Source organism: Kocuria sp. WRN011, assembly GCF_002295155.1.
Classification (GTDB): domain Bacteria; phylum Actinomycetota; class Actinomycetes; order Actinomycetales; family Micrococcaceae; genus Kocuria; species Kocuria carniphila.
This window is the reverse complement of sequence record NZ_NSGI01000010.1, coordinates 1-57,671: the sequence shown is the minus strand read 5'-3', so window position 1 is coordinate 57,671 and position 57,671 is coordinate 1. Positions and strand designations below refer to the sequence as shown.

The window sequence follows — 57,671 nt, the reverse complement described above, 5'->3', positions numbered from 1 at the left end:
GAGAAACAGGGTTAACCACATCGAAAGACTCCTCATCCGCGCCGCTTCAGCAGGACCGCCACCTCGTAATGACCCGTGTGCGGGAACATGTCGAGCAACCGCGCCTCGATCGGTTCCAACGATGGCATGCGACCCAGATCTCGCGCCAGGGTCTTGGCGTTGCACGAGGAATACACCACGGTCGACACCCCCGAGTCCTCCAACCACTCGCACAACCCCGCATCGAGTCCGCGCCGCGGAGGGTTCACGATCGCCAGGTCGGGGGCGGGGCCAGAAGGTACGGCAGCGGCGTCGTCGACGATGAAACGGACGGAACCCGGACCGGATTCGGGAAGGCCCAGCGCGGCGGCGGTGTCGCGGGCGGAAGCGACCGCGTCGTCGGAAATCTCCGTACCGGTCACCTCACGCGACGGACCGGCCACGTGCAGCGCGAACCCGCCCACACCACAGTAGACATCCCAGACGGTGCGCGGCGAAGCGCGGTCCACCCACTCGCTCACCTGGCGATACAACTGCGAGGTGACCTCGGTATTCGTTTGAAAAAAAGACCGCGGCCGCACACGCAACGGAATCTCATTGACGGTCATGACCAGCTCGGTCTGTTCGGTGAGCATGATTTCTTCGGGGCCCTCGATCACGGCCTTGTGCTCGGGCTGAATGTTCACGGACACCACGTCCGCGTGGGGCACGAGCTCACGCAACAACGACATGTTGTCCTGGATCTTGGATAACTGCTGAGTGGAGCGAAGCACGAAGCGCACCATGAGCCGCCCGTCCGGTGAACCCGTGACGATTACGTGCTTGATCTCCCCGCGCCGCTTGGTCACGTTGTAGGGCAGCAATCGCACGCGCGCAATGAACTCCGCGAGCGCGTCCAGAGCCACCGAAATGGGCTCTGGGTAGAGCGGGCAGTCGCGCAGGTCCGTGCCGGAGCCGTTCTGGTCCAGGATGCCGAGCGTTGGATCGCCCACGGATCCCGCGACAACCATCTTGGCCTTGTTGCGGAATCCCGCTTCGCGCGAGGTCACCGGTTCCAGCCACTGCGGGTCACCGTGCGGGGCCACCAGCTCCTGCACGAGGCGCTGCTTGTCCGCCACCTGCCGCGCGTACGGCACCTCGATCACCGTGCACGACCGGCAAAGTCCCTTGTTGTAATAACCGCAATCCACGCGGTCGAGTCTACGGTCCGCACGTGCCCTCCCGTTGCGCCACCGCTGATCCTCCACTGGTCCGCGGGCGGCAAGCGTGGCACGGTGGTTACCTACACCCGCCCTCCACCGGAAATCCGAGATGACCGCACGCAAACCTTCCCCCGCCGTGATGACCGGTCGCACAGATCCCGCTCTCACCGTTCGTCCCGTGGACTACGCCTCCTGGAAGCCGACGACGCCGCCCCCGGCCGATCCCACGCAGGGCACCGACGCGGCGTCGGCGCCTGATGCGCCCGTGACTGCGGCAGCGACCGCGCCTGTGGAGGGGCCCCCGAAACCCGGGCCCGGTCCGCGGAAGGTGGGCGACGCCGCTCCGTCTTCGGATGCCGTTGCTCCGTCTCCGGAGACCATTGAGTTGAGCTTGGATCCGTTGATCGCGCACTTCGTGGAGCAGCTGCGGAAGGGCGTGCAGCCGAGCATTTCCACGCCGGAGTCGGCGGTCTATACCGCGGATTCTTCGGGTACCGACTCACCCGCTGAGCTCGATGTGCCCGCCTCCGGCGTGCATTCCCAGGGCGTATGGGACGTGACCGAGGATCAGTTGCGCGTGGTGGTCACCGACCCCGAAGACACCTGGACCGCGGACCTCGGTCGCACGGATTACTACGTACGCCAGAGCTTGTGCGTGCAGGTTAACAGGGCCGAACACCGTGTGGTCGGCATCTACCGCAGCGGCTGGGCACTCGCCCGCCGGCCGGACGAGACATGGGCCGATGGTCCCGACTCCCTGGACCGCACCGGCGCGAAACCCGGTGGCAGTGGGACGCGGTATCCGACCAACCGTCGTGAGCTGCTGGCCCGGCTGAAGACCGCGGGGTTCCACGTGACCACGTCAGGACCCACCCACGGCAAGATCACCCATCCGGAGGTTCCGGGCCGGTTCATTCCGTTTTCCTCCACGCCCTCGTCCCAGCGCTATGGCAAGCACGTCACCACCGCGGTGAAGCGGGTGTTCGGGATCGACTTGCGGGGTTGAGCGGGGTTGATAAGCAGCGCTGCCGCAGGTCAGGCGTGGCTGCCCCTGCAGTAAGCGGGCCGGGCGAGGTGCCCGGCCTCACGTGAAGTCGGCCTGCCTATGCCTCCCCAACTGGCCACATGGCCAGGGTTGGTTAGCCAACCGGCCAGAAATTTTCATGCAAACGTCAGGAAATACTGGCCAAAAGTCAGTGTCAAGACAGGTGGACTGCTTCATACCGTAGTGACTACCGGGTAACGCTTCGGGCTCACGGGAGCGGTCCGGCAGCAATATCTACCGCCTACATAGGAGAAGCAGCGCATGGACATTTTCACCTCGATCATTCAGGCACTGGGCACCATTTCGGGCATTGTCCTCGAGTTCCTCAAGGCCTTCGGTGTGACCGGCTGAGTCACTCCTTCTGATTCCTCCCTGCGCCGGCGGTCGTCGTTGTAAAACGGCGGCCGCCGGTGGGTTTTAACCACTCAGTGGCATGGCTGGCCCTTGGAACCCCAAGACGCTTCATCCACGCACCCCCGGCATGCGGGGACCTGACGAGCCGGGCCCGGCCGAGCGGCGTCGTCGTCCTGGGTGTCGTTAGAACCTTGACCGACACGTGAGGTGCCGCTGGAACCCTGATCCGCAGCGGCACGGGTTCTAACGACACCTCAGGTGCAGCGCGGGGTCCTAACGCCGCAAGAAGCGGGAAATGATACAGGGGCACGAAGCCGCCACCCATGCGGGGACCTGACGAGCGGGACCCGGCCGAGCGGCGTCGTCACCCTGGGTGTCGCTAGGACCGCGACCAACACGTGAGGTGCCGTAAGAACCCTTAACCGCAACGCCAAAGGTTCCAAGGAAACCTCAGGTGCAATGCAGGGTCCTAACGACGCATGAGGTGCGTGCACCAGCGACCGCCGCCCAGACCCGCCCCGCACGTAAGGCTCCGTAGCGGAGAAAACCCCGCGAATGCACGCATTAGGATGTCCGTGTGAAGGCCTTACTGCTTGAGAACATCCATACCGACGCCGTTGACCTCCTGCGCAGCCGCGGAGTGGAGGTCGAGACCCGCAAGGGTGCACTGGACCCCGCCGAACTGAAAGAAGCGCTGCACGGCGTGGACCTGTTGGGGATCCGATCGAAGACCCAGGTCACGCGCGAGGTGCTGGAAGCGCACCCGCAGCTGCAGACCATTGGTGCGTTCTGCATCGGCACCAACCAGATCGACCTGACCGCCGCCACGGACACCGCCACCGTGGTGTTCAACGCTCCGTACTCCAACACCCGATCCGTGGTGGAGCTGGCGATGGGCGAGATCATCGTCATGGCACGCCACCTCACCGACAAGAACAAGGCCATGCACGAGGGCGTGTGGGACAAGTCCGCCAAGGGCTCCCACGAGGTGCGCGGCCGCACGCTGGGCATCGTGGGCTACGGCAACATCGGCAAGCAGCTGTCCGTGCTGGCGGAGGCGTTCGGCATGAAGGTGTACTACTTCGACACCGTGGACCGCCTGGCCATGGGTAACGCCACCAAGTGCGACTCACTGGACGAGCTGCTGCAGTCGGTTGAGACCGTGACCCTACACGTGGACGGCCGCCCCAACAACGCCAACATGTTCGGGCGCGAGCAGTTCCGCAAGATGCGCCCGCGGTCGCTGTTCCTGAACCTGTCCCGCGGTCACGTGGTCGATCACGAGGCACTGCGTGAAGCCCTGGTCTCCGGTCACGTGGCCGGTGCCGCGGTGGATGTGTTCCCCACCGAGCCCAAGGCCGCCGGCGATCCGTTCACCTCGCCATTGCAGGGTCTGCCCAACGTGATCCTCACCCCGCACGTGGGTGGCTCCACCGCGGAGGCCCAGGAGAACATCGGTCAGTTCGTGGCCGGCAAGCTCGTCGACTACAGCCGCTACGGTTCCACGAGCCTGTCCGTGAACTTCCCCGAGGTGCAGCTGGATCCCGAGATCGTAGGCACCCGCCTGCTCCACATCCACAGCAACCTGCCCGGCGTACTGGCTCGCGTGAACTCGGTGCTGGGCGAGCACGGCATCAACGTTGACCGTCAGCAGTTGGTTACCAAGGGCCAAACCGGTTACCTGGTCACCGATTGCGGCAACGGCGTGACCCCGGAAGTTGTGGCGGCCATCGAGGCGCTGCCCGAAACCATTCGCGTGGCCACGGTCAACTAGCGCCCCTGGCGGGCGGCACCTAAGTGTTCGAGCGCCTCCGACTAAGCGCGGACAAGTGCCGCTCGCCACCAACGCGAGTTACCAACCCGAGCCACCACAACGAGCCGACGGCCCGTCCCGAATCACCGGGGCGGGCCGTTATCGCTCGTGACCCGCCGCGCGTCAAGGTTCCGGGGGAAACACTCAGTAAGTTCATAGAATAAATACCACGTAATTCCCATCACAATGACGTGGAGATCCCCATGAGCCATCCTGCGGTGCCCGGCGCGCACCTCAAAGACCTCGACCCAGATCCGCATCGCGGTGAGGAGATCGACTTCCAGTCCCCCGGCGAACGTGCCGAGGCCGAGGCCCACACAACTCACCGCATCAAATGGCTGGGTCTGGTGGTCGGCATCGGCCTGGCCTTGCTCGTGTACTTCCTGATGCCCGGCGATCTCGCCCAGGGCGCCCGCCTCACCGCAGCCACCGCCGTGCTCATGGGCACATGGTGGATGACCGAGGCCCTCCCCCTCCCCGCGACCGCCCTGGTTCCGCTGGTCGTGTTCCCGATCTGGGGCGATGACGTCAAATTCGACGATGTCGGAGCCTCCTACGGCAACAACGTGATCTTCCTGTTCATGGGCGGCTTCCTGTTGGCCCTGGCCATGCAGCGCTGGAACCTGCACCGCCGCATCGCGCTACTGACGGTCAAGGTCATCGGTACCAAGCCCACACAGATGGTCGCTGGCTTCATGGTGGCCACCGGTTTCCTGTCCATGTGGGTCTCCAACACCGCGACCGCCGTGATGATGCTCCCGATCGGCGTGTCCGTTCTGCTCCTGGTCACCAAGATCGGCAACGGCACCGACACCGGCGCGGGCCCCACCCCTGATTCCTCCGCCCCTGGCGCGCGTCAGAGCACCAAGGACGACGACGCCGCCCCGACCGATTCCGGGGCCGCTCCCGGCACCGATGTCGACCCACAGGACAGCTCCGTCAAGCAGGAGATCATCAAGTCCAACTTCGGCACGGCGCTGATGCTCGGTATCGCGTACGCCGCTTCGATCGGTTCGCTGGGCACCCTGATCGGCACCCCTCCCAACACCCTGATGGCGGGTTACCTCTCTGACGCTCACGACATCCAAATCGGCTTCGGTCAGTGGATGCTGGTGGGTGTGCCCGTGGCCGTGATCATGTTGGCGTTCTGCTGGTTCCTGCTCACCAAGGTGCTGTTCAAGCCCGAAATCACCGAGATCCCGGGCGGTAAGGAACTCATCCAGGACGAACTCCGCAAGCTGGGTCGCATGTCCTCCGGCGAGAAGCGCGTGTTGGCCATCTTCATCCTGGCCGCGTTGTCCTGGGTCTTCGTTCCCGTCATCTTCGACACCCCTCCCATCTCGGACGCCGGTATCGCCATGGTGGTCGGCCTGCTGCTGTTCTTCTGCCCGGCCGGCGCCGCCCGTGGCGTGCGACTGTTGGACTGGGACTCAGCGGTCAAGCTCCCCTGGGGCGTGCTGTTGCTGTTCGGCGGCGGTCTGGCGCTGTCCGCGCAGTTCTCCTCGTCCGGTTTGACCGAGTGGATCGGTGAACAGGCTCAGGGACTCGGTGGCATTCCCATGGTCCTGATGGTGCTGATCTTTGCGACCGGCATCCTGTTCCTCACCGAGCTGACCTCCAACACCGCGACCGCTGCGACCTTCCTACCCGTGGCAGGCGGCGTGGCCATGGGCCTGGGCATCGACCCGATGCTGCTGGCCATCCCCGTGGCACTGGCCGCGACCTGCGCGTTCATGCTCCCGGTGGCCACCCCACCCAACGCGATTGCGTTCGGCTCCGGGTACGTGACCATCTCGCAGATGATCCGCGGTGGCATCTGGCTCAACGTGTTCGCCATGGTCGTGATCACCATCGCCACCATGACACTTGCGGTCTGGGTCTTCGGCCTCACGTACTAGTGTTCACTCGTTCATGACCCCGACGAGGGACAGAACATACTGAGGGCCCGGAACCGTGCGGTTCCGGGCCCTCAGTATGTGTTTGGAAGGAGGTTACTTCTTCTTGTCGGCCTTCTTGTCCGACTTCTCCGCCTTCGCGGACTTGCTGGACTTGGTCGACTTAGTGGACTTGGTCGACTTTCCCGACTTGTCCGTGGCCACCGAATTGGCGGCACCCTTCTCAGTGCTGGCACTGGAGTTCTCCAGCTGCCCGGACACGGACTCGATGTGCGAGCGCATGAACCACTGGAACAGCTCGAGTCCCTTGACCTGACCGATCAGCATGTCCTCGGTGATCGGATCGACCTTGCCGGCCTTCTCGATGGCCTTGCGGTGGTCCTTGATCACACCGGAGTAGACCAGATCCAGAGCGGCCAGGTGCTCCACACCGGTGGCGCGCATCACGTCGTAGTCGTCCCACTTGCGGGACGCAACGATGGCTCCGGGCAGACCGTTGGGCGACACGCCCATGGTGGCCATGCGCTCGGCAACCTCGTCCACGAAACCGCGAACGGTCTCGATCTGCGGGTCCAGCATCTCGTGCACGGAGATGAAGTTGGGGCCCACTACGTTCCAGTGCGCGTGCTTGAGCGTCAGCTGCAGGTCGTTCAGGGCGTTCAGGCGCTGCTGCAGCGTGTCAGCCAGAGCGTGACCCTCGGTGGTCGTGAGACCCGGAACCGTGTAGCTGGCGTTCTTGGTGGACTTCTTAGCCATGTGAACCTCCTTGTGCACCCGGCGGACTGAAAACTCGCCGCTGTCATGGTGCGGTTTATTTTGATGTATTCATAATAACAACTTCCGAAACGCTCCACCAGGCAGGACGCTTCGCCCGCGGAGTAATTAGTGACGCGGGTCACCGATCACCTAGTCTGGGAACAAGTACCTGAGACTTGGAGTATCGGATGACCGCGCACTACCAGCACTTACTGTCCCCCCTCACCGTGGGTTCCACAACCCTCCCCCACCGCGTGATCATGGGGTCCATGCACACCGGCTTGGAAGAGAAGGAGGGCGGTGAGCATGAACTCGCAGCCTTCTACGTCGAGCGCGTTCGCGGCGGCGCGGGCCTCATCGTCACAGGTGGCGTCTCCCCCAACGCCGAGGGGGCCACGCGGAAGAACGGCGCCCACCTCAGTTCCGAGGACCAGCTACCGCGCCACCGGGTCGTTACCGATGCCGTTCACGACGCCGGCGGTTTCATCGCCCTGCAGCTCATGCACTCCGGGCGTTACGGCATGCACGAGCACGCGGTCGCACCCTCGCCCATTCGGGCCCCCATCAACAAGGTGACGCCGCGAGAACTGTCCGACAGCGACGTCGAACGCACCATCGAGGATTTCGCTCACGCCGCGCAGCTGGCCCAGCGGGCCGGCTACGACGGCGCGGAGATCATGGGCTCCGAGGGCTACTTGATCAACGAGTTCCTGGTCGAGCACACGAATCAGCGCACCGATCGCTGGGGCGGCTCGCCGCAGGCCCGGCGCCGCTTCGCCACAGAGATCGTCCGACGCGTCCGCGAGCGCACGGGCCCGGATTTCCTGGTGATGTACCGTCTCTCCGCCCTGGATCTGGTGCCGGACGCCCAGGAGTTCGAGGATGTCCTGGCCCTGGGCCGCGAAGTGGAAGAGGCCGGCGCCTCCATCATCAACACAGGCATCGGCTGGCACGAGGCTCGCATCCCCACCATCGCCACCAGCGTGCCCGGCGCGGGATTCACGTGGGTCAGCCGCGCGCTGCGCGAGAACCTGAGCATTCCGATCTCCACGGTCAACCGCATCAACACTCCCGAGCTCGCCGAGGAGGTCCTGGCGCGCGGCGACGCGGACCTCGTGTGCATGGCCCGCCCGTTCCTGGCCGACGCCGCATTCGTCGCCAAGGCACGCGAGGCTCAGCCGGACCGGATCAACACGTGTATTGCGTGCAACCAGGCGTGCCTGGACCACACGTTCACGGGTCAGCGCATGTCCTGCCTGGTCAATCCGCAGGCGATGCGGGAAACGGACCTGATTCTCGGCCCCACCCGCACGGCCGAACAGATTGCCGTGGTGGGTGCGGGACCCGCTGGGCTGGCGTTCGCGGAAGCAGCGGCGGAACGCGGTCACCGCGTCACGTTGTTCGAGGAGCAGCCCGAACTCGGTGGCCAGTTCCAGCTGGCCCGTCGAATTCCCGGCAAGGAGGACTACGCGCACACGATCCGCTACTTCTCCACTCGGTTGAAGGAGCTGGGAGTCACGGTGCGCACCGGCCACCGTGCCGCCCAGGAGGATCTGGCCTTCGCGGACCGGGTGGTCATCGCGGCCGGTGTGGACCCCCGTCAACCCGGAATCCCCGGGGTCACCGGGCCCACGGTGCTCGGCTACAAAGAGGTCTTGGAGGGCGCCCCGGTCGGTCAGCGGGTCGCAGTGATCGGCGCGGGCGGCATCGGGTACGACGTCGCGCACTTCCTCACGCACAATCCCTCCGCGGACTTCTATGCCGAATGGGGCATTGACCGCTCGCTGGAAGCACGCGGCGGGCTACTCGCACCCGCACCCGAGCCCCCGTTGCGTCAGGTCACCGTCCTTCAGCGGAGCACCACCAAACCCGGCTCACGCCTGGGCCCCACCACGGGCTGGATCCACCGCTTGGAACTACGCATGGCCAACGTGGTGTTCATCACCGGAGTGGAATATCAGGACATCACGGACCGCGGCGTCCGCATCTCCGTGGCCGCGCCGGGACCGGCCGGAGGTGTCATCGAGGAGGGCGGCGGCGTCGCCCTCGAGAACCCGCGCACGGAAACCCTGGTCGAGGTGGACACCGTGGTGCTGTGCGCGGGCCAGGAATCCCGCAACGAGCTGGCTCGGGAACTGGCCGGGGACTCGCGGCCCGTCCACGTGATCGGCGGCGCGGATGTGGCCGCGGAACTGGATGCCAAACGGGCCATCAAACAGGCTGTGGAATTGGCAGCGGCCCTGCCCTGAGCACCCACCGAAAGGTAGTGCAGGGCAGAGCCGCTGTTCACGAACGCAAGACCCGAGCTGCGGGTCAGTTGTCGGCGCGTACCGAGCCCTCGGTCGCATCCACGTAGTACGTGGCATCGCGATCGTCGATGTCCAGCTCAACTTCCCAGTTGAGGGTGCCGTTGTCCTCGTCCAGGGAGGCGTCGTCGAACAGCACGGTGCCGTCCTGTGACGAGGCCTCTTCGAAGACGCGCTTGATGGCCTCGTCGATGGAGATGGAGGCCTGACCCAATTCGTCCAGGTCATCCTGGTCCGCGTTGCCGTCCTCCCGCTCGTTGGTGATGTTCTGGCCCGCACCATCCACGGTGACATCGTGCTTGGTGTCGTTCTGGATGACCTCGACCTCAAAGACGTTGTTCCGACGGTCGTAGTCGATGTCCGCCACGTCGCCGCCCTCGTACTTGGCAAGAACGGTCTCCACCGCTGCCAGCGACGCAGCCTCGCCGCCGTCCTCGTCACTCGCCGACGCGGAGCCCGAGGCGTCCTCGCTGGGGTCGGAGGCCTGGCCGTCGCTGGGATCATCGGTGATCTCGGCGGTGGACTCGTTTTCGGGCACGGCCGCGGTAGTCTCCGCGGGGGCTTCCGCGGCGGGTTCGTCGTTGTTGGCTCCGCAGCCGGTGAGCAGGAGCGCACCGATCACGGCGGAGGAACTCAGGGTCAGAATTTTCTCAGTGTGCTTCATACGTCAATTATCCCGCTTACCCGCGAGTTTTAGGGGATTACCTCGGACTCTTCGCTCGCAATGAAAACTGCCGACGGGCACCCCCCTGACTTTCACCGGCTACTCAGCCAGGGTGTCTACTATTCTGGGGACTACTCACCGTCACACGCCCACCTCCCCCGGTCGGCGCGCACACGAGACCGCCACGGGTTGGCGTGGAAGGAGGCGGCAGTGGGTTTTTGGACCGGTTTGGAAAGCGGTATCGAAAAGGCCGTACGCACCGCTTTCACCGCGGGTTCCCGCAAACGAGTTGAAGCCGTGGAGATCGCCAGCGCCCTGCGCCGTGAACTCGATCAGGAATCATTCACGATCTCCGCCGGGCGCACCATGGCACCCAACGTCTTCACTGTCCAGTTCTCGGACGACGATTTCCCCCGCGCCCAGGAATGGGGCACGCAACTGGCCGAAGAACTGTGCGACGTGATCATCCGGCACGCGCGGTCCCAGGCCTACACGCTGCAGGGTGCCGTTCGGGTCAGCTTCATCCGCAACCCGGATCTCGAGGCCGGGGAGTTCCAGATCGTCTCGTCCTCCGAACGCACCGACGTTGGCACCGTGTCCTCGGGGAGTTCCTCCGGAGCGGCGTCGGCCTCGGTACGCGCCCCGGAACCACCACCCGCCCCGCGTCAGGAATCACGCCCGGCCCCGTTCGACGCCGCTCCCGGCCCAGGCCACGAGCCGCACCAAGCCGTCGAGTACGTCCCGGTCATCGAAGTCAGCGGTGAACGTTTCTCCCTGAACGCCCCCGCCGTGAGCGTAGGCCGTTCCACCGAGGCGGACATCACCGTGGAGGACACCGGCGTTTCCCGAAAGCACCTGGAAATCCGGCGGCAGGGCCAGCACTACATTGCTGTGGATCTGGGCTCCACCAATGGTTCCTACGTTGACGGTGAACGCGTGCAGGGTCGTGCCGAGCTGGTCAACGGATCCGTGATTACCATGGGGCGAACCCGTTTGGTGTTCCGGTTGCTACTCCCCAAGGAAGGGCGCTGACGTGTCTGAGCTGACCATCACGCTGTTGCGCTTCGGTTTCTTGGCGTTGCTGTGGATCTTCATTTTCGCCGTCATTGCCTCGCAGGCGCGCGACCTTGCGGTGGGCAACAAGGCCCGGGCCGCTGTGCAGAACGCGCGGAACAAGCGCACATCCGCACGCAAGGAACGTCCCGCCAAGCAACCCGCCGCCAATGGATCCGGTCCCACCACCACGGGTGGCACACGGCACCGCCCCCGAAACCTCATGATCATCGAAGGGCCCCTGTCCGGCAGCAGTTTCCAGCTCGGTTCCGCGCCCGTCCTGCTCGGTCGCTCCAACGAAGCCACGGTTCCGCTCGAGGACGACTACGCCTCCGGCCGCCACGCCCGACTGTTCCCCCAAGGTTCACGCTGGTTCCTCGAGGACCTGGGCTCCACCAACGGCACATTCGTGCAGGGTCAGAAACTCTCCCGCGCGGCGGCTGTCGAACCCGGCATGCAGTTTCGGGTGGGGCGAACCGTCATGGAACTGAGGCCCTAACTCATGCCCATTGCTTTCCGCTTTGCCGCACGCTCGGACGTCGGCCGGGTCCGCTCCAAGAACGACGACTCCGCGTACGCGGGTCGCTACTTGGCCGTGGTCGCCGATGGCATGGGCGGCCACGTGGGTGGCGACGTCGCTTCGGCATCGGCCGTCATCGACCTCACCCACCTGGATCACCCGGGTCACGAAGGTGAAGCCGAAACGATCTTGGCGGACGAGATCCAGAACGCCAACCAGAACCTGGCCAAGCTGGTCCAGACCAACCCCCGTCTGGGTGGCATGGGCACCACGGTGACTTCGCTGCTCATCGACGGCGACTCGATTTCCGTGGCCCACATCGGTGATTCACGTGCGTACCGCTGGTCCGAGGATGAAGGCTTCAGCCAGGTCACCACGGACCACACGTTTGTGCAGCGACTCATCGACGAAGGCCGGTTGCGGCCCGAGGAGGCAGAAAGCCACCCGCACAAGAACGTGCTCATGCGCGTGCTCGGCGACGTGGACGCCTCCCCCGAACTCGAAGTACAAACCATTGCCCCCAAGGTGGGTGAACGCTGGCTGTTGTGCTCGGACGGCCTCAACGCGGTGGTCAACGCGCAGACCATTGAATCGATCATGCGCTCGACCGGAGACCTCAACCAGATCGTGAACTCCCTGGTGGAACTCACCCTGGACCGCGGAGCCCCGGACAACGTGACCGTGGTGGTCGCCGAGGTCCAGGAAATCCCCCAGGGCAGCGAACCCGCCCCCACCACGGGTGAAACCGTGGGTGCAATACCGGACGAGAGCCGCACCTCGGACGAACAGCTCGCGGACGAAGAGCTCTGGAACTCGAGCCTGGACTCCCCCGTGGCCGGTGCCGGCTACACGGACAATCACCGCACACCGGCGGAAGCCGAAGAATCCTCGGCCGCCGCGTTGCGTCGGGACCTCTCAGAACGCCCCCACCTGCTGGTGGGCGCCGCGGCAAACGCCACCCAGACGGGTCGCATCCCCACCGTGACCGATTCCGTGGCCCAACGCCGCGCCACCCTGCTGCGCACCTCCACCCTGGACATCCCGTCAGACCCGGACGAGGTCAGGAACGCCCTGTTCGGCGAGGGCCGGCAGCGAAAGGGCGGCAAGCGGCGTCGTGCGCTGGTCATCGGTCTGTTGGGCCTCGCGGCGCTCGCGCTACTGCTGGGCGGCTGGGCCGCCAAGTCCTGGACCTCTTCGCAGTACTACGTGGGCGAGAACGACGGGAAGGTGGCCATTTACAACGGTGTGTCCCAGAGCCTGGGCCCCATCAGCCTGAGCGAGTTGAACAGCACCACCACCATTGAGGTGGACAGTCTGCCCAATTACGTACAGGAACGCGTGCGCGGAACCATTCCCGCGGGAAGCCACCAAGAGGCCGAACGCATCGTGACCGAGCTGGCGAGCTCCGGGGACGGCGAACCCAGCCCGCAGCCCACGGGCCAGGTCAGGGTCATCACGCCCACGCCGGAGGATTCTCGCTCCCCCTCCGCCACTCCGGAGAACAGCAATGGGGGTGATGGCTCGTGAGCAATGCCGTGACAAGCGCTCCCCCGAACGCTCCTGACGAGCAGGTCACGCCCAAACCCCGGCGGATCACGGAGCTGTTCCTGCTGCTGATCGCCTTGGCCATTGGAATCGGCGCCAACATCCTGGTGGATCCTGATCAGCTGACCGAGGACCCGGGGCGCATCATCACGAGCGGTGCGGTACTGGCCGGCGGCGGCTTATTGATCCACGTGGTGTTGTGGATCCGCGCCCGCTACGCGGATCCCTACCTGCTGCCCACTGCCGTGACCCTCAACGGTCTCGGCCTGGCCATGATCCACCGCATCGATCTCTCCACGGGACAGACCGCCTCCGACACCCAAGTGGTCTGGACCGGGTTGGCCATGGTGGTCGCGTGCGTCGTGCTCTGGTTGCTCAAGGACCACCGCCTGCTCCGCAAGATCACCTACATTTCTCTTCTGTTGTCCGCGTTGCTCCTGCTCTTGCCGATGGTGCCCGGCCTGGGTGTGGAGATCAACGGCGCACGGCTGTGGATCTCCGTGGCCGGACGGACGTTCCAGCCCGGTGAGATCGCCAAGATCACCCTGGCCATTTTCTTCGCCGGATACCTGTCCACCAACCGCGACCTGATCATGCTGGCCGGCCGCAAGATCGGCCCGGTACGGCTGCCGCGTTTCAAGGACATTGCTCCGATGTTCGCCGCATGGCTGATCGCCATCGGTGTGCTCGTGCTGCAGCGTGACCTGGGCACCGCGATCCTCTTCTTCGGCCTGTTCCTGGTCATGATCTACCTGGCCACCGGCCGCATGGGATGGATCGTCCTGGGCGTGACGCTCATGCTGGTGGGCGGCTTCGTGGCGAGCCGCATCTTCTCCCACGTGAGCCTGCGTCTGGATTCCTGGCTCAACGCCTTTGAACCCGAGGTCTACAACCGCTCTCCAGGTGGCTCCGGTCAGATCGTCCAGGGACTGTTCGGGCTGGCCTCCGGTGGGTTGTTCGGTCAGGGGCTGGGCCAGGGCCGCCCGGATCTGGTCTCCTATGCCAATTCGGACATGATCATCACCGCGTTCGGTGAGGAGCTCGGCCTGATCGGTCTGGGCGCCATTCTGTGCATGTTCCTGCTGTTCGCAACCCGCGGCCTGCGCGCCGCCCTGGGTACCCGTGATCACTTCGGCAAGCTGCTGGCCGCGGGACTCTCCGCGCTCATGATCATCCAGTTGCTCGTGGTCATCGGCGGTGTGACCCGGTTGCTGCCGCTGACGGGTTTGACCACGCCATTCATGTCCGCCGGTGGTTCCTCCTTGCTGTCTAACTGGATCATCACCGCGGTCCTCCTGGCCATCTCGCACACGGCCCGTCGACCGGTCCTGACCGGCCCGGCCACCGACGAGGACTACGCGGAACTCCAAGCTCATGTGAAGGCCACGCGTGATGACCAGGAGCGGGAGGGTGAGCTCGATGACTCCGAGCCCACCACCGAGTTGTCCTCCTCGGTCGCCGGTACGGGTGGACCCCACGACGACGCAGGCACGGCCACCGAAGTCATCTCCCGGATCCGAGGGCGTTCCGGTTCGAAATCTTCAGATCAATCGGGCTCGACCCCGGAAGGAGGAACACAATGAACACGTCCATTCGTCGACTGTGGTTCGCGTCCGTGGCCATTGTGATGGTCCTTCTCCTGGCGCTGACCTACGTGCAGTTCTTCGCCGCCAAGTCACTCGAGGCCAATCCCTGGAACAACCGGGCCCTGTACGAGCAGTTCGGCTCGGATCGCGGGTCCATCCTGGTGGGTGGCGAGGAGATCGCGAAGTCCGTTCCGTCCCAGGACGATTTCGAGCACCAACGCGTGTACGAATCCTCTCCGCTGTACGCACACCTGACCGGGTACTTCTCGCTGGTCTACGGCGCCACCGGGCTGGAAGCGACCATGGGTGAGCAACTGTCCGGAGCCTCGGACGAGCAGTTCTACAACCGTGTGGTGTCCCTGTTCTCGGGTAATCAGCCCACCGGTGCTTCCGTGGAACTCACGCTGGACCCCGAACTGCAACGCACCGCGCACGATCTGCTGGAGGGCCACAAGGGATCAATCGTGGCGGTGAATCCGCAGACCGGCGAGATCCTGGCCATGGCCTCCAGCCCCGGTTACGATGCAAACCGCTTGGCGTCCCACAACGCGGACGAAGTGGTCTCCGCCGCCGACGAGCTCAACAGCGACCCGGACAAGCCCTTGGAGAACCGCGCCATCGCCGGCGACCTCTACGCACCGGGGTCCACGTTCAAGATCATCGACACCGTGGCGGCCCTGGAGTCCGGTCAGTACGACACCGATTCCACGCTGCCCAACCCGGCGGAACTTCCGCTACCGGGTACCACGGTCAACCTGCCCAACTACCGTCAGGGTGGCTGCGCGGCCCGCACCGAGGTGAACCTGGAGTTCGCCCTGGAGCAGTCCTGCAACACGCCGTTCGCGTCGATCGCCATGGACCTCGGTCAGGACGCCATCAGCAAGACCGCGGAGAACTTCGGCTACGGACAGGACCTGTCCATTCCGCTGCAGGTGACTCCCTCACTGTTCCCGGAGGACATGAATGACTCCCAGCTCGCTCTGTCCTCGATCGGCCAGTACGACGTCCGCACCACTCCCCTGCAGGTGGCCATGATGTCCGCCGCGATCGCCAACGACGGTGTGATGATGAAACCTCAGCTGGTGAAAACCGTGCGCTCTTCCGATTTGTCCGTGATCCAGGACTTCGAGGCCGAGCAGCTGCGCCGTTCCACGGATCCGGAGACCGCCCAAACCGTCAAGGACCTCATGGTGCAGGTCGTCAGTGACGGTATCGCCGGCGGCGCTGCCGTTCCCGGTGTGGAAGTAGGCGGCAAAACGGGTACCGCAGAGCTGGGAACCGAAGCAGGATTGAACGACTCGTGGTTCACTGGTTTTGCGCCCGCAAACGACCCCCAGATTGCGGTGGCAGTGGTTATCGAAGACGTAGACGTAACCACCGGTGCACAGTTGACCAGTCCGAGCGCTAAGCAACTCTTTGAGGCGGTGTTGAACCAGTGAGACCATCGTCGAACACCATTTTGGGCGGGCGCTACGCACTCACAGAACGTATCGCCATAGGCGGCATGGGAGAGGTCTGGAAAGCAAAGGACCAGGTCCTGGGCCGCATCGTGGCCGTCAAGATCTTGAAGGACGAATACAACGGCGACCCGACCTTCTTGCAGCGATTCCGTGCCGAGGCTCGGCACACCGCGCTGCTCAACCACCCCGGCGTGGCCAATGTCTTCGACTACGGCGAGGACGAAGGCTCCGCGTTCCTGGTCATGGAGCTGGTTCCGGGTGATCCGCTGTCCAACGTGATCGATCGCAAGAAGTCGCTCGAGCCGGACACCGTTCTGAACTACATCGGGCAGACTGCCCGCGCCTTGGCCGCTGCTCATGCGCAGGGTCTGGTACACCGCGATGTGAAGCCGGGCAACCTGATCATCACCCCGGACAACCGGGTCAAGGTGACGGACTTCGGCATCGCCCGCTTGGCGGATCAGGTGCCGCTCACTGCCACCGGTCAGGTCATGGGCACCGCCCAGTACCTGGCGCCGGAACAGGCCACGGGCCAGACCGCCACGGGCTCCTCCGATATCTATTCGCTGGGCATCATCGGCTACGAACTGCTGGCTGGGAAGCGACCGTTCACCGGTGAATCCCAGATCGCCATAGCCCTGGCCCAGGTCAACGATCCGCCACCGCCGCTTCCGGACAGCATTCCGGAACCGGTTCGCGCGCTGATCATGTCCATGCTCGCCAAGGATCCGCAGGACCGCCCGGAGAACGCCGGCAAGCTGGCCAACGCCGTGGATGCACTCCGACGCAACGACGTGAAGTCCGCCGTGGCCATGGTTCCCGGGATGGCTCAGTTCCTCCCCGACCACCCCGAGGACGACCAACCCACCGAGGCGATCTCCCCGGTCAAGGATGATCGCACCCGGCCCATGCCGCGTTCCACGGGTTCGGCAGCCGTACCGGCGGTCGTCGGTTCCGCAGCCGCCGCCAATAGACCGGATCCCAAGTACAGTGCCCACCCCTCCACCGCACAGTTCGACGCCGTGGAGCACTCCGACTCCACGGGCAAGGGTGGCTCCGAATCGGCTGGTCGGCGTCAGTCTCCGTGGCCCTGGGTGCTGCCCCTGGTGTTGCTCTTGCTGGGCGGCGTGATCTTCGGACTGTGGGCTCTGGGCAACCGGGACGATGGCGATTCCACTCCGCAGGGCACCGTGACGTCTTCCACCGCGAGCCCCTCCGCGGAGATGGTCACGCTTCCGGCGAGCATCGTGGGCCAGAACGGTGACGAGATAGCCAATGACATCGCGCAGCTCGGTGTGAACGTGGACAAGCGGCTGCAGCAGGGAAGTGGTAACCCCGATGGCACCGTGATCTCCTCGGACCCTGAAGCGGGCACCGAGGTCGCCGTGGGTTCCACCGTGATCCTCTACGTCGCGTGGTCTCCCGAGGCCAGCAACAATGGCGGCGGCCAGCAGGATTCGGAGGCTCCCGCGCAGGATGCCCCGGCCACACAGAACCCCGCGCCGGAGCAGACGCAGGCACCGCAGCCCGCCGAGCCCACCCAGGCTCCCGACGACGCCCCGGCCGCCACCCAGAACCCCGGGGCCCGCGATGATTCCGCGGCCACCCCGGCGGCAGAAGCCGCCGCCGATCCCGACGCCGCGGCGTCGTCACCCGCGGACGGTCAGCTGCAGAGCGTGGCCGAGGCTCCGCGCTCGGATGCTGCCCAGGGCCAGCAGAGCGTGAGCGGCGCCGAGCAGGGTTCCGGTGCCGGCACCGGAACCGAGGGGTGACCCAGCATGCCGATGCCCGCAATGCCAGACCTGATCAACGACCGGTACAAGGTCGGTGAGGTCATCGGTCGCGGTGGCATGGCCACTGTGCACGTGGGTGAGGACACCCGTCTGGGGCGTCGCGTAGCCATCAAGGTATTGCGACCCGAACTCGCCGCGGACGATACGTTCCACGAGAGGTTCCAGCGCGAGGCACAAGCAGTGGCCTCCCTGAACCACCACACGATCGTCTCGATTTACGACACCGGCGAGATCAAGCCGCAGGGCCCGGACGGCGTGACCCGACCGTACATCGTGATGGAGTACGTCCCCGGGCAGACCCTGCGGGAACTGATCCACGGTAAGGGCATCGACCCCGAGCAGGCCATCGAGTACATGTTCGGCATTCTGGATGCCCTCTCCTTCAGCCACCGCGCGGGCATCGTGCACCGCGATATCAAGCCGGCCAACGTGAAGGTCACCCCGGACGGCGGGGTCAAGGTCATGGACTTCGGCATCGCACGCGCCGTGGAGGACACCCAGGCCGCGCTCACGCAGTCCCAAGCGGTCCTGGGCACCGCGCAGTACCTGTCCCCCGAGCAGGCCCGCGGTGCCTCGGTGGACCCGCGCTCGGACCTGTATTCCGCGGCGTGCGTGCTGTTCGAGATGCTCACCGGCCGCGCACCGTTCGTGGGCGAGTCCTCGGTCGCGATCGCAGCGCAGCACGTGCGGGACGCACCGCCCGCGCCGTCGGCGTTGAACCCCCAGCTGCCCAAGTCCGTGGACCGGTTCATGGAACGGGCGCTGGCCAAGGACCGGGACCATCGCTTTTCCGACGCCGCTCAGATGCGTCGCGCGTTGCGTACAGTTCTCGTGGAGTTGCCGGATGATCTCGAGGCCACTCAGGCAATGGATCCGACGCAGACCGCGGACACCAACACCAAGACACTTCCTGCGGTGGGTGCCGGAGCCGCCGCCGGCGCCGTGGTCGCAGCCGGACGCAGTGAGACCGCCGAGCAACCGGTCGACGCGAATGATGACCCCCTGCACTACGAACTCGATCCGGATGAGGACACCGAGGACGTGCGACCGGGTGCCGCGGCTGCCGCGCCTGCCAAGCGGGACAAGCAGAAGGGCGGCAACGGCTGGATCCTCCCCGCGGTGCTGATCGTCCTGCTCATCACGGGGCTCGGAATCGGCGGTGTCCTGGGTGTGCAGTGGTGGCAGAACCAGCAGGTGGAGCAGCCGTCCATGGTTTCCGTTCCGCAGGTCGTGGGAATGGACCGCACCACAGCGGAGAACACGCTGCGTGACGCCCAGCTCGAGCCCACCTTCAGCACCGAGAACAGCGATTCCGTGCCGGAGAAGCACGTCATCACCATGGATCCTTCCGCGGGCGATCAGGTGGCGGTGGGTTCCAGCGTGGCTGTGACCGTCTCGGACGGGCCCGGCACCGTGGACGTCCCCAATGACCTGGTCGGTCAGACCCTGGACAACGCCCGCAATGCCCTGCGTGAAGCGGGCCTGAGCGTGGGCATGGTCAGCACGGCCAACAGCGCAACCGTTCCCGAGAACGTGGTGATGTCCACCGATCCAGCTGGCGGCACCTCGCTCGACAAGGACAGCCCCGTGCAGTTGCAGGTCTCCAGCGGTCGGGTGACCGTGCCGGACGTCGTGGGCATGTCCCGCGCCGAAGCCGAGAGCGCCCTACGCGCGGACAACGTCCGGTTGAACTTCAACATCGCAGTCCGGGATTCCCGGGATGAGGCCACGGACAACGTGCTCGAACAGTCCGCCCCGGCCGGTTCTTCGGTGGCCCAGGGGTCCACGGTCACACTCACCATTGCGCGTCAGGTGACGCCGTCACCCACGGCCACACCCACCCCCACGCCGGAGCCCAGTGAGGAGCCGACGGCGGAACCGACCTCGGCCGAGCCCACACCGTCTGCCGAGCCCGAATCGGCCGGCAATGGTTCGGACGAACAGGCTGAGAGGCCGACCCCGGCATCTACCCGCTCCCGGGGTTAGCCGCTCCACAGACGACGACGCCGTGCTCCCCCTTCTCGGGGAGCACGGCGTTTCCGTGAAGGTCACCGCTGATGCCGGTCATGGTTGTGCGTGACGTCGCATCCGGACGAGACCCGAACGTAGCGGGACGCTGAACTCTCAGGCGGTCATGAGCGGGGACAACCCGGCGGCCGCGGCTGCGGCACCCACCTGCCCGACCTCTTCGAGCCACGTGCCGAGCATGAGGTACCCGCCCTCGGTGAGCACGGACTCGGGGTGGAACTGCACGCCGTGCAGGGGCGCGGTGCGGTGCTTGAGCCCCATGACCACCTGGCCGTCCTCGGTGGTCGCGGTGACCTCGAGGCAGTCCGGGACCGTAGCGGCGTCGACGGCGAGCGAGTGATAACGCGTGGCCGTGAACGGGGACGGTACGGAAGCGAACACGCTCGTACCGTGGTGGATCAGCTGGGAAGTCTTGCCGTGCATCAATTGCTGCGCGTGACCCACGCTGGCGCCATAGACCTCGCCGAGCGCCTGGTGACCCAGGCACACACCCAACAGCGGGGTCCTGGTCTGTTCGGCCCAGCGGATCAGGTCTGGGCAGACACCGGAATCCGCCGGTGCGCCGGGCCCCGGTGACAGCAGGACGCCCTGGTGCTCACCGGCCAGAGCGGTCACCGCCGCGACATCGAGGTCGTCATTGCGGATCACCGTGGTTTCGGCCCCCAACTGTTGGAGGTAACCCACCAAGGTGTAGACAAAGCTGTCGTAGTTATCCACCACGAGAATCTTCACGGACACGAAAGCTACTCCTGCGCGTACAAGCGATTAGACGGAACTATCGCGCAAGTCTACGCCCGCGTGAGCGGTAGACTGAACGCCGGTTTCACGCCCAGGCGTCTCACGCTCGCAATGCGTACCGTGGAGGGGTCCGAACCCCGCACGTCCCACGCAGCAGGAGGAATGATCAGTAGTGTCCCAGCCCAAGAAGCGATTCGGTAAGTCCCGCGAGTCCCTGGAATCCAACCAGAAGTACGCGATCACGGATGAGGATCGTCAGCTGACCGAACTGGCCGCCCAGAACCTGCCCCGCAATCGTCATGCGGAAGCGTTCGAGAAGTCGGTAGCCCGTGACAACGGTGGCTCCACCTCCGCAACGGCGGACGGCACGGACGAGCTGGAGGGTGAGAAGAACAAGAAGGCCCTGCGCAAGGCAGCCAAACGCGACCGCACCGGCGAGCCCCAGCCGACCCCCATGTGGTACAAGGTGGTCATGATCGGCCTGATGATCGTGGGCCTGCTGTGGATCATCGTGTACTACCTGTTCCAGGGCACACTTCCCATTCCGGGGATCAACGTGTGGAACCTGATCATCGGCCTCGTCTTCATGATGACCGGACTGATCATGACCACCAGATGGCGTTGACCCGCACGCTTGCGCTCATAGAATTCTCAGCCCAGGAGGCACATCGTGGCCACGTCACCGCAGCAACCGGGTTCGGATCCTGACCCAGTTGGCCCCGCCAGTACCGGAGACGCCGGGGACACCACCCCGCGCTCGGATCAGACTCCGGACAGGGAAAAGTCCCGGCCGCAGGAATCTGCGACCGGGACAGCCCCGCTCATTGAAGACCGTCAGGACACCGGGGGGAACAAGCGTCAGATCAACGCCGCTCGCATGGAAGTGCGATTGCGGCGGATTGCCCTGCTCGGACTTGTACTGGTGCCCTTGGTGTACTTCATCGTGCAGTCGCTGCGCTGACCCTCTCCCCGGCCCGCGCAGCGACCGCACGTGCGGGATCAGTTGGCCTCGGGAGCCACGAACTCGACGTCCAGGTCGATGCTGACCTTGTCGGACACCATCACGCCGCCGGCTTCGAGGGCAGCGTTCCAGGTCACGTTGAACTCCTTGCGGGAGATCGCGGTGGAAGCGGTGAAGCCCGCACGGGTCACGCCGAAGGCGTCAACGGCCACACCGTTGAACTCGGCTTCCAGCTCGACCGGCTTGGTCACGCCGCGCAGGGTCAGCTCGCCGGACACGGTGCCTTCGCCGTCGGTCAGGTTCAGGCCCAGGATGCGGTAGGTCATCTCCGGGTGGTTGGCCACGTCGAAGAATTCCTCGGAACGAACGTGGTTGTCACGAGCTTCGTTCTTGGTGTCCACGGAAGCCATGGCCACGACGATCTCGCCGGTGGACTGTGCTGCGTCCTCAGCCACGTTGAGCTGGCCGGTGACGTCCGAGAACTGACCGCGGACCTTGGAGATGCCAGCGTGACGAACGCTGAAGCCGATTTCGGTGTGGGCGGGGTCGAGGGTCCAGGTACCGGTGGTCATGCCGTTCAAAGTAGTCATGGGGGTTCTCCTTGAAATTGTCGCGTTCCCCGTTTATCCGGGGAACTATTGCTTGCTTCGGAAACTACTTTACTCGCCCGTGTTGAGATGTCAACCAATTCCGCAGAAAGTATTTATATGATCTGCGTCATAGAAAAACCCGATCCGGGATCGGATCGGGTTTTCCTCTAATTGCCAGCGCAGCGCTACGGCCTGGGCTTGAGTCGCACGTTGGGCAGCGTGGGCGCCGGAAGAGCGCCGTCATCGTGCGAATCAACGACGACGCTCGGGAACCTGCCGTGCGGATCGGCGTCCTCGACGGTCGGGGCGTCGTCGGCGTCGATCGCGGACTGCCAGGCGTCACGGTAGGCGACGATCTCGTCGTGGGACCGGCCCACGAAGTTCCACCACATGGTGATCTGCTCACCGAACGGGGTACCGCCCAGGATCAGAAGGATCACCTGCTCGCCCTGTGGGACCCGGAACCTCACTGTCCGGGCACCGGTGGCGATGTGTGCCAGCTGCGCAGTCTTGAGCACACACCTGGGGCCGCCGTCGTCGGGGTCCACCTGGATCAGGGTCTTGCCCTCGTCCAGCAGTACGCCGTGTTCGAAGTCCTCGTTCAGGTCGAACTCGACCTCAACGGTGTGCTCGGTGGCGTCGACCACGAGCTCCGCGCCCAGCACGGGGTGGAAGGAATGCACCGGCGAGCGCTGCCCGGCGAATTCACCCAGGAACACGCGCAGGTCCCAGTCCTCACCGCTCAAGGGCTCCGGGGTGTAGGCCTCGAAACCAGGGTCGGTGTCGCGGGATGCGTCCGGCAACGCCAACCACAACTGGGCACCGTGCAACACGGTGGTGTCCGCTGTGGAGTATTCGGTGTGGCTAATGCCGCGCCCGGCGGTCATCAAGTTGATGCTGCCGGGAGTCACGGTGGCCTTGTGACCGGCCGAATCTTCATGGTCAATGCGGCCGGTGAACAGCCACGACACGGTCTGCAAACCGGTGTGCGGGTGCGGCGGAACGTTCATGCCGCCGGTTTCCGAGACGTCATCGGGGCCGTAGTGGTCCACGAAGCACCACGGGCCGATCATGGTGCGACCGCGCGCCGGAAGGGTGCGGCGCACCTGCATGGCACGCGGACCGCCCAGCGGAACCTCACGGGGGTCGATGATCTCGAGGCCCTGCGCGGGCTCGTCCTCACCGCACAACTGTTCTGAGGGGTCCGGTTCGATATTGCTCACTGCGTGCCTCTTTCCTTGCCCGTTTCCTTACGCGCGGCGTTCCCGCGTTCAGATCTGGTAATCGATCACGGACTGTTGGCTGAGCCCGTGGAACTGCCGCTGGTGATACACCAGGGGTTCCCCCGAGCCCTGGTCGCCCAGATTCTCCACGACAGACGCGTTGAAGACCAGTGCAGGGCCCGCCTTGACCCGGGCGAGCGGCACGGCACGCAGCACACGACGCACGCCCAGCAGGCGAGGCTCACCGGTGGGCAACGATTCCCACGGCATGTCCTCGCCGAAGCGCGGGGCGCCGGAGATCGAGAAGGCACGGGCCAGGTCGATATTGTCCGCGTCCAGGAAATGCACCAGAAATGACTCCGCGTCGGCCACGATCGCGGCCGAACCGCGTTTGGCCTGCAGAGAGAAACCCAGGATGGGCGGTTGCGCAGAGATCGACGACAATGAGGACGCCGTGAGACCCACCGGGCCCTCCGGTCCCGCCACGGTGATGATCGCGATTCCCGCGGGGTGCTGACCGAAGGCGGCCTTGAACCCGTTGATCAGGTTGTCGTCCTCGATGAGGTCCTCCGTGGGTGCCACGAAGTCGGCGACCTTGGCCGAGGCGTGCTCCGCTTCTTTCCCGGTGGCGGGCACCGAATCCAGGACGTGCTCGTGACGGTCCGGCGACATCAGATCAGCAGAGTCCGCGCCGGGCTGCGAAGCTCCGGATGGTGCGTTGCGAGGCTGATCTGTCATGGAAAGTCCTTCCAAAGGTGGACGTGGTCGACGGCCTCAAACACTGAGAGGCGCGTGGTAGCTGTAACGGGGGCTGACTCTCCACAATTCCAGGCCGCTCCGGATTTGTTCATCCCGCAGCGCAACAGTCCGTCACAATTACTGCCTGCTCCCCGGTGCTCACGTGGTCGTGTCAGCGCGGTTGGCTAGCGCAACGAACGGTATTCCTTGGCGAAGTGCACGAGCGGTGCGTCGGCGTTGCCCGCACCCTCGCCCCGGCCCATGGCCACCACGCGGCCGATGAACACCTCATGGGTGGCCGCGGTATGACTCGAGACGGTCTCGAGTTCGAACCACGCCAGCGAGCCGTCCAGCACCGGAGTTCCGGAACTCTCCGTGCGGTGGAACGGAACGGAATCGAGCAGCCCGTCCACGGGGTTACCGGGACTCGCCAACCAATTGGCCACGGATCGCTGGGACGAGTTCAGCAGGCTCAGGGTCCACACACCGGAGGTTTCCACTGCCTCGCAGATCCGCCCCATGTCGTAGAGACACACAAGCATAGTGGGCGGATCGTAGGAAACATCTGCGAATGCCGTGACCGTGGCCGCGTGGTCCTTACCCCGGTGCCGCGCACACACCACGCCCACGCCCGCCGCGTGGTCACCGGCCAACAGCCGGTAGCGGTCCACTTGCTCGTCGGTGGGTTCCGGGTCCACTGCCTCAACGTCCATGCGTTCAGTGTGGCATTCTCGCCGACGACGCCGCGCCCGACCCCGCCCCGCTACCTCACCTTTCCCGGCGGGGCCGCTCGCTCATTCCCCAGCCAAGCCACTCGCTACCCCTGCCCCCCGGTCATCCGCAGCGTGATGTTGAGCCTGCCGCCGTGCTTCATCCCCAACTGCGGACCGCCGGTTCCCGGATACACCTTGGGTACACCGTGGAACGCATAGCGTGAGGGGCCGCCGAACACGAACAGGTCCCCGGAGCGCAGTTCGATGTCCTGATAGGGCGCGGTACGGGTCTCGGTGTTGCCGAACCGGAACACGCACGTATCCCCCAGCGACAGGGACACGATGGGCGCGGCCGAGTACTCATCCTTGTCCTGGTGCATACCCATGTGGGCCTGGGAATCGTAGTAGTTGATCAGCGCGGAGTCCGGCTCGAAGTTCAACGCGAGTTCATTCAGCTCGCCGTACGCGTCCGCCGCGGCACGCTGCCCCATGTGCACGAGCCACCCCGGCAGCTCTTGGACCCCCGGCCCAGCACTCGCGCCGTACCGGTAGGGCCGCCAATTACGACCCAGCATGACCGACTGCACGGACATCCGACCCCCGCCGGGCATGACCTGGTGCCGCATGGGAGAATCCCTGACCCAGACGCGGCATTGGGTCACCAATTGGGCCTGTTGTTCGGTGTCCAGCCAGTCAGGGATATGCACCGCACCGGGCGCCGGTTCCTGGCGCTCACGCGGTACGGAGAACAATTCGTTGACCTCGAATTCGGCCATGCATCAAGCCTACGCAGCACCCCCGACAGCCATAAGCGCCCCAAGAACCGTGGGAATTATACCGCCGCACGAGCCGTTATTTCCCCTAGAAACCATCATCGAGAAGTGAGGTATTACGTGCGCCAGCCGCTGTCCGTCATTGATTTCGCAACCGTCCGCAAGAACCAGTCCGTGGGTGAGAGCTTCGCGGATTCCGTTACCCTCGCGCAGGAGGCCGAGCGACTCGGCTACACCCGGGTTTGGTACGCGGAGCACCACAACATGCCCACCATTGCGTCCTCTGCGCCGGCCGTGTTGATCTCGCACATTGCGGCTAAGACGGAATCGATCCGGCTGGGTGCAGGCGGCGTGATGCTTCCCAACCACTCGCCGCTCACGATTGCCGAGCAGTTCGGCACTCTGGAGGAGCTCTACCCGGGACGCATCGACCTGGGCCTGGGCCGCGCTCCCGGAACCGATCAGCGCACGTTGCAGGCCCTGCGCCGCTCCCCGCAGTCCGCGGACAGCTTCCCGCAGGACGTCAAGGAACTGCAGGGGTACCTGACCGGAAACTCCCGTATCCCCGGCGTCTCCGCCATGCCCGGCGCCAACACCAACGTGCCGCTGACCATCCTTGGATCATCACTGTTCGGTGCGCAGCTGGCGGCCTCTTACGGCCTGACCTACGGATTCGCCTCGCACTTCGCCCCGGACGCCCTGGCGGACGCGGTCAACACGTACCGCACCCAATTCCAGCCCTCCGAGCAGTTGGCCGAGCCCTACGTGATCGCGGCGGTCAACGTGATCGTCTCCGAGAATCCTGAGGACGCAGCTCGCCAGCTCGAAGCCACCCAGCGCGCCCGTGTCCGCATGATGGTGGGCCGTGGCCGCGAGTTCACTGAGGACGAGATGGACATGGTCATGGCCTCGCCCGCCGCGCAGCAGGTACTCCACATGCTCAAGTACACCGCGGTGGGCACCCCGGACACCGTGGTCGACTACCTCGAGCGTTTCGCCCAGCACGCGGATGCGGATGAGCTGATGATCTCCCCCGTGGCCACCCGCCAGGAGGACGTCCTCGGGGGCATGGAGCTGCTGGCCAACGCCTGGAACAAGTAGGCCCTAGGCGAGCTTGCCGAGGAAGGCGCCCAGAGCGGCGTCGAACTCGGTGGGGTTCTCCATGTTGGGCGTGTGGCCGCTGTTGCTGATCACCGCCAACTCGCCGTGCGGCAGCAGCTCGGCCATGCGCTGGGCTGCGCCGCCGTCAAAGGCGTCGTTGTCGCCGGCGATCACCAGGGCGGGTTTGTCGAAGTTCTTGAGCGTTTCGACAAAGTCGTTGCGTTCGGCGCGGCCGCGCATGGCTGCCGTGGCACCCTCGAGCGGTGACGCCTGGATCATCTCGAGCACCGTCTTGGCCACCTCGGGCAGTCGCTCCACGTTCTCTTCCCAGATCATCTTGGGCAGCACGGCCTCGCCGTAGGCGTCCATGCCGCCGCTCACGATTCCGTCAGCGGCCACGTGACGACGACGCCGCCCCGCCGCGTCCTCGGCCTGCGGCACCGTGTCGTTGATGATCAGAGCGCTCACACGCTCCGGGTAGGATTCAGCCAGCTGCATGGCCACCTGTCCGGCCATCGAGAAGCCCAGCAGCACCGCCCGCTGGACCTGGAGCTCGTCGAGCAGAGCGATCACGTCCGCCACGAATTCCTCGGTGTACACGATCCCGGGAGTGACCTCTGATGCCCCGAATCCGCGCAGGTCCGGGGCGATCACGCGCCAATCCTGCTCGGTGAAGGCCTTGACCTGGCCGTCCCACATGGAACGGTCGTAGGCGTGACCGTGCAACAACACGAGCGGGGCCCCCTGGCCCTCGTCCGTGTAGGCGAGGTCGATGTCGTTGACGTGTGCGGTGTGCGTGGTGAATGCGGAACGGCTCATGGCTCCCATGATGCCAGCCACCTGGCGGGGGCCTCCACGACCGGCCATTTGATGACGCCTTACTGCAGGGTAGGGCGCCTTACCGTGCAGTAAGGCGTCACGAAATGGTTCCCACACAGCCCCGACGCCGCCCGCCCCGGGAAGGGGGCGAGCGGCGTCGGCAATCTGGGTGAGGCCCGGGCACGGATAGTTAGGCCTCGCGCAAGAACTCTTTGATGACCGCGTCCGTGTGCTCACCCAGGGCGGGCACAGGCTTCATGGCGGGCTCGGTGCCCTGCAAGGTGGCCGGGGGCATCATGGACCGCACCGGGCCGGCCGGGGTTTCGACGTCGCGCCAACGGTTGCGCTCGGCCAACTGTGGATGCGCGGAGAACCCGTGCATGTCCCGCAGCTGCGCGTTCGCAATCCCCACGGCGTCCAAGCGGTCCTGCAACTCCTCGGTGCTCAGGGTGGAGGTGGTTTTAGCAATGATGTCGTCCAGTTCCTCCCGGTTCTCCACGCGGCGGGCGTTGGGCGTGAATCGGGGATCCTGAGCCATGTCAGGGCGCTCAATGACCTGGTCACAGAACAACTGCCACTCGCGCTCGTTCTGGATCCCCAGGAAGACCGTGCCCTCCAAAGTCTGGAATGGGCCGTACGGGGCAATGCTCGCGTGCGAAGCTCCCGCACGACGCGGAGCCTTACCGCCGTATTCGGCGAAGAAGTAGGTCTGCTGCACCCACTCCCCCAGGGACTCGAGCATGGAGATGTCCAGCACCTGACCCTTGCCCGTCTTGCCTCGCTGAATCAACGCGGCGAGGATCCCGGAATAGGCGTACATGCCGGCGGAGATATCCGCGACGGACACGCCCACCTTGGCCGGAGCCTCCGGGGTGCCCGTGACGGAGAGTAACCCGGACTCGCACTGGATGAGCAGGTCGTAAGCCTTGCGTTTGGTGTAGGAACCGCCCATGCCGTACCCGGAAATCGACACGTGAATCAGCTGGGGATTGATCTCGTGCAGTGCTTCCGCGCCGAGACCCAGTCGCTCGGCGGCGCCGGGTGCCAGGTTCTGCACGAGGACATCTGCTTCCTTCATGAGCTCGCGCATGACCTCTTTGCCCTGCTCGGACTTGAGGTCGAGAACCACTGATTCCTTGCCACGGTTGAGCCACACGAAGTAGCTGGCCATGCCGTTGACGGTTTCGTCGTAGTTGCGGGCGAAATCACCTTCGGCACGTTCGATTTTGATGACGCGCGCACCCAGGTCCGCCAGCTGACGGGTGGCGAACGGAGCGGCAACGGCCTGCTCCATGGACACCACGGTGATGCCGTCCAGGGGAAGTGAGTTGGGTTCTGACGTAGTCATGAAACCTCCTTCGGGGATGAGAACTGCAGTGGCTTAGAAGACGAGGGGCACCAGGAACAGGCCGGCCGCCAGGACCACGAAGATCGCTCCGATGTTCATGTAGATACCGGTACGGACCATCTGCTGCATGGTCACGGCGCCCGAGGCGAAAGCAATCGCATTGGGAGGTGTACCCACGGGCAACATGAACGCACACATGCACGCGATGCCCGCTGCCACCACGAACACGGTGGGATCGGCGCCGATACCCACGGCGATACCGCCGACCACCGGGACGAATGCCGCAACCGTTGCGGTGGAGCTGGTGAACTCGGTCAGCATCAGGAGCACGGCCACCATGACGCACAGGATCAGCCATACGGGCAGCGCACCCAAGCCGGCCACGGCGTCACCGATCCACGCGGACAACCCGGTGCCGGTGATCTGTGAAGACAAGGCCAGGCCGCCACCGAACAAGAGCAGGATTCCCCAGGGGAGCTTCTCCGCGGACTTCCAATCCATGAGCATCACGCCACGGGACGGGCGCACGGGCATCATGAAGGTCAGCAGTCCGGCGGTCATGGCCACCACGCCGTCGGTGATCCAGGTACCGGGGAAAATCAGGGGCAGGGCAATCCAGCAGATCGCGGTCGAGCCGAAGATCACTGCGATCATGCGCTCACCCGTGGACATTTTGCCCATCCCGGCCAGCTCCGACTCAAAGAGTTCGCGGCCGCCGGGCAACTCATCGACCTCGGGGCGCCAGACCCACTTGGTCAGCACGAGCACGCCCAGGACGTACATCACGATCATGACCGGGACACCGACGAGCATCCACTGCAGGAAGGTCACGGGCACACCCAGCGATTCACGCAGGTAACCCACCACGATCAGATTGGCCGGGCTGCCGAGCATGGTGCCGAACGAACCAATGGTCGCACCGTAGGCGATGCCGAGCACCAGAGCGATGCCGAACTTGGAGTTCTTCTGCAGCCCGATCCGGCGCTCCTCGACCATCTTCACCACGGCCATACCCATGGGGATCATCATCATGGCGGTCGCGGTGTTGGACACCCACATGCTCAACAGGGCCGTGGCGAGCATGAAGCCGGCCACCAACCGTGTCGGTTTGGTGCCGACCCGCAGCACGACGTTCAACGCAATGCGGTAATGCAGGTTCCACCGTTCCATGGTCAATGCCAGCAGGAAGCCGCCCATGAACAGGAAGATGATGTCGCTAGCGTAGGAGGGCGCGATGTCCTCCAACGGCGCCACACTCAGCGCCGGGAACAGCACGAGCGGCGTCAGCGCGGTGACGGGGATAGGTACGGCCTCCGAAACCCACCACACACCCATGAGGATGCCGATGGCGGCTGTCACACGGGTCTCGTGCGGAAGATCGGAAGGCATCAATATATAAACCAGAGCACCCAGGGCGATACCCCCGACGACTCCAATGAGTCTGCGGTTGTAATGACTGGCCTCACCGACGTTTTCGGCCATTCCGGGAGGCTGCTTCATCCCGGTACTGCTTATAGAGCGTGAGTTCTGATCACTCATACCCGCCACCTTTGCTTGAGACATGCACTTCAATATATTGGATACTGTGACGCCTGTCACCCCCTGGGACCAATAATCTTTTGAAGGCCCATCTGCCGCGAAATCTCGGGGATGTCAGCCCCTGTTCAGAACTGAGAAGCCATATAGTTCAAGGGGAAACAGCAGCCACCTACCGTCAATCCACCGAGGAGAGGCCATGTCCGGGCCCAACCAACCCCCGGCCCATCGCCGCGGGACCATGAGTCGCCGTGCTATGGAGCACATCCGTGCCCAAATATTGGACGGTCATTACTCCGCCGGGGACGTGATCCGCCCCGAAACCGTTGGCCCGGAAATCGGCATCTCCCCCACCCCCGCCCGGGAGGCCCTCCAGGCGCTCACCACGGAGGGCTTCCTGTCCTTGATTCCGGGCAAGGGATTTACCGTGGACCCGCTGACGCCCCAGGACATCGAGGACGTCTTCACCGCTCAACAACTCATCGCCGGAGAGCTCGCTGCGCGCGCCGCCCAACGCGCGACGCCTCAGGACGTCGACGAACTGGAAGCCATTCATTTCGAAATCAACGCCGCCGCAGTGCGACGCCTGGTCGACGTGGTCGAGGAACGCAATCACGCGTTCCACCGCCACATCACCCTGCTGGCGGACGCCCCCAAGCTCGCGCGCATCCTGGCGATCGTGACCCACTACGTGCCGCGCAGCTTCTACGGCTCCATCGAGGGCTGGCCCAAGGCCTCGGCGGAGGACCACGCTCGCATCATCGCGGCGTTCCGCTCCAACGACGCCGACGCCGCTCGGGTCGCCATGGCCGAGCACGTCGCCCACGCGGGTGAGCTGTTGGCACAGCACATCGCCGCCCAGAAGTGATCCGGACGGCGATGTACGTCTTGCGAGCGCTCTAGCGCTCAGCAATTGGGCACGGACTGTCTAATTCTGGATACCCGCTGCCTTGAGGGAACGTTCGTCCCACACGGGATCCTTGCGACCCACCGCGGGGCTGTGTGCCTTGCGATAGACCAGGATGGTGCGCTCGAAGGTGATCACAATGACCCCGTCCTGGTTGTAACCCACGGTCCGTACCGTGACGATGCCGACCTCCGGTCGGGAACTCGAGTCGCGCTTGGACAGCACCTCGGATTCGGAGTAAATGGTGTCACCTTCGAACACGGGGTTCGGCAGCCGCACCTTGTCCCAGCCCAAGTTGGCAAAGACGTTCTGGGAGATGTCCGTGACGGACTGCCCCGTCACCAGAGCCAGGGTGAACGTGGAGTCCACCAGCGGCTTCCCGAACTCGGTTCGAGCGGCAAGATGTGCATCGAAATGAATGGCCGCGGTGTTCTGGGTCAGCAGCGTGAACCAGCTGTTGTCCACGGGAAGCACGGTGCGTCCCAGCGGATGCCGGTAGCGATCCCCCACTTCGAAGTCCTCGAAGAACCGGCCTTCCCAGCCGGATTTGTAGTTCGACTCGCTCACGGGAGTCTCCTTTCACATCTCAAGAAATTGAAGGGCTCCGCGCTCAGTAGGAGCGAGGCATGCTCAGAACCTTGGTGCCGATGAACGCCTTGATCATGTTGTTGTTCACGGGAGCCACCTGGTACATGCGGTTCTCGCGGAACTTCCGCTCCACGTCGTACTGGTCCACAAAGCCGTAACCGCCGTACGTGTTGAGACACACGTTGGCAGCCTCCCACGCGGTCTCGCTCGCGAGGTACTTGGCCATGTTGGCCTCCGCACCGCAGGGCTCGTTGGCGTCGGCCAGCTCGCAGGCCTCCCAGCGAATGGCATCCGCGCCACGCAGCTTCATGTACGCCTCCGTGATGGGGAACTGCACACCCTGGTTGGCGCCGATGGGACGACCGAACACCTCGCGGCTCTTGGCGTAGTCCACGGCCTTGTCGATGAACCAGTAACCGTCACCGATGGCCTCGGCGGCCAGCAGGATGCGTTCCATGTTCCAGCCGTCGATCACGTAGCGGAAGCCCTTACCCACTTCGCCGACCACTGCGGAGGAGGGCACACGCAGGCCTTCGTAGAAGATCTGGTTGGTGGCGTAGTTGAACATGGTGCGCACCTTGACCGGGCGCAGCGCGTCCGGCTGCTCGGCACGCACCTGGCGCAGATCAACCAGGAACAACGTCAAGCCGGCGCTGCGGTCCGCCGCGTCCTTGTCCGCCGTGCGGGTCAGGACGAGCAGGAGATCGGACTCATCGATGCGGCTGGTCCAGTTCTTGTGGCCGGTGATGACCCAGTCGTCGCCGTCCTTGACGGCGCGGGTCTGGATGCTGGAGGTGTCCGATCCGGCTGCTTCTTCGGTGATGGAGAAGGCCTGCAGACGCAGGGAGCCATCCGCAATGGACGGCAGGTACTCCTTCTTCTGCCACTCGGAACCATGGTTGAGCACGGCCTTCATCGTGTACAGCTGGGCGTGGCACGCGGCGGCGTGACCACCGGAGCGGTTGATCTCCTCCATGATGATGGACGCCTCGGAGATGCCCAGACCCAGTCCCCCGTACTCTTCCGGGATCAGCGCGGCCAGCAGTCGCTTCTGGGTGATTCCGTCCACGAACTCCTGGGGGTAGGAACGCTCCAGGTCTTTGGCTCGCCAATATTCGTTGCCGAAGTCGGCGCAGAAATCGCGCACGGTCTGTCGGAGTTCTGCTTGCCGTTCAGTGTCCTTGTGAACCACGCCGGGCTCCCTTCACAGTGTCAGTCGCGCTCCAATGGGTGATTCAAACCACACGCCATCGCGAGTAATGTTCAATATATTGCAGTACTGCGGTGAGCTTTTCAACCCCCTGCCTGAGATTTCAGGTCACATATTTCCGCACAGATGCCGCGGGAACTCTGGCAGTAGTAGCTCTCCTGTGCGAATATATTTTCATGACCTCAACGGAACAGCACGAGATTCTGAGTACCCGCACGGCGTTGTTCGCCCCGCTCACGCGCCCCGATCGCGTCCACAAGGCGCTAGCCGCCAGTCCCGCGATCGCGGATTTGGAGGACGCTGTGGGCCCGGACGACAAGGACTCCGCACGCGACAACCTCGCCGACCTCATCGGAGACGTCACGCCGGGTCGGCTCACCGTGCGCATCAACGACATCGCGACCGAGGTGGGCCAGGCCGACGTCGCCGAACTCGCTCGTTGCCTCGAGGCCACTCGCGGCTCGGCCGGGAGCAAGGCGGAAGGAGAGCTCGGGCAGACCACCGGCGAGACACCCCCCGCTGGACGAGAGAACGGAACTTCCATTGCCCCGTTCGCGGTGATGATTCCCAAGGCCGAATCCGCGGGACAGGTCATGAAGGTTGCCGAGCAGCTTCCGGACATTCCCATCGTGGCGCTGGTCGAAACCGCCCGAGGCGTCGCCAACACCACCGAGCTAGCCACGTGCACCCCGGTGGTCCGATTGACACTCGGTGCACTGGATCTCGCCGTGGATCTCGGCTGTGAACCGCAGGGTGCGGCGATGTCCTTGGCGCGAGCCAATGTGGTGCTGAGTTCCCGGCTGGGCAATTTGCCTGCACCGTTGGACTCTCCCGAACCGGACGTACGCAATGCAGAGGCCACGGAGGGTGCCGCCCAGCGTGCGATGACCGATGGCTTCGGCGGAATGCTGTGCCTGCACCCGACCCAGGCACAGATCATTGCGAAGGCCTATCTCCCCAGCGAGGCGGACGTCGAATGGGCCAAGGAAGTTCTCGCCGTGGCCGACGGCGTCGGAACCGTGGGCGGTCAGATGGTCGACCGCCCCGTAAAACTGCGAGCCGAGCGCATTCTCAAGGACGCCGAGCAGGCCGCCTCCTAGCCGCGCGAGCCCGCCGGAACGTCTCACCGGCAACCCCACAGGCCCGATCGCCATTTGATGACGCCTTACTGCAGGGTAGGGCACCTTACCGTGCAGTAAGGCGGCACGAAATGGTTCCCACACACATGCCGACGCCGCCCGCCCCGGTGGGGAGCGAGCGGCGTCGGCGGGTGCGTGGCTGGGGTTGCGGCTAGATCTCCGCGAACCGCACCACGGTACGGCTGGCGATAGCCGCGATCACCGTGACGATTGCGAGACCCAGCGGGATGGTCCAGCGTCCGAGTTCGCCCACGAGGTCAACCCAGAAGTCCGGCCAGGCCACGACCGCCGCAATCAGTCCGAGCAGCAAAAGCACCACTGCCACTACCGAGACCACAGTCCAAATGACACCAGCCGCACGGTAGATGCCGCCGAAACCCATTCCCGCAAACAAGCTCATGAGGCACATGAGGAACAGGGAGATAGCGACGATCAGCGGATTGCCGTTGTCCATGGCCGTGACGGTCAAGTAGCTGACGCCCACGCCGTATCCGGTCGCGGATTCAATGGCCAGCAGCACGAGGCCCACCGCCACGACCACGAGTGAAGTGATCACGAACCCCAGGGCCGTTCCGGCCCAGAAGTTATGGCGGGTACTGCCGAACGCCAATGAGCCGGCGAAACCACGATTGGCGGTCAGTGCACCGTGGGAGATCAAGAAGCCCGGGATCGCCCAGAAGATGGCCTGGTTGTACTTGAAGCCATCACTGACCTCTGGCGGCAGCGGCAGGCCTGTGCGAATGCCAATGATGAGAGCGATGATGATCATGATGACGGCCACCATCAGCAGGATTGCCGGAGCAATCACGAACGAGTTGACCCTGTTCGTCAGGTAGAGCGCAAGGTTTCTGCGTACGTACTGCATTACAAGCTCCTTTCCGCATTGTCCGCCCCGCGCATACCGCGTGCGGCTACGAGTTCCTGCAAGGTGACCGGCTCGACCGAAACGTTGACCTCATCGGCCCTACGGTGGTCGTCGTCAGTAGCGGTGCCATCCACCGTGATCGAGAGGATGTTGCCCAATCGGTGTTCGCGGAGAATCTGGCGATCACCGGCCAGGTCACGAACCACGGACTCAAGGCCTCGCAGTACGAACGCACTGTCCCTGGCCTGATCGATGTCCGCGTCCACCGTGACCCGTCCGTCCTCGAGCATCACCACGTTTTCGAGCAGGTCGGAGACCTCGTCAATCAGGTGCGTCGAGAGAATGACCGTGCGCGGGTGCTCGGCCATGGCTCGGGCGAACTCCTCGTAGAACAGCGCACGGTGACCGGGGTCCAGGCCCAGGTACGGCTCGTCCATGAAGGTATACGGCGCCCGAGCTGCCAACCCGATCACGATGACCAACGCACTGCGCTGACCACGTGAAAGCTTCACGGCACGCGTGCCCATGGGCAGGTGGAACCGAGAGGCCAACCGCTCGGCAAGCTCCGCGTCCCAGTTGGGGTAGAACGTGGGCAGGATGCGCAGCAACGATGCCGGGGTGTCGTCGTCGTGGAACTTCTGGTCCTCATGAATGAAACACGTGCGTTCCAGGATCTTGGCATTTTCCCGCGGATCCTGGCCATCGATGAGGATTTCACCCGAACTGCGGAACTTGTGATTCAGAATCACCGACATCAGCGTGGTCTTACCCACGCCGTTCGAGCCGAGCAGTCCGTGTACACGATTGGGTGCGAACTCCACGGTGATGTCCTTCAGCACGTGCTTCTTGCCGAACGACTTGTTGAGGCTTCGAATCTGGATGCCCTGTTGACCCGTGTCCCACGGAGCACCCGTTCGATGATCTGCCTGTGGAGCTTGGGAACTCATGGTGTGTCCTTTCTAATGAGCGCAACCATGTCGTCGAGGGACAAACCCAGTCGCTGTGCCTCGGCCACTGCCGGGCGAATGAAGTCTTCGTCGAACGCCTTGCGGCGTTCCTCGCGCAAAATTTCGGGACCGTTGGCATCCACGAACGTTCCTATTCCACGACGCCGCACCAGGACTCCCTGGTCGACCAACCGTCCCAGTGCCTTCCCCGCCGTTGCGGGGTTGATGCGGTAGAACGCCGCTAGCTCGTTGGTGGAGGGCACAGCCGAGTCCACCGGGTAGTTGCCCTGGAGGATGTCGTCCGCAATCTGGTCAGCCAGGACCATGAAGATCGGGCGACCATCTTGTCTCGGTGTCATGACACCTCCTCTGGTTGTTTGGTTCCTTACTCCACTAATTAACCACTTAACCGATGAGCCGTCAAGAGCTGGGGGCGAGCGGGTTCGAGGGGGCGGCGAGAAAGGTCGCGGGACCGATGAGGGGCAGAACCAAATGATCCCGCCTTACTGCACGGTAGGCGGGTCTACCGTGCAGTAAGACGGGATGAAATGGGTGTGAGTAGGCACCGGGCCGGACAACCATGCCAACAGCTTCAGCGCCGGCCGAGGTGGCGCCCCAGAGCTACCGGACTGCGACCCACCAAATGAGCAGCATGGTCACGAAGAAACCGGTGAGGTAGTTCAGCCACAGGAACGTCTTCCACCCGGCGTTGGCCCGTCCGGAATCGGCGTCCGTGACGGAGCGGAAGCGGAGCACGTTCACCAGGTACGGCACCGCGAGCAGCGCGGCCAGCTGACCTGGCCAGTCGGTCAGGAGCATCAACAAGCCAGCGCCGGCATACAGCGCGGCGGACACCCACACCGTGGGTCGGGCACCGAGCACCGTGGCCACAGAGGCCAGCCCGCCGTCACGATCCGGAACCACATCCTGCACGGCCCCGAACATCTGCGAGGCCATACCCCACAGGAAGAACCCGGCCAGCAGTGCCCACAGCCCCAGCGTGAAATCCGCGCCCGCGAGCACCAGTCCGTAGACCGCCGGCGAGACGAAGTGCGTGGATGAGGTCACGGCGTCCAGAAACGGCTTTTCCTTGAACCGCAGTCCCGCCCACGAGTACGCCACCACCGCGAACAGGGACACCGCGAGCACCGCGATCGACCGCGGATTCCCGGTGACAACGGCCCAGCCCAGCAGGACCAGCACGAACGGGACCGGCACCAAGCAGGACGCGAGTAGCACCGAGCGCCGTGCAGACCTGTCCACGACTGCACCTTCTACGCCGCCCTTGCGGGGATTGCGGAGGTCCGATTCGTAGTCGAACACGTCGTTGATGCCGTACATCGCCAGGTTATAAGGCACCAGAAAGAACACGGTTCCGAGCACCACAAGCCACCATGGCAGTCCCCCGGTCAGCAAGACAGCTGCGGTGAACGGATAGGCGGTGTTGACCCAGCTCAGCGGCCGGGATGCCCAGAACAGTTTGCTAATCACGCGTCTCCCGCGGGTTGTCGGTGTGAGTGCTAGCAGCTGCACCCTGAGTGGACTGGCCACGCTGAGCACGGTTTCGGCCTGAATCATGGGATCGCCCCTGCGCGCGCTGCGAGGCATTCACCCGGCCGCCCAACAGCAGCCACAGCCCCGGCAGCAGGATTACCCCGGCCAACGGGTAGGCGAAGTCTTCGAGCGGGGCCAGGCCCACCTGCACACCGGAGATGTTCTGGTCCGTATAGGTCATGATTCCGGCGGCGATCATGAGGTTGTCGAACACGGCGGTGAGGACGAACAGCAGCACGGTCGAGACGCCCAAGGCACCCCAGAAGAGCGGTCCGGGCCTACGCAACACCACAGCCACGATCAGCACCAGGACAGCAAGGCCCAGAAAAATGAAGTTCACATCCCAGTAGGTCACGGCCGGTCCCCTGTGAGTGCGCGCGGTCCCCCGCCGGAGGAGGTACCATCCGCTGCGGAAGCCCCCGAGCGCCGTCGTTGGTCCAAAGTGCCATCGGCAGAAGAACCGCGCGACGTACCGGCCCGCGAGCGCAACCAGCGCCAGAGCACGGGTGCACCCAGGATGTAGATCATGGTCTGGTAGCAGAGGAACGCCAGGAAGAAGACCTCCTCTAGAGGCAATTCGGGAGCCACGAAGATCCCCAGCGTGAGCGAATTCTCCCCGTGCCAGAACAACCCGTTGATGATGCCCACCACGTCCCACGCGAGGAAGAACAGCACGCCCACGATCAGCACGATCCAGGCTCGCATGGGCGCCCCGGACCAGAAGTAGAGCTTCCAGCGGCGATCGATCAGGGTGAAACAGCCGATGAACACGAGCAACATCAACAGGTACATCAGTCGGTGCGCTCCCCTGGGTGGGCAATGTGGGTAGCGGGCCGGGAGGGTGAGCCCACGGCCGGGTCTGGATCAGACCCGGCCGCGGTGTTCGCCGCAGATTTTTCCCCGGGGGCAGCCTCCCTCACTGCATCAAGTACTACTTCGGACGAGATGAGGCACATAGGTACCCCGATTCCCGGCCGCACGGACGATCCCGCGTAGTACAGCCCCTTGATTCCCCTGTCGCTCACACCTGGCCGGAACAAAGCCGATTGGGTGAGCGTATGCCCGGGGCCAAGCAGAGATCCGCGCCACGCGTTCACGTTGGACACGAAATCAGCGGGACCATAGGTTCTGCGTACCTCGATCCGCTCTGCCAGGTCTTCAATGCCTGCCCATCGGGCGAGTTGGGCCACGGCGGCATCTGCCACCTTTTCGACCTGCAGTGAACCCGGTTGGTTCATCTCGGCCGTGTGGATCCCTCCTCGTCCCCATTCGGGCACGGCGGGCGACGGAACCAGAATGAACAGGTTCTCGTCGCCGTCCGGGGCGGACCCCGGGTCGGTAGCGGACGTCATGCACACGTACATGGATGTCTCGTCCGCAAGTTCTTTGCCCTCCGCGATGCGCGCGAAGTTGTCCAGCCAATCCGCCGTGAACAGCAGATTGTGATGGACCAGTTCGGGCAGCTTTCCGCGCACGCCCAGGCACACGAGCACCCCGGAGGGTCCCGGGTCTCGGCGCTTCCAACGCGATTCGGGCGCACGGAACGGCTGCGGGAGCAATTCAGTTTGTAGGTGGTGCAGATCGGTCGCGCCGACGACGACGCTCGCGGCCTCCCGCTCCTGCGTCCCGTCCTCGAGGCGGTAACGCACGCCGGTGACGGCGCCGCGGCGTCGGCCCAGTCGAGGCGGGAATTGGCCGGAGGAGCTCACGTCGATGCCGGTGACCGTGGCACCGGTGACGATCTCCACTCCGGCCTCCCGCACGAGGCGTTCCATGGCGTCCACGAGTGCGGCGAAACCGCCCTGCGGGTACTGCACGCCGTCCGTGAGGTCCAGGTGGCTCATCAGGTGGTACATGGCCGGGGCCGAATCCGGGGCGGCGCCCAGGAAGACCGCGGGGTAACCCAGGATCTGGCGCTCACGCGGGTCCGGGAATCGCTTGGCGATGTAGCCCTCCATCGAGTCGCTCAGAAGCGCACCCAACCGGGGCAGGTTCTTGAGCACCTCGGGGGTCATGAGCTCGAGGGGCTTGGTGAAGTTCGTGTAGAGGAAGTACTTCTTGGCCAGCTCGTAGACCTCGGCGCCGGACTCGAGGTAGCGCTGCAAGGCCTTGCCGGAGCCCGGGTCCAGTTGTTCGAAGAGCTCCCCCGCTTCCCCGGACACCACGTCCACGGGTTCGGAATCCAGGTGCCGTTCGAAGAACGTGCGGTAACCGGGGGTGAGCTGACGCAGGTCCAGTTCCTGGTCCGCACCGGAACCCATGAGGCGGAACCAGCGGTCGATGACTTCGGGCATGAGGTACCAGCTGGGACCCGTGTCGAACCGGAATCCCTGCGCGGACCAGCGACCCGAGCGCCCGCCCAGGGTCTCCTGTTGCTCGAGGAGCACAACGTCATGGCCGTCCTTGGCCAGCAGACCGGCCGTGGCCAGGCCCGCGAACCCGCCGCCGATCACCACCGTGCGGCTCATGAGACACCTCGCGATCCCGAGCAGGAACCCGCGTGCGGATCATTGACGGAACCGGGACGCGAACCGGCGCCTGCAGCAACGCCCTCATCGGAGCGCGGCACACTGCGAGATCCTGCGAGCACTCGCGCGGCAATCCGAGCCTTGACCGCAGTGGGCACGCTGATGCGCTGCTGCGTCAACTCGGCCGCGGGAACGGCGGCGATCCTGCGGGCAAGTTCGTGGAAGAGACCGTGGGCCAACAGCACCGCACGGCGAGCGCGCCGGTCGAGGGCGAGAATGCCGGGCACAGCGGCGTCGAGATCCGCGTGCAGATCCGCGAGCAAAAGGCCCTTCTCAGCCTCGCCAAAATCGGCAGGGTCGGTGTCGGGGAAGTAGGTGCGACCCAGCTGATCGTGATCCGCACCCAGGTCGCGGAGGAAGTTGATCTTCTGGAAGGCAGCGCCCAGCCTGCGCGCGGTGGCGCGTAGCATCTCGCGCTGTTCGGGGGTGTCCGCGCGGGTCCCGGGCAGGTCCATGAACACCTCGAGGCACATGAGACCGATGACTTCCGCGGAACCGTAAATGTAGGTTTCCAGCGACTCAGGGTCGTGTTCGGCCACCTCGAGGTCAGCGCGCATCGAGGCGAAGAACGGCACAGTGAGTTCGCTGCCGAAGCCGTGGCGGCGAGCGACGTCCGCGAACGCATGGACCACCAAGTTGGTCGAGAACCCGCTGGTCAAGGCCTGTTCCACCTCACCCTCGAACTCATCGAGAGCCGCGCGCACCGGACCGGTTTCGAGCCCTGCCGCAGAGGCCGTACCGTCCACCACTTCGTCAGCCACACGCACCAGGGCATAGATGCTGGAGATGTCCCGGCGGCACTCGCGGGGCAGGGTGCGGCACGCCCATGAGAACGACGTGGAGTAGCGCCCGATGACCTGCCCGGCCGCGGCTGCGGCGGTGCGGGTGTACAGCGGGAGAGGGGTGCTGGGAGGCGTGACGACTCGGCTCATTTACTTCCTCCGATGCAGCACGTAGTGGCAAATGGAATTGAGCTCGGCCCGTTCCGCGTCGGGCAGGGGCAGTTGATCCAGGGCGTCCTCGGCCTGGGCCACGAGTTCAGTGGCGAGTTCCACCGCACTGGTTTCCGCGCCCGCGTCCGCGAGGGCCGTTTTCACCTGGGCAACTGAGGCGCGCCCGGCCGCGAAATCCGCAAGTACCTGGCGAGCACGGCCATCTTTCATCCCGTGGGCGGTGAGCACGGTTGCTTTGCCCTCGCGCAGGTCCGCTTCGGTGGACTTGCCCGTGATCCGAGGATCACCAAAGGTCCCCAGAATGTCGTCCACCACCTGGTAGGCCACCCCGATGCGCGAACCCGCATGGGCGAGCCGAGCGGCGTCGTCCTGGTTCGCGCCGGCCAGCAAGGCCCCGGCCCTGAGCGGCGCCTCGAACGAGTAATTGGCGGTCTTGAGCCGTTCCATATTAAGGATGTCCTGCACAACGGGGTGTTGGCTGCCAAAGCGATGCATCGAGAGCAGCACATCATCCAGCTCGCCCGCCGCCGAGGCCGTCACGGCGTCGAACACCACGGCAGCTACGGGCTGCAGCCGGGCCGGATCCGCCGTACACGTGGTCGCCAGCCGCAACGCACCGGTCAGCAAGAGGTCACCGCCGATGATCGCGGCGGCCTCGCCCAGGTGCTGAGCTTCGTTCGACGGCGCGCCCACGTTCTGCGCGTCCCTGCGGTAGAGCTCCCCCACTGTGGGGCGGCCACGCCGAACGGGATCACGGTCCACCACGTCGTCGTGCACCAGAAGTGCGGCGTGCAGCAACTCGAACGAGGCGGCCAACCGCACGCAGTCCGGATCTGGGATATTGCGTGTCTCACCGCGCATGATTGGCTCGGTGCGTCCGGCGAAGGCGCGCCAGGCCAGGTGGGTCAGGCGCGGGCGCAGAAGTTTCCCGCCGGTGACCTGTTCGCGGACGCGCAAGCGCAGCATGGGAAAACCGGGGCTTTGTGTGACCGAATCCCTGAGCCCCTCGAAGTACGAGTCCAGCTCGTTGGCGACCGCCTCGCGGAAGGCGTGCCAGGCGTGGTCGCCGGACACGGCTGCGTCGTCCCGAAGGGGCGCGGTGCCAGTGTGTTGAGGCTGCGTGAGCCGTGAGAACGTCATGACTGCTCCTCACTCGCTCCGTAGGTCTCCCCGATATCCAGCGTGCCCTGCTCCTGGACGGGTCGCCCCTTGAGCTCGTCCCGATTGGACTCGAGGCAGGAGGCCGTGCCGGTGAGGAACTGCAGAACGGCGTCTCGGCCATGCTGATCGAGTTTTTTCAATTCGTCCTCGACCATGTTCATCATCGGGTGGACATGCTCCATGGTCTTGGCGCGAGAGGCGTCGACGGCTCTGATGATCGTGCGGCGCCGGTCCTCGGGATGGGGTTCTCGTACGGCATGACCCGCACTGACCAGCCGGTCCACCACGGCCGTGGCCGCGGCGCTCGTGATGTGGAGTGCCCGAGCCAACTCCGAGGGCCCCATGGGTTCGCGCATCAAGATGGCCATGGCCGCGTAGTCGGTCTCCTTGAGTCCCATGATCCTGCGGACCTGATAACCGATCTCCTCGTTAAGCTGCACAACTCTTCGCAGTAGTCGGCTTTGAGGGCTGACAAAATCGGGCCTCAACCGCGGCTCAGCCATCAACAACCTCAAATTTTTTAGTAGTTAGAAAAGTTGATAACCATGATGCTTGAAGAACCTGGGAGGTGTCCAACTAGTGTCGACGACGGGCGCTAAGCCATCTGATAGCGATTTACTGAAAAGTAACCATCCATACCGTGCAGTAAGACGTCATGACATGGCACCGGGTCCCCACGAGCGCTTCAGCGGAGCTGTTTGAGGGCCCTCATGACGGAGTTGCCGTAGCCACCTCCGAAACGGATTGCGTGCACCAACAACGGGGGCAACTGATACCAGGGCACGCGCTCTTGCCAGCCGCCGGCCAGGGGGTAGACCTCGTCGTAGGCGTTGAAGCAGTCCTCGCCGAAACCGCCGAACAGCAGCATCATCGCCAGGTCGTATTCGCGGTGCCCATAGAACGAGGACGGGTCGATCAGCCAGTTGTGGCCGCTCGAATCGACCACGCGGTTGCCCGCCCACAGGTCGCCGTGGAGCAGGCTGGGTGGCTCGGCCGGCCCGGCAAGTTCGGCCGCGCGCGGTGCCAGGTCAGCCAGCAGGTCCGACGCCGCCGGGTCAAGATGTCCCGAGTCGATGGCCGTGCGCAGCAACGGTTCGATGCGGCGGTGCAACAGGAAATCGGCCCAGTTGTCGGTGGGTGAGAGATCCACCGGGAAGGATCCGATGCGCTGGGGCAGCTCAGGGTCCAGCCCGCCGAAATGCGGTGCGTCGGCACGGTGGATCTGCGCCAGGCCACTACCGCATTCCGCCTCGATCGCGGCGCCGCCCGCGCCATAGGATTCGTCGATCCATTCCAGGACCAGTCCCTGGTCGGTCACGCGGATGACCCGCGGCACCGAGAGCTCGGGCGGTGCCGCCGATCGGAGAGCTTCCAGTCCCGCAGCTTCCAGCTCCAACACACCGGCTGGCGCATCGAGCATGGTCTTGGCGAACAGTTGCCCATCAGAGGTGTCCAGACGATAGGCGGCGGCGGTATCACCCCCGCTCAGCGACTGCACACCGGTGACATCGAGATCGGCAAGGAGGTCTTCAGGCAACTGATCCATGTTTCCTCTCTACACCATTCTGGACGGTGCTCACAGGGTCTTTTTCTAGGCTGAACACATGCAACTACAGGACAAAGTGGTCATTGTGACGGGCGGAGCATCGGGTATCGGGGGCGCGCTGAGCCGAGTGCTCGCACGCCGGGGTGCGAGCGTCGTCGCCGTGGATATCAACGAAGAAGCAGGCCAACAGCTGGAGTCGGAACTGGGCGAGAGCGTGGTCTTCGTGGCGGGTGATGTGTCGCTCGAGGAAACCGCGCAGACCGCGGTACGGACCGCCGTCGAACGCTTCGGACACCTGGATGCCCTGGTCAACAACGCGCACGCATCCAAGCAGGCCATGTTCCTGGACCTGGACGGGGACGCCTGGGAGCTGTCCTTCAACACGGGACTGCGTGCCACGCGGCAGTTCATGAAGGCCGCGCATTCCGAGCTCGCCAAGCAGGGCGGTTCGGTCGTGAACTTCGGATCCGGATCCGCGGTGAGCGGGCAGCCGACGCAGGCCGCCTACGCATCGGCCAAGGAAGCAATCCGCGGCCTCACGCGCGTGGTCGCCAACGAGTGGGCTGGAGACAACATTCGCATCAACGCTGTGATGCCCATTGCGCTGACCGAGGGCGTGGCCAAGTGGAAGGAAGCCTTCCCGGAGATGTATCAGAAGTCGCTCAGCCACATTCCGCTGGGCCGCTTCGGCGACCCGCAGGAAGACGTCGCGCCGCTGGTGGCCTTCCTCATTTCCGACGACGCTCGCTTCATCACCGGCCAGGCGATCGCCGTGGACGGCGGGGCCACCAAGCTCTACTGAGCCCTAACGACAGACCCTCGAGGCGTCTGCGGCGGCCCGTTCTCGCGCCGCCGCAGACGCTTTTTCAAGAAACATCTGTCACGGAACCTCCGACAACCACCGGACCGGGGATACTCGAAGCATGGCCCCCGACCAGCCCCCTGTCCCCGCCGAGCAACGTGCCACCGACACCGCCCCCGTGGTGATCACGGGCGCCACATCGGGACTGGGTCGCGAGACCGCCCGGACACTGGCGAAGCAGGGGTTTCCCCTGATTCTGGCTGTCCGAGACGTGGCCGGGGCACGCGAACAAGCGGACGCGCTGTCAGCCAACGGCACCTCCGTAGACGTCCGACATCTAGACCTTGCCGACCTGTCCAGCGTGAAGTCCTTCAGCAAGGATCTCCTCGCGGACGACATCATTCCCCAAGCCATTATCTGCAACGCCGGGGTCCAAACCTTCGACCGGATGCGACGTTCCGCGGACCGGTTCGAGCTGACTATGGCCACCAACGTGATGGGCCACGTGATACTGCTTGAGCCGCTCTTGAAACGCATGGCGCCCGGTTCCAGGGTCATCACGCTGGGTAGCCAAACTCACCGCGGCGGACTTCGTGCCTTCGGATTTCCCGGTGCACGCTGGTCGAGTATGGACGAACTCTTGAGCCCTCCGGATCCCGACCCCAACGCCAGGGACAACGGTCTAGTGCGCTACTCGACCTCCAAACTCGCGTGCATCGCCATGGCCTACGAGATCGACCAAACGTGGCGGAATCGTGGCGTGAGGGCCGCAAGTTTCGACCCCGGCCTCATGCCGGACACCGGCCTGGCTCGCAACTACCCCCGCGTCGTGCAGAAGATTTACTCGACACTGGCACCCTTGATCGCTCGGATTCCCGGCGCCAATCTGGTCAAGACCTCTGCCGAAAACCTCGCGTGGCTGGCTACCTCCCCAGACGCGGAACTGCTCATGGGCCACTACGTGGCGGGCCGGAAGCCCCGCGCCAGCTCCCCCTTGAGTTATACCCCTGACCTGCGGCAAGACGTTTGGCAGACGAGTCTTGAACGCGCCGGGGCGGCTCTAAAGAACGGCCCCAAGGAACGGCCCGACTGAACCGATCCACTTCACGCGTGTGACTTGCGCCGCCAAAACCGTGTGCTAGTGTCTCTCGCAACAAGGATCATGAGTCCCGGTGTGAAGCTCTGGCTAACCGGGCGGCAACCCTCCAGCACGTAGCGGGGTGCCCCAGATGAGGATCCGGCCGCCGCGCAACCGCACGGCGAGCAAGTACGGCGCACGGAGAAACCTCCGGCGTCCTGAACCGCCGGAGGTATTTTTATGCCCGCCCTGTCCACTCCCCAGATCTCGGAGCAGACCGTCACCACGGGGCCGCCCACGGGAACGTCGTGGTTGGTGCGCAGGCCGCGCCGCGAATCCTTGATCTCGTTCGAGGTGTTCCCGCCGCACCCCACTCGCGATCCCGAGGCCGTGTGGCGCAACATCGACACCATGGCCGCGGCCGGCCCGGATTTCTTCTCGGTCACCCACGGTCACTCCGGCACGAACGGGGTGTCCCGCGAAACGCTGCGGCACCTGCTCAAACAGACCAAGACCCCCGCCGTAGCCCACCTGACCTGCGGTGGCACCGATCGCGCGGGTCTGGAGCGCGCCGTCGAAGATTTGCTTGACGACGGCGTTCGCGACCTTCTCGCACTGCGCGGCGATCCGCCCGTGGGTGGTGGCGAGTGGGTCACCCACCCGGGTGGTTTCGACCGCGCTTCCCAACTGGTCGAGTTGATCCGCGAGGTCGAGGAGCGGAAGTTCGGCGCCTGCGAGCGCCCCGGAAAGCGCCCCGTCTCGGTTTCGGTGGCCTGCTATCCCGTGGCCGCGAAGGGCCGCGATTTCGAAGCGGACCTCGCCGCCCTGTGGGACAAGCAGCAAGCCGGCGCCGACTACGCGATCACCCAGGTGCTCTACGACGCCCAGGACTACGTGCGGTTCCTGGAACGTGCGCGTTCGGAGGGTATCCACATTCCGATCATCGCCGGTCTGGTGCCACTGACTGATATCAAGCGCCTGGGCCGAATGACCGAGCTGACCGGCGTTCCGATCCCCGAGCGGATCACCAAATTCTTGGACACCGATCACCCCGGTGAACTGCGCCGCAGGGGCATTGCGGCAACGCTCACCTTGATCGATGAGCTGCTGGACTTCGGTTGCCCGGGTCTGCACTTGTTCACGTTCAACCGGCCGGACGCCCCGCTGGCCATCCTTGATCATCTCCGGGTGCGCGATGCCGCCCGCGAGTTCCGTGGGAGCTCGTCGGCGGCCTGACCGCCGCCCGTCAGTGGCCGCACCACGGTCACGGCAGCACCCGCATTTCCCTTCCGACAGAACCTTCTGGCAACGGTCACAGTGACCGGGGCTTCCCAAAACACACCCTTTTACCCTCAGGAGCACCCCAAATGACTGCTATTTCCAAGACTTCGTTCCCCGCCGCGACCATCCTGGGCTACCCCCGGATCGGCCCCAACCGTGAACTCAAGAAGGCCCTGGAGGCCTACTGGTCCAAGCCCGCGGAGAACCCCGCGCAGTCCGTTCTGGACACGCTCGCCCAGTTGCGCGAGCGGACCGTCCGCCACCTCAGCGACCTCGGTCTCACCGACGACGCCGCTATCCCTGCAGACACGTTCGCCGTGGACCAGACCCTGGACACCGTCCTGGCCCTGGGCGCGGTTCCGGCCCGGTTCCGCGCGGACGGTTTCCGCCCCGCAGCCCCGGACACCCCGCAGGGCATCGAGCTGATCACCGCGCTGTCCCGTGGAACGGATCGCCTGGAGCCGCTGGAGATGACCAAATGGTTCGACACCAACTACCACTACTACGTTCCCGAGATCGGTCCGGACACCCCGCTGTCCGCGCACCCGGAGAGCCTGATCGAACGCTTCGTGACCGCCCGTGACACCACCGGGGCGATCACCCGCCCGGTGCTGGTTGGCCCCGTGACCCTATTGCTGCTGGCCCGCCCGGAAACCACGGACGCTCCGGGCACCCAGCCGTTCGATCGTCTCAATGACGTGGTGGATCTCTACATCCAGTTGCTCACCGCGCTCAAGGATGCGGGCATTCCGTGGGTCGAGCTGGATGAGCACGCCCTGGCGGCAGAAGGCTGGGGCGTCCCTCGCGACACCATCATCGAGGCCCTGACCAAGGCTTATACCCGCCTCAGCTACCCGTCCGACCGCCCCGACCTTCTGGTCGCCGTGGGCTACGGGGATGCGGGTGAAGACGCTCAGCGGGCTCTGGCCACCACCGACATCGAGGCCCTGGCCATCGATCTGGACCGCGGTGCTGAACCCGGGGCGGCCGCGCTCGAGGCGTGGGGCGAGCGCCCGCTCGTGGGCGGCGTCGTCGGCGGTCGTACCGTGTGGCGCACCGATCTGGAGAAGGCTTCGGAAACCCTGGGCCGGCTCAAGGATGCCGCGCGCGGCCCCGTGACCGTGGGCACCGCGACCCCGTTGCTGCACGTCCCGCACGATGTGGAGCGAGAAACCGCCCTCGACCCGGACGTCAAGGAATGGGTGGCATTCGCCGATCAGAAGGTCGCCGAGGTCGTGACGCTGTCCCGCGGGTTGACCGAAGGCTGGTCCACCGTGGCCGCCGAGCTCGGCAAGGACGCGCAGATTCGTTCCCGCCGCGCCGCTCACCCGGCCACCAACCGCAAGGAAGTGCGCGACCGCACCGCGGCTGTGCAGCAGCAGGACCGCGAGCGCGCCTCCGCGGACGAGCGCCGCACCGCGCAGGCTCAGCGACTGAACCTCCCGCCCCTGCCCACCACGACCATCGGCTCGTTCCCGCAGACCCCGGGCATCCGCACCACGCGCGCCGATTTCCGCGCCGGCCGCATCGACCAGGCGCAGTACACCGAGAAGATCCGGGCCGAAATTGCCCAGACCGTGCGCAAGCAGGAAGAGCTCGGCCTTGACGTGCTGGTGCACGGCGAGCCCGAGCGCAATGACATGGTGCAGTACTTCGCCGAGGGTCTGGACGGCTTCGTGACCACCCAGCACGGGTGGGTGCAGTCCTACGGTTCGCGCTGCACGCGTCCGTCCATCCTGTTCGGCGACGTCTCCCGCCCGGCCCCCATCACGGTGGACTGGACCGGTTACGCGGCATCGCTGACGGACCGCCCGGTCAAGGGCATGCTGACCGGTCCCGTCACGATTCTGGCGTGGTCCTTCGTCCGCGACGACGCCCCGGCTCGCGAGGTCGCCGATCAGGTCGCCCTGGCGTTGCGCGATGAGATCACGGACCTCGAGGCCGCCGGAACCGCCGTCATCCAGGTGGACGAGCCCGCGCTACGCGAGCTGCTGCCGCTCAAGTTGGCCGACCGGCCGGACTACCTGGACTGGTCCGTCGGTGCGTTCCGCCTGGCCACCGGTGGTGCGCAGACCGCAACCCAGATCCACACCCACCTGTGCTACTCCGAGTTCGAGACCGTGCTGGACGCGATCGACGGCCTGGACGCTGACGTCACCACGCTGGAGGCCTCGCGTTCGGGTTCGGGCATCGTGGACGGTCTGGCCGCCGGCGACTTCCCGCGTGACGTGGGCCCCGGCGTGTGGGACATCCACTCCCCGCGCGTGCCCACCTTCGACGAGGTCGCCCAGCGCGTGCGCCACGCCGCCCAGGAAATCGGGGCAGACCGCGTGTGGGTCAATCCCGACTGCGGCTTGAAGACCCGCGGCTGGCCCGAGACCGAGGCCGCCCTCGATCGCCTCGTGGCCGCCGCCGTCACCGTGCGTGCCGAGCTGGCCAATGATTCCACCCACGACGACGCCGCGTCCGCACCCACCGCCGCCCAACCCACCCCCGCCGAGACCCTCGCTCGCGCATCCGAAGGGAGCCTCCTGTGACCGAGCAGACCAAACCCGCACCCCTGGGTAGCCCCATTGTGGCGCCCATCCATCACAGTGCGGCGTACGCGTTCAATACCCTGGCAGATGCTCGCGCGGTCTTCGCGCAACGCGCTGCCGGCTACACCTACGCTCGCACCGGCAACCCGAACGTCACGGCGCTGGAGAGCGCGGTGACCAAGCTGGAACGGGCCGAGTGCGCCGTGGCCACCTCGTCCGGTCAGGCCGCGGTGACCCTGGCGTTGCTCGCGCTGACCGGGCCGGTCAACGGGCACGTGGTGGCGTCGTCGCACTTGTACGGCGGCACCGTGGATCTACTCACGGACACCCTGGCCGAGACGGGATTGACCGTGACCTTCGCCGATCCGCGGTACCCGGAGCAATGGGAAGCCGCGGTCACGCCGGAGACCCGGGTGTTCTTCCTGGAGTCGATTGCCAACCCGCTCGCGGACCTTCCGGAGTTGGACGCCATCGCGGACATCGCCCACCGCAACGGTGCCGTGGTGATCGTGGACAACACCGTGGCCACGCCGCACTTGTTCACCCCCGGTGAGCACGGGGCTGACCTGGTGATTCACTCGGCCACCAAGTACCTGTCCGGTCACGGCGGCCCACTGGGCGGTCTGTTGGTGGACACCGGCAACTTCGACCCGAGCGAAGATCCGGAGCGGTGGCCGTGGCTCACCACCCCGCATCCCCGCTGGGGCGATCGCTCCCCCGTGGAGATCTACGGCGCCAAGCGCGCGTTGTTGGGTGTGGCCCGCTGCAAGTACCTCAACGACCTGGGCCCGTGCATGACCGCCATTACCGCGCACGAGATCCTGCAGGGAATCTCCACGCTGGGAGTGCGCGTGGAGAGGCAGTCGGCCACGGCGGCGTCGTTGGCGGCGACCCTGAACCGGCACCCGGCCGTGGCTCGCGTCCACCACCCGCATTTCGGTGGCGCGCGGCAGGAAGAGCTGTACGCCCAGGGCGGGTATCGCGGTACCGGCGGGGTGTTCTCCGTGGACCTGAACGGCACCCCCGAGCAGGTCGAGCAAGTCGTGAACTCGCTGCGTCTCATCAAGCTCGCCGCCAACATCGGTGACGTGCGCACCCTGGTGGCCCACCCGGCCAGCATGACGCACTGCCGCCTGACGCCCGAGCAGTTCGAGGCCAGCGGCATCACCGAGCAGACCTTGCGGTTCACCGTGGGGCTCGAAGACGTCGCGGACATCACCGCGGACCTGTTCCAGGCGCTGTCCGTGATTGCCGATGCCACCGAGCCGCCGGCCGCGTGGGAACGATTGTCCAACGCCGCTCGGGCCACCGCCGAGTGGGTCCACCGCGATCCCAACTACCCGTCGAAGGATTCTTTCCATGACCGTCACTGATTTCTCCCTCCCCGGCCTGGCCACGCGCGCCATTCACGCCGGTCAGGAACCCGACGCGACCACCGGCGCCGTGGTCCCGCCCATTTACCAGACGTCCACGTTCGTGCAGGACGGCGTCAACGAGTTCCGCACCGGCGGTTACGAATACAGCCGCGGTTCCAACCCCACGCGCAGCGGTTTCGAGGAGCAACTCGCGGCTGTGGAGTGCGGCACCCGCGCCTTTGCGTTCGCGTCCGGAATGGCCGCCGAGGACGCGCTGCTGCGCGCCGTCCTCAAACCCGGCGATCACATCGTGTTGGCCGCGGACGTCTACGGCGGCACGTTCCGCCTGGTCGATCAGGTGCTGTCCAAGTGGGGCGTGACGCACAGTTTCGTTCCGTCCGCTTCCGCCGACGACGCCTCCGCAACCGTTCGCGCCGGCGAGACCAAGGTGCTCTGGTTGGAAACGCCATCCAACCCGTTGTTACGTCTTGCGGACATCGCTGCATGGTCCCAGGTCGCCGACGCCGCCGGCGCACTTCTGGTGGTCGACAACACCTTTGCCTCCCCCGCCCTGCAGAACCCGCTGACCCTGGGTGCCCACGCTGTGGTGCATTCGACCACCAAGTACATCGGCGGACACTCGGACGTGCTGGGTGGTGCCGTAGTGGTGGGCAACACCGAGTGGAACGGTCAGCCGTTGAGCGAACTGATCGGGTTCCAACAGTTCGCTGGTGGCGCGGTGGCAGGCCCGTTCGACTCCTTCCTGGCCGCGCGCGGGTTGAAGACCCTGCCGTTGCGCATGGAGCGGCACTGCTCCAACGCCCTGGAGATCGCGCGCTGGCTGCGTTCACGCGAGGACGTGGTGGAAGTTTTCTACCCCGGTCTCGAGGAACACCCCGGCCACGACCTGGCCACGCTGACCCTGAACGGTGGCTACGGCGGGATCATCTCGTTCCGGCCCCGCGGTGGCGAGGCCGCGGCCCACACGTTCGTGAAGTCCACCCGGCTGTACAACCTGTCCGTGAGCCTGGGTGGCGTGGAGTCACTGACCTGCGTACCCCACAACATGACCCACGGTTCCCGTGTGGGTACCCCGCACGAAGTTCCCAAGGACCTGGTGCGCCTGTCCGTGGGCATCGAGGACCTGCAGGATCATTTGGCGGACCTGGATCAGGCGTTGGCTGCGGCTGCGCGGGAGAGGCAGTCATGACTATCACCGCGAATGTCCGCTCCGATGCGGCTGCCGGAAAAGATTCCACAGCACGCACGGGCACGGCCCCTGACACCGCTGACACCGACGAAGACCGTTTTTCAGTTCCACCCACCATTCAGGAGCTCCGGTCGCATTTCGCCCCGGTCTTCGAACAGATTGCGCAGGACGCGCTGGAACGTGAGCGGAACCGTGAACTGGGCCATGGCGCCGTCGAGCTGCTGAGAGAGTCGGGGTTCACCAAGGTACGGCTGCCCCGCGAACTGGGTGGATTCGGAGCGAGCCTTGATCAGCTCCTGGATCTGTTGATCGATCTGGCCGCTGCAGACTCCAACCTGCCGCAGGCCCTGCACGGGCACTACATGTTCACTGAAGTCCATCAGCACCAGTCTCAGGGTGAGGTTTCGGACTGGTGGTTGTCCGAGGTGGCCGCGGGCAAGGTGTTCGCGAACGCCCTGGTCGAGCTGCCGCCTGCCACGGGAGCGCGTCCGGTGGTGATCACACCTCGCGACGGCAATGTGTCTCGTGGCGCGGTTGTTTCCGGTGACAAGTTCTACTCCACCGGTTCGTTGTTTGCGGATTACATCCTGGTGCTCGGCAAGCAGCCGGGCTCCGAGAACGATACATACGTGGTGGTGAATACCCGCGATCCCGGCGTGGAATTGATTGATGACTGGAACGGTATCGGACAGAAGCTCACGGCCTCCGGCACCACCAAATTTCACGACGCTGCCGTGGATGCGGAACGCGCCATGACACTTGCCGTTCCGACCGGGCCCCTCGGTTTCCCGTTCCTGTGGTTGATCCTGGCCGCGACACACGCCGGTATCGCTCGCGGGGCGCTGAACGACGCCGCCGCATACGTTGCCGGGCGACGACGCACCTACGTTCACGGCTCGGGTGAACTGCCATCTGAGGATCCGTTGGTTCAAAACGTCGTGGGGTCCATCTCCGCCAAGGCCTCTGCCGCGCGACACGTTGTCTTGGGCGCGGCCCGCGAATTGGAGGAGGCCTTGCGGGCCACCCGTGACGTGGATTCGCTGGAGGACCCCGCGTTCCTGGATGCCTATGCGGCTGCTTCCGTATCGGCTTCCGAAGCTTCCGTCGCAGCTGCGGAGCTCTCTCTCGAGGCGGCCAACCTGCTGTTCGAAACGGGCGGAGCGTCGTCATTGCTGACCGACAAGCAATTGGACCGGCACTGGCGTAACGCTCGCGTGCTGGCTAGCCACACCCCGGGTAGCTACCGGCTCAAGTCCATTGGCGATTTTCGCATCAACGGCACCGTGCCGCCGCTGTCCGCGCGCGTGCGCAATTCCGATACCGCCTCCACGTCCTCGGAAGGGGAAACCAAATGACCGTGACCCTTGACGAGACCTCTCGCCTGGCCGACGTACGCTCCCAGTTGGCGCCCGTCTTCACGCAGATTGCCGATGGGGCCGCCCAGCGCGAAGCCAACCGCCTCATCGACCACCATTCGGTGGAGGCTCTGAGGAATGCCGGGTACACCCGATTGCGCGTGCCCGAAGAATTCGGGGGACTCGGGCTGAGCTTTGCAGAAACTGCCCCGTTCATCGTGGGGTTGGGTGAAGCCGATTCCAACCTGGCTCAAGCGCTGCGGGCACACACGATCTTTATCGAAGGTGTGCTGAGCCATCCGGATCCCGAGTACCGGTCACTGTGGTTGAACCGCATCGGTTCCGGCGCCGTGGTGGGCAACGCCGTCACGGAAATCAACAACGCGGTTGGTGCTTCAACCACGGTGCTCACCTCCCTGCCTAGCGGGGAACTGCGGCTCAACGGCACCAAGTTCTACTCCACCGGATCACTGTATGCGGACTGGGTTCTCGTGGCAGCTGTGGATGAGGACGGTAATGACCTGGGGCTCGCGGTCCCCTCTGACGCCGACGGCGTCACGATGGTCGATGATTGGGACGGCTTCGGCCAGAAACTCACGGCCTCGGGTACCACCACGTTCGACAACGTTCTGGTCGACCCCGCTGAAGTGGGGCCAGGCTTGGACAACGGTGGTCGACTGGCCACCGGGCAGGCGTCCTGGCAGTATCTTCATTTGGCCACGTTGACGGGAATCGGCAGGGCGATCCAACGGGACGTGGCCGAGTACGTGCGCGGGCGGCGTCGTTCCTTCAGCCACGGCGGCGCGGAACTTCCGCGCGAGGACCCCCAGGTTCTGCAGACCGTGGGAGAGGTCGCGAGTTCAGTCTTTGCGGCCCAGGCGGCGTTCGATGCCGTGGTTCCGCTATTGGGCGGTTTACTCGCGAAGGACCAAGCCGGGCAAGAAATCACCGAAGCGGAATCCGATGAACTTTACGTCGCCGTGTACTCGGCCCAGCAGGTGATCGCCAAGAACGTGCTCGATGCCGCCACCCACCTGTTCGAAGTAGGCGGAGCTTCTGCGACGAGCGAGGCCAAAAGACTCGACCGGCACTGGCGCAACGCACGCGTCCTGGCCAACCATAATCCGTTGATTTATCGCGCCCGCTACATCGGTGACTGGTTCGTGAACGGAACCGGCCCGGGGCGTCATTACCGAGTGGGCAGCACCGCTTAGACCACCAACCGGCTGTCCGCCCCTGCCGATCCAACCCGCTGACCGCGTTCGAGAGGAACTTCCCCATGACCCGTAAACCCCTGCGTTTCAACGCCTTTGTCATGAACACCAACAGCCACATCCACCACGGCCAATGGCAGCGCCCCGAAGCACAACAAACCGAGTTCACCGACGTGAACACTTGGATCAATGTGGCCCGACTTCTGGAGGATGCCAAGTTCGACGCCATGTTCTTCGCGGACGTGGTCGGCCATTACGGTGACGCTGATTCCTCCTACGAGGAGTACGTGAAACAGGGCCTGCAGATCCCGTCCAACGATCCCACCGTGCTGCTGGGAGCACTAGCAGTGGTGACCGAACACATCGGCCTGGCCACGACGTCCAATGTTTTTCAATCGCATCCGTTCCAATTCGCTCGTCAAATGGCCACCCTCGATCACATGTCCAACGGGCGTATCGCGTGGAACATCGTGACCGGCACGCAGGACAATGGCGCCCGCAACTTTGGACTGCCGCAACTCACCGATCACGCGGAACGGTACGCGTGGGCGGACGAGTACGTGGATGTTCTCTACAAACTGTTGGAGGGATCCTGGGATGATGATGCGATTCTCAAGGATCGCGAGGGCTTCCGGTACTCGGACTACTCCAAGGTGCACAAGATCTACCACGAAGGTCAGCGGTACCAGGTCGAAGGGCCATTGCTATCCGCGCCCTCGCCCCAGCGGACACCGGTGTTGTACCAGGCCGGTTCGTCAGCGTCCGGTCGCGACTTCGCCGCTCGAAATGCGGAAGCCACCTTCATCATCGCCCCGTCCATCCGCACCGCCGAGGGCCTCATCAAGGGCACCCGCGAACGGGCTGTCCGTCACGGAAGGGATGCTCACGACATCGCCTTCTTCCAAGGCATGAGCTTTGTCATTGGTTCCACCGAGGAAGAGGCTCGGGCAAAAGAGAAGATCATCGACGAGAACGTCTCGCTCGAGGGCTACGCCGCTCACGCTGCCGTCGTGGACCGGGACGGCCGTGTATATCCGCCGGAAACTCCCCTCTCCGAGGTGGAGACCAATACCGTGCGTGGATTCCTGGAACTCGCGAAGAAAGAAATCACGGATAGCGAGCCTCTGGTTGCGGATCTGGCGTGGAACCGAGCTAAGGCCAACCGCGTGGTGGGCACGCCGGAGCAGATCGCGGATGAGCTCGAACGCTGGCAGGACATCGGGGTGGATGGCATCAACGTCATGAACTGGGTCATCCCTGACTCGTTCCAGGACTTCTCGGATCACGTGATGCCGGTGCTGCGTGATCGAGGCCTGGCTCAGTCCGAGTACGCCCCGGGCACACTGCGGAAGAAACTTTTTGGCCACGACCGGTTGCCTGATACGCATCCCGCGGCCAAGTACCGTGGCGCGTTCGCGAACTCGGAACGTGACCCGCAAGGGCAGTTGACCGGGGCCAGCATCTAAGCGTCCCGGACAACATGAGGCCCGCCCACCTGAACATCATCGGGTGGGCGGGCCTCAAGCATGCTGCGGGGGTGACGCTAGAGGGGAGCGGCTACGAACCCCGCAGGCCAGCGATGTCGAGCTTCTTCATCTCCAGCATTCGCTCGAAAGCCCCCGGCTGTTTCATCAGCTCGTCCATGTCAGCCGGCGCGATCTGCCAGCTCACTCCGAACTGATCCATGCACCAGCCGCATTGTTCAGCTCCGGGCACTACCGAAAGCGCCTCCCACAATCGGTCAATCTCTTCCTGGTCCTTGCAATTGACCATCAGAGATACACCGGGAGTGAAGCTGAAGTCCTGTTCCACCCCGGAATCCATTGCCGAGAACCATTGGCCCTCCAGCGTGAAGTCCGAGTACATGACACTGCCGGCGGTCGCCGGGCCGGTTTGGTCCCCGTAGGGAACCAAGTGACCGAGGGCCGAGTCATTGAAGGTCGCGATGTAGTAATTCGCCGCCTCGTGGGCGCGGTTCTGTGCCTGGCCACCGAACATCAGCGACGGCGTCAGGAACGGACGAGGCTCCCCGTCGGGATTCGTCAACATGAGCTGCCAGCTCACCCCGTAGCGGTCCTGCACCCATCCGTAGTACTTGCTGAAGGGGTACTCATCGAGCGGCATCAGTACGGTGCCACCCTAGGACAGCCAATCCCACACGCCTTTCAAAGTCGCCTTGACGTTGTCGTCGCGTGACGGGTCAAAGTTGAGCAGGAATGAAATCGCGGAGTTCGGCTTGAACTCTTCCCCCGCATTGATCAGGAGGACTTGGTAACCGTCGATCTCGAGGACAGCCGTCAGAAGTTCGCCGGCAAAGTCCTTCTGGAAGTCGAGGAGCCCTTCCGTCGGGTAATGGGACGTATCTCCAACGCGTGTGTTCGGGAGAGCGTGTTCGTAGAACTCGACGCCCTCGGCCGCGTTGCCCTGGAACCAAAGGTTGGGCACGATCTTTTGCATGGGATCCTCCTTGGAGCCCGTGGCTCACCGAGAGGATGACGGTCAGCTGGGCGATGCGTCCCAGTATCCGCCCCCTCTACTGCATGGGCAACGGACAAATGGGCGTCAACTCTTAAACAGCGGAAGCCATGGGCGGCATCCGCGTTGCCACGGGACTGCTATCCCCAGCTTCAGTCATACCAGTTAAAAACAGAAAGGGCTGGTTGGGGAATCTCTTCACGGAGATTCCCCAACCAACCCTGACATACGCCGCCCTCAACGGGCGGTGTTAAATGCGTTGAGGGGATACACACCCGTGGGTGTGTATCCCCTCAACTGACGTTAATTTCGGCGGTGACTTACTCTCCCACACCCTCCCGAGTGCAGTACCATCAGCGCTGTGGGTCTTAGCTTCCGGGTTCGAGATGGGACCGGGCGTTTCCCCCACGCTATAACCACCGAAAAC

The 57,671-nt window shown here is 64.8% G+C and carries 52 protein-coding genes, 1 rRNA gene and 1 riboswitch; of the genes, 25 read left to right on the top strand and 28 right to left on the bottom strand.

Annotated features, from left to right (window positions below; genetic code table 11):
* Positions 1-32 precede the first annotated feature (32 nt).
* Positions 33-1,169, bottom strand: coding sequence for a 23S rRNA (uracil(747)-C(5))-methyltransferase RlmC (gene rlmC, locus CKW39_RS13325; RefSeq protein ID WP_095798613.1), 1,137 nt, complete (start codon positions 1,167-1,169; stop codon positions 33-35).
* Between the two features lie 121 nt (positions 1,170-1,290).
* On the opposite strand from rlmC, the gene CKW39_RS13320 reads away from it, so the two are divergent.
* The 3 genes from CKW39_RS13320 to CKW39_RS13310 all read left to right on the top strand — a co-directional run bounded on the left by CKW39_RS13320 (position 1,291) and on the right by CKW39_RS13310 (position 6,291).
* On the top strand, positions 1,291-2,187 hold the full coding sequence (locus CKW39_RS13320; protein ID WP_254049425.1) for a hypothetical protein: 897 nt from the start codon (positions 1,291-1,293) through the stop codon (positions 2,185-2,187).
* A gap of 970 nt (positions 2,188-3,157) precedes the next feature.
* A complete protein-coding gene (serA, locus tag CKW39_RS13315) occupies positions 3,158-4,354 on the top strand; it encodes a phosphoglycerate dehydrogenase (protein WP_095798612.1) in 1,197 nt (398 codons plus the stop codon).
* A gap of 242 nt (positions 4,355-4,596) precedes the next feature.
* Complete coding sequence (locus CKW39_RS13310; protein WP_095798611.1) at positions 4,597-6,291, top strand: DASS family sodium-coupled anion symporter; 1,695 nt, start codon at positions 4,597-4,599, stop codon at positions 6,289-6,291.
* Between the two features lie 93 nt (positions 6,292-6,384).
* On the opposite strand, the gene CKW39_RS13305 is transcribed toward CKW39_RS13310, so the two are convergent.
* Entirely contained in the window at positions 6,385-7,044 is a 660-nt protein-coding gene (locus tag CKW39_RS13305) for a Dps family protein (RefSeq protein ID WP_095798610.1), read from the bottom strand.
* Positions 7,045-7,232: 188 nt separating this feature from the next.
* Here CKW39_RS13305 and CKW39_RS13300 point away from each other — a divergent pair, with 188 nt between their 5' ends.
* Complete coding sequence (locus CKW39_RS13300) at positions 7,233-9,293, top strand: NADPH-dependent 2,4-dienoyl-CoA reductase (RefSeq protein ID WP_095798609.1); 2,061 nt, start codon at positions 7,233-7,235, stop codon at positions 9,291-9,293.
* 64 nt (positions 9,294-9,357) lie between these two features.
* On the opposite strand, the gene CKW39_RS13295 is transcribed toward CKW39_RS13300, so the two are convergent.
* Entirely contained in the window at positions 9,358-10,014 is a 657-nt protein-coding gene (locus tag CKW39_RS13295; protein ID WP_095798608.1) for a PepSY domain-containing protein, read from the bottom strand.
* Positions 10,015-10,224: 210 nt separating this feature from the next.
* Here CKW39_RS13295 and CKW39_RS13290 point away from each other — a divergent pair, with 210 nt between their 5' ends.
* Genes CKW39_RS13290 through pknB form a run of 7 tightly spaced genes read left to right on the top strand, consistent with a single transcriptional unit; the run spans position 10,225 to position 19,957 of the window.
* Positions 10,225-11,046 (top strand): DUF3662 and FHA domain-containing protein, encoded by an 822-nt coding sequence (locus CKW39_RS13290; protein ID WP_095798607.1) that lies wholly within the window; start codon positions 10,225-10,227, stop codon positions 11,044-11,046.
* 1 nt (position 11,047) lies between these two features.
* The gene (locus CKW39_RS13285) at positions 11,048-11,566 is read left to right on the top strand and encodes an FHA domain-containing protein (protein ID WP_095798606.1); all 519 of its coding nucleotides are present in this window, start codon (positions 11,048-11,050) and stop codon (positions 11,564-11,566) included.
* 3 nt (positions 11,567-11,569) lie between these two features.
* A complete protein-coding gene (locus CKW39_RS13280; RefSeq protein ID WP_095798605.1) occupies positions 11,570-13,114 on the top strand; it encodes a PP2C family serine/threonine-protein phosphatase in 1,545 nt (514 codons plus the stop codon).
* Positions 13,111-14,715: an FtsW/RodA/SpoVE family cell cycle protein gene (locus tag CKW39_RS13275; protein ID WP_254049424.1), complete on the top strand. Its 1,605-nt coding sequence runs from the start codon at positions 13,111-13,113 to the stop codon at positions 14,713-14,715. The genes CKW39_RS13280 and CKW39_RS13275 overlap by 4 nt, the downstream gene beginning before the upstream one ends.
* The gene (locus CKW39_RS13270; RefSeq protein WP_095798604.1) at positions 14,712-16,157 is read left to right on the top strand and encodes a penicillin-binding protein 2; all 1,446 of its coding nucleotides are present in this window, start codon (positions 14,712-14,714) and stop codon (positions 16,155-16,157) included. Before CKW39_RS13275 ends, CKW39_RS13270 begins: the two co-directional genes overlap by 4 nt.
* Entirely contained in the window at positions 16,154-17,950 is a 1,797-nt protein-coding gene (locus CKW39_RS13265) for a protein kinase (protein WP_095798603.1), read from the top strand. The genes CKW39_RS13270 and CKW39_RS13265 overlap by 4 nt, the downstream gene beginning before the upstream one ends.
* 6 nt (positions 17,951-17,956) lie before the next feature.
* Positions 17,957-19,957, top strand: a complete 2,001-nt coding sequence (gene pknB / locus CKW39_RS13260; RefSeq protein ID WP_095798602.1) for a Stk1 family PASTA domain-containing Ser/Thr kinase — start codon at positions 17,957-17,959, stop codon at positions 19,955-19,957.
* A 138-nt stretch (positions 19,958-20,095) separates the two neighbouring features.
* On the opposite strand, the gene CKW39_RS13255 is transcribed toward pknB, so the two are convergent.
* Entirely contained in the window at positions 20,096-20,737 is a 642-nt protein-coding gene (locus tag CKW39_RS13255) for an aminodeoxychorismate/anthranilate synthase component II (RefSeq protein WP_095798601.1), read from the bottom strand.
* A gap of 172 nt (positions 20,738-20,909) precedes the next feature.
* Between CKW39_RS13255 and CKW39_RS13250 the strand changes: the two genes are divergently transcribed.
* Complete coding sequence (locus CKW39_RS13250) at positions 20,910-21,362, top strand: cell division protein CrgA (RefSeq protein ID WP_095798600.1); 453 nt, start codon at positions 20,910-20,912, stop codon at positions 21,360-21,362.
* 45 nt (positions 21,363-21,407) lie between these two features.
* Positions 21,408-21,698: a hypothetical protein gene (locus CKW39_RS13245; RefSeq protein ID WP_095798599.1), complete on the top strand. Its 291-nt coding sequence runs from the start codon at positions 21,408-21,410 to the stop codon at positions 21,696-21,698.
* A 38-nt stretch (positions 21,699-21,736) separates the two neighbouring features.
* Here the strand turns inward: CKW39_RS13245 and CKW39_RS13240 are convergent, their stop codons facing one another.
* From CKW39_RS13240 to CKW39_RS13220, 5 genes are all read right to left on the bottom strand, one after another.
* A complete protein-coding gene (locus tag CKW39_RS13240) occupies positions 21,737-22,288 on the bottom strand; it encodes a YceI family protein (RefSeq protein WP_095798598.1) in 552 nt (183 codons plus the stop codon).
* A gap of 185 nt (positions 22,289-22,473) precedes the next feature.
* Complete coding sequence (locus CKW39_RS13235; RefSeq protein ID WP_095798597.1) at positions 22,474-23,511, bottom strand: pirin family protein; 1,038 nt, start codon at positions 23,509-23,511, stop codon at positions 22,474-22,476.
* A 48-nt stretch (positions 23,512-23,559) separates the two neighbouring features.
* Entirely contained in the window at positions 23,560-24,249 is a 690-nt protein-coding gene (locus tag CKW39_RS13230) for a flavin reductase family protein (RefSeq protein ID WP_238663036.1), read from the bottom strand.
* 185 nt (positions 24,250-24,434) lie between these two features.
* Entirely contained in the window at positions 24,435-24,962 is a 528-nt protein-coding gene (locus tag CKW39_RS13225; RefSeq protein ID WP_095798596.1) for a flavin reductase family protein, read from the bottom strand.
* A gap of 104 nt (positions 24,963-25,066) precedes the next feature.
* Positions 25,067-25,738, bottom strand: coding sequence for an alpha-ketoglutarate-dependent dioxygenase AlkB (locus CKW39_RS13220; protein ID WP_095798595.1), 672 nt, complete (start codon positions 25,736-25,738; stop codon positions 25,067-25,069).
* 117 nt (positions 25,739-25,855) lie between these two features.
* On the opposite strand from CKW39_RS13220, the gene CKW39_RS13215 reads away from it, so the two are divergent.
* Positions 25,856-26,836, top strand: coding sequence for an LLM class flavin-dependent oxidoreductase (locus CKW39_RS13215; RefSeq protein ID WP_095798594.1), 981 nt, complete (start codon positions 25,856-25,858; stop codon positions 26,834-26,836).
* Between the two features lie 3 nt (positions 26,837-26,839).
* Here the strand turns inward: CKW39_RS13215 and CKW39_RS13210 are convergent, their stop codons facing one another.
* The 3 genes from CKW39_RS13210 to CKW39_RS13200 all read right to left on the bottom strand — a co-directional run bounded on the left by CKW39_RS13210 (position 26,840) and on the right by CKW39_RS13200 (position 30,542).
* Positions 26,840-27,655: an alpha/beta fold hydrolase gene (locus CKW39_RS13210; RefSeq protein WP_095798651.1), complete on the bottom strand. Its 816-nt coding sequence runs from the start codon at positions 27,653-27,655 to the stop codon at positions 26,840-26,842.
* A 190-nt stretch (positions 27,656-27,845) separates the two neighbouring features.
* Positions 27,846-29,003 carry a CaiB/BaiF CoA-transferase family protein gene (locus CKW39_RS13205; RefSeq protein WP_095798593.1) on the bottom strand — a complete coding sequence of 386 codons (1,158 nt, stop codon included), beginning with the start codon at positions 29,001-29,003 and terminating at the stop codon, positions 27,846-27,848.
* A gap of 33 nt (positions 29,004-29,036) precedes the next feature.
* On the bottom strand, positions 29,037-30,542 hold the full coding sequence (locus CKW39_RS13200) for a DASS family sodium-coupled anion symporter (protein ID WP_216823181.1): 1,506 nt from the start codon (positions 30,540-30,542) through the stop codon (positions 29,037-29,039).
* Between the two features lie 196 nt (positions 30,543-30,738).
* Between CKW39_RS13200 and CKW39_RS13195 the strand changes: the two genes are divergently transcribed.
* Positions 30,739-31,407 carry a GntR family transcriptional regulator gene (locus CKW39_RS13195; RefSeq protein WP_238663037.1) on the top strand — a complete coding sequence of 223 codons (669 nt, stop codon included), beginning with the start codon at positions 30,739-30,741 and terminating at the stop codon, positions 31,405-31,407.
* 60 nt (positions 31,408-31,467) lie between these two features.
* Here the strand turns inward: CKW39_RS13195 and CKW39_RS13190 are convergent, their stop codons facing one another.
* Together CKW39_RS13190 and CKW39_RS13185 are read right to left on the bottom strand one after the other, a co-directional pair.
* Positions 31,468-32,013, bottom strand: coding sequence for a MaoC family dehydratase (locus CKW39_RS13190; RefSeq protein ID WP_095798591.1), 546 nt, complete (start codon positions 32,011-32,013; stop codon positions 31,468-31,470).
* 43 nt (positions 32,014-32,056) lie between these two features.
* Positions 32,057-33,226, bottom strand: a complete 1,170-nt coding sequence (locus CKW39_RS13185) for an acyl-CoA dehydrogenase family protein (RefSeq protein WP_095798590.1) — start codon at positions 33,224-33,226, stop codon at positions 32,057-32,059.
* A gap of 194 nt (positions 33,227-33,420) precedes the next feature.
* On the opposite strand from CKW39_RS13185, the gene CKW39_RS13180 reads away from it, so the two are divergent.
* Complete coding sequence (locus CKW39_RS13180; RefSeq protein ID WP_095798589.1) at positions 33,421-34,344, top strand: CoA ester lyase; 924 nt, start codon at positions 33,421-33,423, stop codon at positions 34,342-34,344.
* Positions 34,345-34,534: 190 nt separating this feature from the next.
* Here the strand turns inward: CKW39_RS13180 and CKW39_RS13175 are convergent, their stop codons facing one another.
* The 11 genes from CKW39_RS13175 to CKW39_RS13125 all read right to left on the bottom strand — a co-directional run bounded on the left by CKW39_RS13175 (position 34,535) and on the right by CKW39_RS13125 (position 43,937).
* The gene (locus tag CKW39_RS13175) at positions 34,535-35,248 is read right to left on the bottom strand and encodes a hypothetical protein (RefSeq protein WP_095798588.1); all 714 of its coding nucleotides are present in this window, start codon (positions 35,246-35,248) and stop codon (positions 34,535-34,537) included.
* Positions 35,248-36,195, bottom strand: coding sequence for an ABC transporter ATP-binding protein (locus tag CKW39_RS13170; protein ID WP_095798587.1), 948 nt, complete (start codon positions 36,193-36,195; stop codon positions 35,248-35,250). The genes CKW39_RS13175 and CKW39_RS13170 overlap by 1 nt, the downstream gene beginning before the upstream one ends.
* The gene (locus tag CKW39_RS13165; RefSeq protein WP_095798586.1) at positions 36,192-36,554 is read right to left on the bottom strand and encodes a GntR family transcriptional regulator; all 363 of its coding nucleotides are present in this window, start codon (positions 36,552-36,554) and stop codon (positions 36,192-36,194) included. The genes CKW39_RS13170 and CKW39_RS13165 overlap by 4 nt, the downstream gene beginning before the upstream one ends.
* Before the next feature lie 262 nt (positions 36,555-36,816).
* Positions 36,817-37,686, bottom strand: a complete 870-nt coding sequence (locus CKW39_RS13160; RefSeq protein WP_095798585.1) for a prenyltransferase — start codon at positions 37,684-37,686, stop codon at positions 36,817-36,819.
* Positions 37,679-38,104 (bottom strand): lycopene cyclase domain-containing protein, encoded by a 426-nt coding sequence (locus CKW39_RS13155; RefSeq protein WP_095798584.1) that lies wholly within the window; start codon positions 38,102-38,104, stop codon positions 37,679-37,681. The genes CKW39_RS13160 and CKW39_RS13155 overlap by 8 nt, the downstream gene beginning before the upstream one ends.
* A complete protein-coding gene (locus CKW39_RS13150) occupies positions 38,101-38,541 on the bottom strand; it encodes a lycopene cyclase domain-containing protein (protein WP_095798583.1) in 441 nt (146 codons plus the stop codon). Before CKW39_RS13150 ends, CKW39_RS13155 begins: the two co-directional genes overlap by 4 nt.
* On the bottom strand, positions 38,541-40,217 hold the full coding sequence (crtI, locus tag CKW39_RS13145; RefSeq protein WP_095798582.1) for a phytoene desaturase family protein: 1,677 nt from the start codon (positions 40,215-40,217) through the stop codon (positions 38,541-38,543). Before crtI ends, CKW39_RS13150 begins: the two co-directional genes overlap by 1 nt.
* Positions 40,214-41,209: a phytoene/squalene synthase family protein gene (locus CKW39_RS13140; protein ID WP_095798581.1), complete on the bottom strand. Its 996-nt coding sequence runs from the start codon at positions 41,207-41,209 to the stop codon at positions 40,214-40,216. Before CKW39_RS13140 ends, crtI begins: the two co-directional genes overlap by 4 nt.
* Positions 41,210-42,370: a polyprenyl synthetase family protein gene (locus CKW39_RS13135; protein ID WP_095798580.1), complete on the bottom strand. Its 1,161-nt coding sequence runs from the start codon at positions 42,368-42,370 to the stop codon at positions 41,210-41,212. It abuts the gene before it with no gap.
* On the bottom strand, positions 42,367-42,831 hold the full coding sequence (locus tag CKW39_RS13130; protein ID WP_254049423.1) for a MarR family winged helix-turn-helix transcriptional regulator: 465 nt from the start codon (positions 42,829-42,831) through the stop codon (positions 42,367-42,369). Before CKW39_RS13130 ends, CKW39_RS13135 begins: the two co-directional genes overlap by 4 nt.
* A 245-nt stretch (positions 42,832-43,076) precedes the next feature.
* Positions 43,077-43,937, bottom strand: coding sequence for a fructosamine kinase family protein (locus CKW39_RS13125; RefSeq protein ID WP_095798578.1), 861 nt, complete (start codon positions 43,935-43,937; stop codon positions 43,077-43,079).
* Positions 43,938-43,995: 58 nt separating this feature from the next.
* Between CKW39_RS13125 and CKW39_RS13120 the strand changes: the two genes are divergently transcribed.
* The 9 genes from CKW39_RS13120 (at position 43,996) to CKW39_RS13080 (ending at position 56,235) form a co-directional block, all read left to right on the top strand.
* On the top strand, positions 43,996-44,739 hold the full coding sequence (locus tag CKW39_RS13120) for an SDR family NAD(P)-dependent oxidoreductase (protein ID WP_095798577.1): 744 nt from the start codon (positions 43,996-43,998) through the stop codon (positions 44,737-44,739).
* Positions 44,740-44,860: 121 nt separating this feature from the next.
* Positions 44,861-45,832, top strand: coding sequence for an SDR family NAD(P)-dependent oxidoreductase (locus tag CKW39_RS13115; RefSeq protein ID WP_095798576.1), 972 nt, complete (start codon positions 44,861-44,863; stop codon positions 45,830-45,832).
* Positions 45,833-45,897: 65 nt separating this feature from the next.
* Positions 45,898-46,015, top strand: a riboswitch (SAM riboswitch).
* Between the two features lie 42 nt (positions 46,016-46,057).
* Complete coding sequence (locus tag CKW39_RS13110) at positions 46,058-47,053, top strand: methylenetetrahydrofolate reductase (RefSeq protein ID WP_095798575.1); 996 nt, start codon at positions 46,058-46,060, stop codon at positions 47,051-47,053.
* Positions 47,054-47,184: 131 nt separating this feature from the next.
* On the top strand, positions 47,185-49,635 hold the full coding sequence (gene metE, locus CKW39_RS13105; protein ID WP_095798574.1) for a 5-methyltetrahydropteroyltriglutamate--homocysteine S-methyltransferase: 2,451 nt from the start codon (positions 47,185-47,187) through the stop codon (positions 49,633-49,635).
* On the top strand, positions 49,632-51,008 hold the full coding sequence (locus tag CKW39_RS13100) for an aminotransferase class I/II-fold pyridoxal phosphate-dependent enzyme (RefSeq protein WP_158222953.1): 1,377 nt from the start codon (positions 49,632-49,634) through the stop codon (positions 51,006-51,008). The genes metE and CKW39_RS13100 overlap by 4 nt, the downstream gene beginning before the upstream one ends.
* Positions 50,995-52,200, top strand: a complete 1,206-nt coding sequence (locus CKW39_RS13095; protein WP_095798572.1) for a cystathionine gamma-synthase — start codon at positions 50,995-50,997, stop codon at positions 52,198-52,200. The genes CKW39_RS13100 and CKW39_RS13095 overlap by 14 nt, the downstream gene beginning before the upstream one ends.
* On the top strand, positions 52,197-53,555 hold the full coding sequence (locus CKW39_RS13090; protein WP_095798571.1) for an acyl-CoA dehydrogenase family protein: 1,359 nt from the start codon (positions 52,197-52,199) through the stop codon (positions 53,553-53,555). The genes CKW39_RS13095 and CKW39_RS13090 overlap by 4 nt, the downstream gene beginning before the upstream one ends.
* The gene (locus CKW39_RS13085; protein ID WP_095798570.1) at positions 53,552-54,769 is read left to right on the top strand and encodes an acyl-CoA dehydrogenase family protein; all 1,218 of its coding nucleotides are present in this window, start codon (positions 53,552-53,554) and stop codon (positions 54,767-54,769) included. The genes CKW39_RS13090 and CKW39_RS13085 overlap by 4 nt, the downstream gene beginning before the upstream one ends.
* Before the next feature lie 65 nt (positions 54,770-54,834).
* A complete protein-coding gene (locus CKW39_RS13080; protein ID WP_095798569.1) occupies positions 54,835-56,235 on the top strand; it encodes an NtaA/DmoA family FMN-dependent monooxygenase in 1,401 nt (466 codons plus the stop codon).
* 91 nt (positions 56,236-56,326) lie between these two features.
* Here CKW39_RS13080 and CKW39_RS15825 read toward each other — a convergent pair whose 3' ends face one another.
* The 3 genes from CKW39_RS15825 to rrf all read right to left on the bottom strand — a co-directional run bounded on the left by CKW39_RS15825 (position 56,327) and on the right by rrf (position 57,668).
* Positions 56,327-56,893, bottom strand: coding sequence for a VOC family protein (locus CKW39_RS15825; protein WP_254049422.1), 567 nt, complete (start codon positions 56,891-56,893; stop codon positions 56,327-56,329).
* A 15-nt stretch (positions 56,894-56,908) separates the two neighbouring features.
* The gene (locus CKW39_RS15820) at positions 56,909-57,226 is read right to left on the bottom strand and encodes a VOC family protein (RefSeq protein ID WP_254049421.1); all 318 of its coding nucleotides are present in this window, start codon (positions 57,224-57,226) and stop codon (positions 56,909-56,911) included.
* A 325-nt stretch (positions 57,227-57,551) separates the two neighbouring features.
* Positions 57,552-57,668 (bottom strand): 5S ribosomal RNA (rrf, locus tag CKW39_RS13070).
* Positions 57,669-57,671 lie beyond the last annotated feature (3 nt).

Excerpts from the sequence above, each read along its gene's own strand:
- CKW39_RS13320 (WP_254049425.1), top strand. The coding sequence starts at position 1,291 with ATGACCGCACGCAAACCTTCCCCCGCCGTGATGACCGGTCGCACAGAT.
- CKW39_RS13310 (WP_095798611.1), top strand. The coding sequence starts at position 4,597 with ATGAGCCATCCTGCGGTGCCCGGCGCGCACCTCAAAGACCTCGACCCA.
- CKW39_RS13305 (WP_095798610.1), bottom strand. The coding sequence starts at position 7,044 with ATGGCTAAGAAGTCCACCAAGAACGCCAGCTACACGGTTCCGGGTCTC.
- CKW39_RS13300 (WP_095798609.1), top strand. The coding sequence starts at position 7,233 with ATGACCGCGCACTACCAGCACTTACTGTCCCCCCTCACCGTGGGTTCC.
- CKW39_RS13295 (WP_095798608.1), bottom strand. The coding sequence starts at position 10,014 with ATGAAGCACACTGAGAAAATTCTGACCCTGAGTTCCTCCGCCGTGATC.
- CKW39_RS13280 (WP_095798605.1), top strand. The coding sequence starts at position 11,570 with ATGCCCATTGCTTTCCGCTTTGCCGCACGCTCGGACGTCGGCCGGGTC.
- CKW39_RS13270 (WP_095798604.1), top strand. The coding sequence starts at position 14,712 with ATGAACACGTCCATTCGTCGACTGTGGTTCGCGTCCGTGGCCATTGTG.
- pknB (WP_095798602.1), top strand. The coding sequence starts at position 17,957 with ATGCCGATGCCCGCAATGCCAGACCTGATCAACGACCGGTACAAGGTC.
- CKW39_RS13240 (WP_095798598.1), bottom strand. The coding sequence starts at position 22,288 with ATGACTACTTTGAACGGCATGACCACCGGTACCTGGACCCTCGACCCC.
- CKW39_RS13230 (WP_238663036.1), bottom strand. The coding sequence starts at position 24,249 with ATGACAGATCAGCCTCGCAACGCACCATCCGGAGCTTCGCAGCCCGGC.
- CKW39_RS13225 (WP_095798596.1), bottom strand. The coding sequence starts at position 24,962 with ATGGACGTTGAGGCAGTGGACCCGGAACCCACCGACGAGCAAGTGGAC.
- CKW39_RS13220 (WP_095798595.1), bottom strand. The coding sequence starts at position 25,738 with ATGGCCGAATTCGAGGTCAACGAATTGTTCTCCGTACCGCGTGAGCGC.
- CKW39_RS13210 (WP_095798651.1), bottom strand. The coding sequence starts at position 27,655 with ATGAGCCGTTCCGCATTCACCACGCACACCGCACACGTCAACGACATC.
- CKW39_RS13205 (WP_095798593.1), bottom strand. The coding sequence starts at position 29,003 with ATGACTACGTCAGAACCCAACTCACTTCCCCTGGACGGCATCACCGTG.
- CKW39_RS13200 (WP_216823181.1), bottom strand. The coding sequence starts at position 30,542 with ATGAGTGATCAGAACTCACGCTCTATAAGCAGTACCGGGATGAAGCAG.
- CKW39_RS13195 (WP_238663037.1), top strand. The coding sequence starts at position 30,739 with ATGTCCGGGCCCAACCAACCCCCGGCCCATCGCCGCGGGACCATGAGT.
- CKW39_RS13180 (WP_095798589.1), top strand. The coding sequence starts at position 33,421 with ATGACCTCAACGGAACAGCACGAGATTCTGAGTACCCGCACGGCGTTG.
- CKW39_RS13175 (WP_095798588.1), bottom strand. The coding sequence starts at position 35,248 with ATGCAGTACGTACGCAGAAACCTTGCGCTCTACCTGACGAACAGGGTC.
- CKW39_RS13170 (WP_095798587.1), bottom strand. The coding sequence starts at position 36,195 with ATGAGTTCCCAAGCTCCACAGGCAGATCATCGAACGGGTGCTCCGTGG.
- CKW39_RS13165 (WP_095798586.1), bottom strand. The coding sequence starts at position 36,554 with ATGACACCGAGACAAGATGGTCGCCCGATCTTCATGGTCCTGGCTGAC.
- CKW39_RS13150 (WP_095798583.1), bottom strand. The coding sequence starts at position 38,541 with ATGTACCTGTTGATGTTGCTCGTGTTCATCGGCTGTTTCACCCTGATC.
- crtI (WP_095798582.1), bottom strand. The coding sequence starts at position 40,217 with ATGAGCCGCACGGTGGTGATCGGCGGCGGGTTCGCGGGCCTGGCCACG.
- CKW39_RS13140 (WP_095798581.1), bottom strand. The coding sequence starts at position 41,209 with ATGAGCCGAGTCGTCACGCCTCCCAGCACCCCTCTCCCGCTGTACACC.
- CKW39_RS13135 (WP_095798580.1), bottom strand. The coding sequence starts at position 42,370 with ATGACGTTCTCACGGCTCACGCAGCCTCAACACACTGGCACCGCGCCC.
- CKW39_RS13125 (WP_095798578.1), bottom strand. The coding sequence starts at position 43,937 with ATGGATCAGTTGCCTGAAGACCTCCTTGCCGATCTCGATGTCACCGGT.
- CKW39_RS13120 (WP_095798577.1), top strand. The coding sequence starts at position 43,996 with ATGCAACTACAGGACAAAGTGGTCATTGTGACGGGCGGAGCATCGGGT.
- CKW39_RS13115 (WP_095798576.1), top strand. The coding sequence starts at position 44,861 with ATGGCCCCCGACCAGCCCCCTGTCCCCGCCGAGCAACGTGCCACCGAC.
- CKW39_RS13110 (WP_095798575.1), top strand. The coding sequence starts at position 46,058 with ATGCCCGCCCTGTCCACTCCCCAGATCTCGGAGCAGACCGTCACCACG.
- metE (WP_095798574.1), top strand. The coding sequence starts at position 47,185 with ATGACTGCTATTTCCAAGACTTCGTTCCCCGCCGCGACCATCCTGGGC.
- CKW39_RS13095 (WP_095798572.1), top strand. The coding sequence starts at position 50,995 with ATGACCGTCACTGATTTCTCCCTCCCCGGCCTGGCCACGCGCGCCATT.
- CKW39_RS13090 (WP_095798571.1), top strand. The coding sequence starts at position 52,197 with ATGACTATCACCGCGAATGTCCGCTCCGATGCGGCTGCCGGAAAAGAT.
- CKW39_RS13085 (WP_095798570.1), top strand. The coding sequence starts at position 53,552 with ATGACCGTGACCCTTGACGAGACCTCTCGCCTGGCCGACGTACGCTCC.
- CKW39_RS13080 (WP_095798569.1), top strand. The coding sequence starts at position 54,835 with ATGACCCGTAAACCCCTGCGTTTCAACGCCTTTGTCATGAACACCAAC.
- CKW39_RS15825 (WP_254049422.1), bottom strand. The coding sequence starts at position 56,893 with ATGCCGCTCGATGAGTACCCCTTCAGCAAGTACTACGGATGGGTGCAG.
- CKW39_RS15820 (WP_254049421.1), bottom strand. The coding sequence starts at position 57,226 with ATGCAAAAGATCGTGCCCAACCTTTGGTTCCAGGGCAACGCGGCCGAG.